This is a genomic window from Acinetobacter sp. (genome assembly GCF_036666595.1).
In the GTDB taxonomy this organism is placed as follows: Bacteria; Pseudomonadota; Gammaproteobacteria; order Pseudomonadales; family Moraxellaceae; genus Acinetobacter.
The window spans coordinates 1-57,671 of sequence record NZ_JAVWVO010000002.1 but is presented as its reverse complement, the minus strand read 5'-3'; the positions used below and the strand labels follow the sequence as shown (position 1 = coordinate 57,671).

Genomic DNA, 57,671 nt, shown 5'->3' with positions numbered 1-57,671 from the left:
TGGTGTTTTGATCGATATAGAACATCGCCGCAGTCGCGCCATATTCAGGCGTCATATTGGAAATCGTGGCACGATCACCCACAGACATGCTGTCTGCGCCTTCGCCGAAGAATTCAAGGTACGCACCAACGACACGTTCTTTACGCAAGAATTCAGTTAAAGCGAGTACGATATCCGTTGCAGTAATACCCGCTTGACGTTGTCCAACAAATTCAACCCCGATAATGTCTGGAAGACGCATCCAAGACGCACGACCTAACATCACATTTTCAGCTTCTAAACCACCCACACCAATTGAGATCACACCAAGCGCATCGGTATGTGGTGTGTGTGAGTCTGTACCGACACAAGTATCTGGGAATGCCACACCTTCACGACTTTGCACCACTGGAGACATTTTCTCCAAGTTGATTTGGTGCATGATGCCGTTACCCGCAGGAATCACATCGACATTTTCAAAAGCAGTCTTGGTCCATTCGATGAAGTGGAAACGGTCTTCATTACGACGATCTTCAATAGCACGGTTTTTCTCAAAGGCATCTGGATCAAAACCACCGAATTCCACAGCAAGAGAGTGATCGACAATCAACTGAGTCGGCACAACAGGATTCACTTTCGATGGGTCACCACCTTGGTCTGCAATCGCATCACGTAAACCAGCAAGGTCTACGAGTGCCGTTTGTCCAAGAATATCATGGCACACAACACGCGCAGGATACCAAGGGAAATCGTGATCTTGTTTTGAGAAAATTAATTCTTTTAGTGACTGCTCCAAAATGGCAGGATCACAACGACGCACTAACTGTTCGGCCAATACTTTTGAGGTGTATGGAAGTTTTGCATAAGCGCCTGGCTGAATCTGTTCAACGGCTTCTCGCACATCAAAGTATTCTAGCTGGGTGCCTTGCAGTGGTTTGCGGTGATTATTGTTCATAGCGTTCCTGCCTTTGGTGTTTCATTTTTCTTCACTGTCTTTACGAGACAATTCATCTTTGTCTGCTAGGCATACTACACTGTCGAAAACCCATTTCCCAAATCGTTTATATTTCATAAACTTAGATATAAAAACAGGGGGTTTTGAAATATTTAGTTACATTAACTTTTAAATATTTACTCTAAATATGATTTTTTCTGAAAAATAGCGGAAAATAGCCCTAATTCTTTAGTATTAGATTTTAAGGTAGGCGAGCAATTCATGAGCGATCTAGCTTTCTCCTCTTTCACTTTAATTGGTGTAGATACACTCAAATTTTTACAAGGCCAAGTGACGGTCAACGTTGAAGCTTTAGCTGAAAATACAACGCAATACACCGCCATTTGTGACTTGAAAGGCCGTATCCACTTTGGTTTGTGGCTGACAAAACGTAACCCTGAGCATTTTGAAATTGTCACCACTCAAGACCAGTCGGAAGAATTTGCTAAGCACATTAAAAAGTTTGGTGCTTTCTCTAAAATGGAACTTGAACCTACGGGTTCAGTTTTTCCAACCTTCACGCAAGACAGTACCACCTTCTCTGCTGAGCCTACCGATATTGCAGCATGGCAAGTACAAGCCATTACTCATGGTGAAGCGTTTATCGACCAAGCCATTGAGCATGTGTTTCAACCTCAAGAGTTACGTTTACACCAACGTGAAGGCGTACACTATGACAAAGGCTGTTACTTGGGTCAGGAAGTAATTGCGCGTTTATGGTTTAAAGCCAAACCCAAAGCATGGTTGCATTTAATTCAGGGTACAGGCAGTGCGCCTGCGCAAGCTGAACAGTTGAATAAAGGTATTCAAGTGGTAAATAGCACTACGATTGATGGCGGTTATATCGCGTTGGTGGTGGCACGTCCTGAGTCTTTGAGCGAACTGGATGTGATAGTTTTAGACTTACCAGAATGCTTAAATGGTGATGTGGCACGACCTCAGTAAGACTTTAAATTTTATGCTGTTATGATAAATGAGCCTCTAAAACTTATTCTTGGTTTTGGGGGCTTTTTTTAACTTAGAGCGATGAGGGTCCTTTCTTCCTCACATAGTAAATCACACCGCCCTTATCATCAGAAAAATAAAAGGAATTTGCATCTATACGGTAAATATCCGCAGGTCGACCATTCACCTTATTCCCCACTAAAAAACCATCCATAAAGGTTTCAAGTTTTTGCCCTTTTCGCATAATCACAATTTTATAACCATGACCAATTGTGGCATCCGTAGAACCATGCAGAGCCACTAAAAAAGAATTTTTAATCGTGTCATCCGTATTCGGATCATCAAAATAGTCAAAGCCTAGTGCAGATGAATGCGATGGGAAATAGGCATAAGGAGGCGGTACATTTTTACAGCCTGTTGGACGTTTAAATTTTGGGTCTGCAAAAATTTTACCATTCGACGAATAGCAAGATGGCCAACCATAATCTGCATCACGTTTGAGTGCATAAAACGTTTCATCAGGCTTATGTTTACCCAGATGGTCTACACCTTGATTGGTGGCAAATAAAAATTTACCCACCCATTTTAAACCGACTGTATTGCGTAAGCCTGTGGCGAAAATCTTTTGCTCCGAACCATCGGGATTCATTTCTAAAACTGTTGCTCGAATTTTTTCTTTCTCAGTACAAGCATTACAACTTGAGCCAACTGAAACATAAATTTTACCGTTCCCACCCACGGCAATGGTTCGCGTTAGATGCCAGCCCCCATATTTATAACTTAAACCATAATCAGGAAAAGTCGCTAAAACTTCAGCTTTGGCCATAGGTTTAATTTCACCTTGGGTGAATTTTCGTCGGGTGAGCTGATGCGTTTCAGCCAAATATAACCAATCTTGCCCTGAAGAATCGGTATAAAACTGGACTGAATTTGGATTCTTCAAACCTGTCATATAAGGAATAATTTTGCCGAATTTTCCTGTTTCAGCATTCCATTCATCCAAAATATAAACGATGCCTTTTTTATTGTCGGTCAAATCGTGCATGTCTGTGACAAACATTCTACCGTCAGGTGCTTTGCTAAAAAAACGAACACGTTTTAAACCCTCAGTCGCAGGAATGATGTCGTAATTTGCTGGAAGGTTTAGAGAAAAACGCTTCCCATCTTTCAAGTTGATTTGATGAGGCACAAGATTTGGCTGCCCTGCTAAAGCTGCCATTGAACTAATTAAGCATATGAATAAGATTGAGAATATTTTTATCATTTTAGATAGGTCTCGATTCATCTTATGAAAAACAGCTTCTTCTTATATGATATAACTTGAATGATGAGCATATAGTCAAATGCTTTTACTAGGAAAGCGTATAGGCTCTTCATATACAAACTATTATTTTATATTATCTTTTAGCCTAACCACTGCAAGTGTCTTTACAGTGGGTTAAACCATTCACACTCGTTCTTCGGGTATAAACAAAACATAAAAAATTGTTGCTTTAGAACTCTATAGCAACCATCAGTACTTGGATAAAAATCTTATCCAAGTGCTTAAACTATTTAACAGCGCTATTGAACAGTTCACTCATTTTCAATGAATATGAAATATCAAAAATCATGAAACAACTTATTCATGTCTTTGCAGAGATAGTCTTTAAATGAAAAGTCTCGTGCATGTTTAGCATCAAATTTTGCGGTCACACCATCTTTTTCAAAGATATATACACGGTCATCTTTGCTCACTAAAAACTCACCACCCAATTTCATCAATAAGGCATCAATTTTTTCACCATCTGGAATCGACTCATCGGCCAAAACTTTTAAATAATTTCGCTTAATTGACTTAATAAACATGCTGAACTCACTACTCATTTTCAGCGCTATTTAAACAGAATCTAAGCCAGAATCCTAATAAAACCCGAAGCCATCAGCTGCAAATACCAATAACACGTTTCAGACTTTTCCACTGTACAGCACGCGGTTTGTATTGGAAAAATATATACCGATCAACACAATCAACGGAAATTTGTAAGACCAAGACACAATTCAGATATTTACATTCACACAATTCAACTTATGATGTGAAATGACTCAAAACAAATACACACATAGATGGACTTATGTGTAAGAAAAAGGTTTATAAAACATGAAGAAACTCGTACTTGCAAGCTTAATTGCACTCACTAGCCAGCTTGCACTTGCAGCCACCACTCAAGATACCATCAACCCCGAATTTGCCAAGATTGAAGAAATGGTCAAAGCCAACAATATGACGGGGGCGTATCAGGCTTTAGAAAAACTGGCGAAGTCTGGCAACCCACAAGCCATGTATAACTTGGCTTATTTGACTCAGACTGGCCAAGGCACAGCGAAGAATGAGAAGAAAGCCATTCAGCTCTATCAAGATGCTGCAAACAAAGGCTACCCTGTTGCGCATTATGTGCTTGCGAAAAACTATGTCACTGGTACTTTAGGCTTGCCTCAAGACATCAACAAAGCCAAACAACACTTTGAAGCCGCATCTAAACTAGGCTTTGATGATGCAACCGTTGAATATGCCGTGCTGTTATTTTCTGAAAATAAACCAGAGTCTGAAAAGTTAGCCCTTAAGAAACTTGAGCCTTTGGTGAAAAAAGGCAACTATCAAGCCATTCATGCCCAAGCTTTGTACGATATCAGCACAGGCTTTAAAAACAAACAAGAAGCGCCGATTCAAAAAGGCCTCAACAGCATTCAGGACTTAGCCAAAAAAGGTTACATTCCTGCCCTAATGGCCGTAGGCAATATGTTTGCTAATGGCAATATCATTCCGCAGAACTTGCCTGAAGCGAAGAAAATTTTCACCGCTTTAGCCAAGGAAAATGTGCCACAGGCCAAAGAGTCTTTGGCGATGGTTGATAAAATGATTGCCGATCAAGCCAAAGCCCCTGCTGCAACAGCTGCGGTCAAAAAATAACTCTCTTCTTCAAAAAATACTCTCAATTGAGAGTATTTTTTTCACCACCAAAGACCAATCAAGACACTGACCACCACAAAACTCAATAACGTGCTGATCATCAATGGAGTGAGTGCTTTTTCATTCAAGCCATACACTTGCCCAAAAATTCCAAATAGAGATGGCATCGGTAAAGCTGCAATCAAGGTCCCTGCATAAATCATCTTTGGGTCCAACTCAGTCAAATAGGTTAGCCCTAAATAAACCAATAGCGGCATACAAATATTTTTAGATACCACCAGATAAACGGTTTGTAAGTTAAACGATTGAATGGTTAGCCCCACCATTCCCCCACCAATAATAAAGAGTGCTAAAGGTGCAGCAGTCTGACCTAGCATCGCAAATACTTGGTCGATTAAATGTGGAATTTGAAGTTCGAAAATCGCACAACTCATACCAATCATCACCGACAAAAACAGTGGATTTTTAAGTAAAGTGAGAAATGTGGTTTTTAAAATGGAGGCTAAATTGGCTTGTCTTTGTCGCCCTATTTCCGCCAGAGTGAGCATCAGCGGTACAAGAAATACACTTTCAATGATCACCACCAATGAAATATAAATCATCGCTTCACTTCCCATCAGCAGCGTCAAAATCGCTGCTCCCAATAACCCCGTATTGGACATGGATGCACCCAGTGAAAAGACTGCAGCGTGGGTAAAGTGATTATTAAACAGCTTTTGACCTAAAATAAAAGCCGTAATAAATAAGCCAAAGGTCACAGCTGCATAAACATAAAAATATGACGGATACCAAATTTCATGCAAATCTTTTGAAGCTAAGGCGTGCAACAATAAAGCAGGTAACGCAATTTTGATGACAAAAGCACTGATTGCAGTCATTTGCTCTTTAGCAAGCAACTGGATTTTGACAGAGGCAAAACCAAGGAAGAGCAGGAAAAATACTGGAAAAATTACCGAAAAAATCATTCAAGTTGTTCCTTTTCCAGATGATATAAGTAAAGACCTATCCTAGGATACAGCTTTACTCAGTTGAAATATTTTAAAAGCCCAATGGCGAAGTAAAAGGCTTATGCGATTAGAACGCAGAAAACAAATCTTTGATCCCATGTGGCTGACACCGTAAATACTGCGGTGCGATAGAGACTTTCCCACCCAATTCTGCAGCTGCATGCCACGGCCATCGTGGGTCATACAACATGGCACGCGCAAGACCAATAGCATCGGCTTCTTGCGCTTCTAAAATATGTTCAGCCTGCTTGGCTTCTGTAATCAACCCCACCGCAATCACGGGAATTTTCACCGCTTGTTTCACTGCGTGGGCAAAAGGTACTTGATACTTGGCCTTAATCTGAATGTCTTGTTCCACATGCAAGCCACCACTTGAGACATGAATATAAGCCGCACCGAGTTGCTCCAACGCTTTCGATAGCCCCACTGTTGAATCAATATCCCAACTTTCTGTTGCGGTCGACTCCATCCAGTCAGTTGCAGATAAACGTATACCCACGGAATAATTTTCAGGAACAGCTTGTTTAATGGCTTGGAATACTTCTAAGGTAAATCGAATACGATTTTCGAAACTTCCGCCATATTCATCGGTACGTCGGTTCGACAGCGGTGACATGAATTGATGCAACAAATAGCCATGAGCTGCATGTAGCTCAATCAGCTCAAAACCTGCATCTACTGCACGTACAGCGGCGCTAGCAAAGTCATCAATGATGTCTTGCATCTCCGGCACACTCAAAGCATGTGGTGCGTGCTCTTCAGGCTTAAAGGGGACATCACTGGCAGATACCGTTTGCCAACCATGCGGTTCATTCGGTTTAATCTGACCTTTTCCCGACCAAGGACGATCGGTCGATGCTTTACGTCCCGCATGTGCCAGTTGAATGGCAAAAGGCATTGGAGAGAGTGTTTTGACTTTTTGAAGTAAGGCTTTCATTTGCGCACGCTGCAAATCATTCCACAGTCCTAAGTCCGCAAAACTGATCCGTCCCACCGCTTGTACGGCTGTCGCTTCAACAATACATAGACCTGCACCTGACAAAGCATAATTGGCCCATTGTTGCTCATGCCAATAACTCAACTCTCCTGCATCATTGGCTGAGTATTGGCACATCGGTGCAATCACGATTTTATTTGTTAAGTTTAGATCCCCAAATTGAATGGGTTGAAATAATAATGGCATCACAGCTCTCCCTGTACTCACTATGATCTATAACAAATAAAGTGCCTTGCATTCAACGCTAAAAGTGCAAATCTGCTGTCAAACCTTTGCACTTTTATAGCTATCCATTTAGAAAATAATGCGGCTTCCGAGCCCCAAGACCAGTGCATTATCCACCACATGGCTTGAACCTGAGTTGACCACATACTGAATGTTGGGACGTAACATTAACCACGGCGTAGCGTTATAGCTATAGTTCAATTCAATATTGTATTCTGCGCTCGCATCATACTGTGCTTTACCCGCAGTAAATCGCTCATTCAGATGTACACGATTCACTCCAAAACCTAAAATATCCGTCGGATGCTGCTTAAATACCCCAATATATTTCAGCCCCACTTGTTGTGAGTTGTCTACTTTATTAGTGATGCGGTCATGCCATGTAAAGTTGGCAAAACTATGCAAACCTTGACGCCCTGCACCCGTTGAAGTCAGTTGCTGTTCGATGGCAATCCATCCTGCAAATGTCCGGTCTTCGCCAACCACACCTTTGCCATAAGCTACGTCATATTGGTTATTTCGGTCATCTGCGGTGTTATATATCCCACCGACCCGATAGCTCCCAGCCAAACCATTGAACAATGCTTTCGGTGCCCAAATCACTTCCACAGGAATAGTCACACCATCGGCATGCTCTGTGTCTAAGCTCCAACCTTGTCCTTCGGCTTTGCCATTGCCATTATCTGGATTGAATTCATAAACACCCACTTGAGTTGCCACTTCAGGGGTCAGTTGATACTTAATGCGCCCCCCCCATTGTGAAACCGGTGTATTCATCCAGATATTACCCTGCCATTTCCCCATTTGCGCGGCACAAAAAGCATTACTGACAAAATCACAGGCCATCACGTTAAAATCTGACCCCAAACCCAATCGCCCAACTTTGACACTGAGCCCTTGTTCTTTAAAACGCTTTTCAATCGAAAGCTCTGACAAACGGCTGTCTTGGTTTCCACGGCCATAGGTGGCTTGTACATTGGCTAATTGCGGTGCAGAAGGATCTTGCAAATCGCGAATTGAGGTACTTTGTCCTTGACGCGCAGTCGTAAGAAAACGAACGGTGACCCCTTCCCAGCCCGCTAGCTTTTCTAAATCAAATTGTGTTCCTAACCAAAACTGCGAAGCGGTACTTGGGCTTGCACCTGGATTGCGACCGCCATCCGCCAAATAGTTGGTATCTGTTAAAGCATTGGCTTCAAACTTAATGCCTTTTTGCGCCAATTCAGTTCGTTTTCCCTGCCAGTCACCAAACAAATACTGTCCATGTACATCCAACATCTGCTCCGCATGACTCACTGTCGCCCAGGCACATATTGCTGTTGTAAATAAAGAGAAAGAAAACTGTCGCATAAAACCCAAGCCCCAAACTACAATGAAGAACAATCCATTTCATTTAAATGAAAAATTTAATGAAAAGTACATAATTTTTAAACAAAGATCTCAGCAAAATTTTTATCATTAAGTCAAAAAAAAGTTATCAATATCGCCCGCAGCCATAAATAGAAGATTTTATTTGAATGATTCATGACAGTTTTCAATCGATTCGAGAACGCAATATAAAGAAGATAATTCCTGATCGCAGCAGAAAATCCCGCAGTTTAGCTTTGTACAAATGTGCTAAAGGCAAGTCTCTCGCTGAAATCACTTGCATTCTCGTGTGTACACCGCAATATTAGCCTCAAGTTTTATCAGCTCATGTTGCCATGCCAGAATTACCCGAAGTTGAAACCACCAAAGCCAGTTTAGCGCCGTTATTAGATCAGCAAGTGCGCAGTGTTGAAGTTCACCAGTCGAGCCTGCGCTGGCCGATTCCCGCCGATCTCAACAAACTGGTGGGACAGCGTTTAATTCAACTCAAACGCCGCTCTAAATACATTCTGGCCGTTTTTGAACAAGACACGATGCTTTGGCATTTGGGCATGTCAGGAAGTTTCCGTATTTGTGAGGTGGGTGAAACGCTGCGTAAACACGATCATTTGATTATTCGTTTTGAAGATGTCGAGCTACGCTATCATGACCCGCGCCGCTTCGGCTGTATTTTATGGTTGGATGAATATTCGCAAACCAAGTTGATCGATACCCTTGGGCCTGAACCGCTGAGTGCTGATTTTAACGCTGAATATTTAAGTCAAAAGTTGAAAAACAAGCAGGTCGGCATAAAAGTTGCAATTATGGATAATCATGTGGTGGTTGGTGTTGGAAATATCTATGCCACAGAAAGTTTGTTTAATTTGGGCATACACCCTGCGCAAGTGGCGTCTAGTTTAACGCACGGCCAAATTGAAAAATTGGTGGTCGAGATTAAACGTATTTTGCAGCAGGCCATCGATTTAGGTGGGTCTACCCTGCGGGACTACTCCAATGCGATGGGTGAAAATGGCTACTTTCAACAAACCTTATTGGCTTATGGTCGAGCAGGTGAAATGTGTGTGAACTGCGAAACCACGCTTGAAAACATCAAACTGGGACAGCGTGCTTCTGTGTTTTGTCCCGAATGCCAACCGCTGAAAAAAGTGCAATCTAAGCCCAAAGCCACAGCTCGAGGAAAAACCAAATGAAAACTGCCATTGTTCGTCATATTTTGGTCAAAGACAAAGACCTCGCTGAACAACTGAAAAAGAAAATCCACGATGGCGCCGATTTCGCCAAAATTGCTAAGCAATACTCCACCTGTAACTCGGCTAAACGCGGTGGTGAACTGGGGGAAGTCAAAAAAGGCCAACTGGTGCCTGTGATTGATAAATTGGTCTTTAGTGCAGCTGAAAAAGTACTACATGGCCCCATCAAGAGCCAATTTGGTTTTCATTTACTAGAAATTAAATTCCGTATGGATTTTTAAAAGGCTGCGCGGTATGTGATGTGTTTAAGTCTAAGCACATCACGAACACAGCATTAGATTAAGCCTCTTTCATCTCATATGTCCAAGCATCAACGTGTTCGCCAGATTCCAACGCCCCTTGTACCCTCACCCGTTGATACTGTATCCCTTCAAACTCATCCAATGCATCCCAATGTTCAGTTAATTTTTCACTGCTAAAAAAATATCCTTCAACCGCTGCTGCTTGCGGATCTAAAACAATGGCGAATAAGCCTTTGTCTGGTCCCCAATCCAAAATATGCACCACGCCATGCACATAGCCTTTTTGCCATGTCCCACCTATACGCTCTAAAAGATGGGCATTTTCATGATTTGGACGAAGTGTCCCATAGACAAACAAACGATTCATTATTTTCTGCTCTATACTTTTTCCATGATTTCAACACATTAAAAACTGACGTTTAAAATAAATTTCTGATCATTCTATACTGTAAAAATTAAGTCTTTATTGCTATTCTGGCTAATGAAAAAAATGCTATTTTACTAAATAAGATAATGACTTTTAATAAATTTTCAGCTAAATAAGTTTATTTTCAAACTAATAAAACCAACTTATATCAAGGAAATAATCATGGGGAAATATTCTAATTATCGCTTAGGGATTATCAGAGATCAATCTCCTATCAGCGTTAGAGAAAAACAAAAAATAATCCAACAAATGTTTGATGATCCAGATATTGATCCAGAGAATGAAATGATCAAGGCACTGACAAATGACGGTCAAACTAATCAGGAAACCAAATGGTACGATTTCATACCAAACTTAACAGCTTTCAGTAAAAAATATCCTGAGTTAAAGTTTGTTTTAGGATTGTCTGAAGTAAATGACCGATATCAACGCAATGAAAATTTTATTCTGTTTCATCGAGGAGAAAATCAATATCTGGAACGGGAACAAGGTACAGATGATATTGTCATCGGACATTTAAAGACGAATACATGGTATTTATTTCTATCCGATGCTGTCATACTTTTTAAAGATAAAAATGATTTTTTAGCCCAGGTGACTCAACAGCAGTATGACAACAATACAATCATCACCATTCCATTTAAACATTACGATTCTTTAGACGATGCGAAAACAGGGCTTGATAGGAATACAGTTTTTATAAACAGCGAAGTGGTTTTTGATCATCTGGATACATTATTTCCTGAATTCGAAAATATTGTGGTCGCATTAAAAGTTACATTTCCATCAGATCACTTTTCATTATTCCTGAATGCTGCTGAAACACATATTTTTGAATCAGGTTTATGTATCTGACAAAGGCCGAACGGCACTCGATAGTGCCGTTCGGAGCTGTACAGATTAGTCACGTTTTTTCAATTCATCACGAATTTCACGTAACAACTCAATATCTTCTGGCGTTGCTGCTGGTTCTGGCGCTGCTTCTTCTTGTTTACGACGCATACGATTAATCATTTTCACCATTAAGAACACTACCCATGCCAAAATGATGAAGTTAATTAAAATCGTAAGGAAGTTACCATAAGTCAGGACGTTCACCCCAGCTTTGGTCAATTCATCTAAAGACTGTAAATTATTTGGGTTGTCCCCCAAAACAAAGAATTTCTGTGTGAAATCTACACCACCACCAGTCACAACCGTGATCAATGGCATGATGATGTCTTTCACCAATGAATCGACAATTTTACCAAATGCACCCCCGATGATCACACCGACAGCCAAATCAATCATGTTGCCTTTTACCGCAAATTCGCGGAATTCTTGAACAATACTCATCTAAATCTCCAGTTATTTTTTGACTTTAATTTATGTGACGAAGTATACATTAATTTTATACCTTCATTTCCACGTAATTTACTCGGAAATCATCTGCTTTTATATATTGGTTTGCTAATTTTAAACAAAAAAATGCCATCAATAAATTGATGGCATTTTTAAATGTGACGGCCCCGCATGGGGCAACATCATTTTAAAACTTATTTACCAGAACGGTTACGTTTACGTTCGTTTTCAGTCAAGTAACGCTTACGGATACGGATTGACTTAGGTGTTACTTCAACTAATTCATCATCTTCAATGAATTCAAGTGCTTGTTCAAGCGTATATTCAACAGCAGGAACAAGAGTCAACGCATCATCAGTACCAGAAGCACGTACGTTTGTTAACTGTTTTGCTTTAGTTGGGTTAACTGTCATGTCATCTGAACGAGAGTTAATACCAATGATCATACCTTCGTAAACTTCTAACTGAGGTTTAGCAAATAGACGACCACGGTCTTGCAATGTGAACAATGCATAGCCAAGGCAAGTACCTTGAACCATAGAAATCAACACACCGTTTTGACGTTTTGCAACAGTACCTTGTTTCATTGGACCGTAGTGTGAGAAGCTTGAAGTCATGATTCCTGTACCAGAAGTCATAGTCAAGAATTCTGAACGGAAACCAATCAAGCCACGTGAAGGAACAGTTGCTTCAATACGGATACGGCCTTTACCGTCAACTTCCATATTCGTCATTTCGCCTTTACGGTGACCCATTTGTTCCATTACAGAACCTTGGTGCTGTTCTTCAACGTCAAATGTTACGTTTTCGTATGGCTCTTGCTTTTCGCCATCTACTTCTTTCAAGATTACTTGTGGACGAGATACGCCCATCTCGAAGCCTTCACGACGCATGTTTTCAATAAGAACTGAAAGGTGAAGTTCACCACGACCAGATACTTTGAAACGGTCTGGACTGTCAGTGTCTTCAACACGTAACGCTACGTTATGAATCAATTCGCGGTCTAAACGTTCACGGATGTTACGTGAAGTTACGAATTTACCTTCTTTACCTGCAAACGGTGAGTTGTTTACTTGAAAAGTCATTGTTACTGTAGGCTCATCTACAGACAATGGTGGTAAAGCTTCAACATTTTTCGGATCACAAATTGTGTCAGAGATATGAAGTTCATCAATACCTGTGATACATACGATATCGCCTGCTTGAGCAGAATCAACATCAACACGTTCTAAACCGTGGTAACCCATGATTTTTAAGATACGACCGTTACGAGTCTTACCTTCTTTATCAATTACAGTAACTTGAGTGTTCAGACCAACTGAACCACGTTGAATACGACCAACACCGATAACACCTACGAAGCTGTTATAGTCAAGTGAAGAAATCTGCATTTGGAATGGACCATCAACATCAACTGCTGGTGGCTCAACAATGTCTACGATGGTTTGGAACAATGGAGTCATATCTTCAGCAAGTTCTTCTGGAGATGGACCAGCAACACCACGAAGACCTGAAGCGTAAACAACTGGGAAGTCTAACTGTTCGTCAGAACCACCAAGGTTATCAAACAAATCAAATACTTGGTCAATAACCCAATCTGGACGTGCGCTTGGCTTGTCGACTTTGTTGATAATTACGATTGGCTTCAAACCACGTGCGAACGCTTTTTGCGTTACGAAACGAGTTTGTGGCATTGGACCTTCTTGAGAGTCAACAAGAAGCAATACACAGTCAACCATCGACATTACACGTTCAACTTCACCACCAAAGTCGGCGTGTCCCGGGGTGTCTACGATGTTGATACGGTATTCTGTATTGGTACGATCATCAGTCCATTTAATTGCAGTATTTTTTGCAAGAATGGTAATACCACGTTCACTTTCAATAGCGCCTGAATCCATCACACGTTCGATCTCACCCGCGCGATCACCGAGAGCACCAGATTGTTGCAAAAGTTTGTCTACAAGAGTCGTTTTGCCATGATCGACGTGCGCAATAATGGCAATGTTACGGAGAGTTTTAATATCTGACATGTAAAAATTCATACGTATATAATTTGAGGGCAAATTATACAGAAAAATATGAAACTTTTATAGTGACAGTTTATTGACAATATCGTTTTTTTTGACCAACAGCCGTTTTTTGATTTTGTAAAGCAGTGTAATCAGATTAGAATAGCGCCATCTTGCTAACACCCTTTGACATATGTCTGATCAAAAACTCTCCCCCAATCAAGCACAAACAGATCAACTCGATTTGGTCTATGGTTTAAACGACCGCCCTCGCCCAATCATTGCTTTTCTTGCTGCCTTTCAACATCTGCTTGCAATTATTGTCCCAATTGTTACTCCGGGCTTACTCATTTGTCTAGCGCTTGGTGTGTCGAAAGAAGACACCAACATGATTTTATCCATGTCTTTGGTCATTTCAGGGATTGCAACCTTCTTACAATGTAAAAAAGTTGGACCTTTTGGTGCAGGCTTATTGATTGTTCAGGGCACCAGTTTTAACTTTATCGGCCCGATTATTGGGATTGGCTCTGCCATGGTTGCTGCAGGTACTCCTGTAGAGTCTGTCATGGCTGCAATTTTTGGTGTGGTAATCGCAGGTTCATTTATTGAAATGGGCGTGTCACGTATTCTGCCTTGGGTGAAAATACTCATTACCCCATTGGTAACAGGCATTGTGGTGTTATTGATTGGTTTGACCCTTATTAAAGAAGGTCTGATCAGCATGGGTGGTGGCTATCAAGCCATGTCAAACAATACCTTTGCCAATGCAGACAACTTAATCATGTCGTGTACAGTATTAGCACTGATCATTATATTGAACCGTATTCGTATTACTTGGGTAAAAAGCTCTGCTATTTTAATCGCACTGCTTGTCGGTTACGTGTTGGCAGGCTTTATGGGGCATCTCGACTTTTCTGGTCTTCAGGATGCACCTCTGGTTCAAATTCCAACCCCAATGCACTTTGGTTTAGACTTCTCTTGGAGTTTGTTTATTCCAATGGCCTTTATTTACCTTGTGACCTCTTTAGAGGCGATTGGTGATATTACAGCAACCTCTAAACTCTCGAACCAACCTGTCGATGGTGCAACATGGATGGAGCGTATTAAAGGTGGTGTCTTGGTGAATGGTGCAAACTCTTTCCTTGCGGGTATTTTCAATACCTTCCCTAGCTCGGTCTTTGCGCAAAACAATGGTGTAATTCAACTTACTGGCGTTGCGAGCCGTTATGTCGGCATCTGGATTGCTGCATTATTGGTGATTTTAGGTTTACTCCCTGCTGTTGCAGGCGTGATTCAGGCAGTGCCCCAAGCTGTTTTAGGCGGTGCTGTGATGGTGATGTTCGGAGCTGTAGCAGCTTCTGGGATTAACATTCTGTCAAGTATTCATCTTGACCGCCGTGCACTACTGATTATTGCCATTTCATTGGCGCTTGGCTTGGGTGTTGCGCAAGTTCCACAAATTTTGGAACATTTACCCGAATTATTCCGTAACATCTTCAGTTCAGGTGTTGCGACAGGTGGTATTGCAGCCTTGTTATTAAATATTATTCTTCCTGAAACGAAGAAATAATTGTTCATTTCAGTATGCACTTTGCCCAGCACTGTCTGGGCATCGTTTTTACAATGGAGTATATAAAATGGATCCACGAAGTGAAGTTGTTCTTCGCCAGCAGGAATTTCTCTCTGGTTCAGTCTTACTGGTCAATGCACCGTGTGACGAATTAAATACACAGCTGATTGGTGCTGTAGAGCCGCATTTTTGGACATGGAATTTTAACGAATTACAATATTTCCAAAACCAACAAAGTGATGTGCATTTTGGTACAGATTTGCCTGAAGTCACCTTTGACCAAGCCATCGTGTTTGTTCCAAAGTCAAAAGAACTACTCAATTATGTCCTACACCAACTGGTCAGTCGTTTGGCCGTAGGCGCATCAATCTTTTTAGTCGGTGAAAAGAAAGGCGGTGTAGAACGCGCTTCTAAACAGCTGCAACCTTTTGGTAAAACCCTCAAATTAGACAGCGCTCGACATTGTCAAATGTGGCAATTGGTCACCGAAAAAACCGTAACCGCAAAACCTTTGGCCGATTGGGCACAACTCTATACAGTGCCAACCCCGAAAGGTGAATTACAGATTTGCGCATTACCGGGCGTGTTTAGTCAAAACCGTCTAGACGTGGGTACAGCCGTGTTATTGCCTCAACTTTCACAGGTCACTTCTGGAAAAATTGCAGACTTTGGTTGTGGTGCTGGCGTGATCAGCGCCTATTTGGCTAAGTTAAATCAGAAAAATCGCATTTTTGCACTGGATGTCGATGCCTTTGCATTAGCTTCAACAAAAATGACTTTTGAGAAAAATAACCTTTTACCAGAACAACTTGAGATTAAAGCGGTACACGGAATTGAGGATGCTCCATTATTCTTACACGCAATCGTCAGTAATCCCCCATTCCATCAAGGCATTCATACAGATTACAATGCCAGCGAAAATTTATGCAAAACATCCCGTCGCCATCTTAAATCGGATGGCGAGTTGTGGATTGTTGCCAACCGCTTTCTGAATTATCCATTACTCATTGAGCAAAGTTTTGGCCAATGTACAACCAAAGCCGATCAACAAGGCTTTAAAGTGCTGTTTGCTAGCACACAAAAGAAATCTTAAGGAACAATGATGAGCGAAACGACTCAACCAGCTCAACTCAAGCGGAAGCTTGGAGCTCGCCATCTGAATATGATCGCCATTGGTGGTTCAATTGGTACAGGTTTATTCCTTGCCTCAGGTGCAACCATTGCAAATGCTGGCCCTGGCGGGGCGTTATTGGCCTACTGCTTAATTGGTGTGATGATTTACTTTCTCATGACCAGTCTGGGTGAGTTGGCAACACACAACCCAACATCGGGTGCATTTTTCACCTATGGCACCAAGTATGTTGAAGGCGGTTTTGGTTTCGCCCTTGGCTGGAACTATTGGTATAACTGGGCCATTACGGTTGCATTTGAATTGGTTGCAGTTCAATTCATCATGAAATTCTGGTTTCCCGACCTGCCCGGTTTCTACTGGAGTGCTCTCTTCTTAGCTGTTGTCTTTGGGATCAATGCACTGACAGTCAAAGGCTTTGGTGAAAGTGAATTCTTCTTCTCCTTGGTGAAAGTCCTTGCCATCATTGTGTTTATCATCATTGGTATTTTCATGATTGGTAAAATCATGATGACGCCTGGTGTCGCAACTTTTGCCAACTGGACCAAAGGTGAAGCGCCCTTCGTTGGTGGCTTATCTGCACTGATTGGTGTGGCGATGATTGCAGGGTTCTCGTTCCAAGGTACCGAAATGGTCGGTGTTGCTGCAGGTGAATCAAAAGATCCGCAAAAAACTATCCCGATTGCCATCAAACAGATTTTTTGGCGCATTCTACTGTTTTATGTGGTGTGTATTTTCATTATCGGCACACTCATTTCATATGATGATCCACTTTTGTTACAAGCGGCTTCATCAGAGAATATTGCACTCTCTCCATTTACCTTACTTTATGAAAAAGCTGGTTTTGCCTTTGCTGCCAGCGTGATGAATGCCGTGATTTTAACCGCGATTCTATCGGCAGGTAACTCTGGGATGTATTCATCAACGCGTATGCTGTTCAATATGGCTCAAAATGGCAGTGCACCTAAAGCATTTGCCAAATTAGACCCTCGCGGCGTACCTATGAATGCGCTTTATGCGACAACAGCAATTGCTGCACTCTGCTTCTTAACTACTTTCATTGGCGAAGAACAGGTCTTTAATTGGCTGCTCAACATGTCAGGTATGTGTGGCTTTATTGTTTGGTTAGGGATTGCTGTTTCACACTATCGTTTCCGTAAAGGCTATGTTGCCCAAGGTCATAAGGTTGAAGACTTAGCTTATCGTGCGAAATTCTTTCCCTTTGCCCCGTGGTTTGCCTTTATCCTGTGTGCGATTGTTGTTTTAGGTCAAAACTACCAAGCGGTACTTGATGGCGAATGGCTCTCCGTTTTATCGACCTATATTGGTATTTTCTTATTCTTGGTGATTTGGCTAGGCTATAAATGGAAATACAAAACTAAACTGGTTTCATACAAAGAAATGGATGTCAGTCCAATGAATCCTGATCGCGAATAAAATCCATTCATAATAAAAGACAGCCTTCGGGCTGTTTTTTATTGTCATCATTCATTTACTTAAACCGTAACTTTTCAATCATGCACACACCCATCAATAGCATGGTTCAACTATTGAAGTTACATAGAGTCGATATCTAGGATTCGGATCTAGCCTAAAATTAGTTAATATTCTTCCATCAATATCGGTTCACTTGTGCGATGAACAATTTACATACTGAAGCAGTAAAAAAGGCATACTTGATTTAGCCTCTCAATTCACACAGCCATAACTAAATGTTACGGATCATTGAGCACTGATCTCTATCAAATTCCTAGACCCTAAATATCAAACCAGAAATCTTATCTCATTGGCAAAATAAATCCTTATAAAGCTATGTAACTAGAAATATCCATTCACGCTAAAGGCAAAATTATTATCGATGTCGTGAAGCATGAGTAAATGAAAATACCCTTATCATTCTTCTTATATTCATCTTCTAAAATGAAATACTTCTAACAGTATTTAATATCCTATACGTAACTAACCATGACCACCGTATGTCTTAAAGACTCTTGCATTGAGCTCGAGCTTATTTTCAACAACACGAGTTAACTTAAATTTCATTATTTTAGACATAAAAAAACGACTCCGAAGAGTCGTTTTTTAGTTAAAACTCAGATTATTGAGCTTGAACTGTACGGCTGCCAGAAATTGTCGCGAATACACGACGGTTCATAGCACGGCCTTCTTTAGTGTTGTTGTCAGCAATCGGTTGGTCCCAAGCGAAACCTTGAGTAGACAAACGAGCTGGGTCAACGTTGTATTCGTTTACTAGAGACGATTTAACAGAGTTAGCACGAGCTAAAGATAAACGTTCGTTCAATGCACGTGGACCAGTGTTGTCTGTGTGACCTTCGATGCGAGCAGTAGCGTTTGGATATTCAACTAACTTCTCAGCAACTTTAGCGATTTCTGGCTTGTATTGGTCTTTGATGTTTGATTTGTTTGTATCAAAGAACACACGAAGTTCCATGTTAAGGTCTTCAGTTAACTCTTGTGGTTGAACTGGAGCAACTGGCTCAACTGGAGCAACTTCTACTACTGGAGCAGCAGGTTTCAAGTGACCACCAAGAACTACGTTAAGACCAGCAAGTGCTGTGTAGTTCCAGAAATCTTCATCGATGTTGTAAGTAGCACGAGCTTCAGTACGTAGAGACAAAGCATCGTTCAAGCGCCAGAAAGCACCGAAACCTGCATTACCTAAAGTACCTTCGTCATCTTCACCACCTGAAATTGAACCTTCACCTTTATACTTGTAGTGACCAGCACCTAAAAGTACGTATGGCTTGATTTTGCTGTCGTAGTTTTTAGTGATCAAATCAGAAGTAGCATAGAAGTTACCGTTGATTTGAGTTTGTTTATATTCAGCACCAGCAAGAGTACCGTCAACATCACCTTTAACTTGGTTGTATTCAGCTTCAAAACCCAACCAAGGAGTCAATTCAACACCAAGTGCTGCACCAACGAATAAATCGTCTTGAAGTTCAGGACCATCTGTCAAATGATCAACACCATTGTTGTGCTGACTGTCTTGCCAAGTGTAACCAAGCATTAATGGAGTAACAGTTACGCCCGCGTTTGCAGCAGCTAAAGGAGCAGCTACGAGCATTGCTAATGCAATACGACTCATTTTCATGGATTTATCCTCCAGAGATAACAATTGTTTTTCAAGCTTAAGCTTAAAATTATTTAACCATTCTGAGATAGGCTTTTTTATACCCCAGTTTTATTTTTAAGCTATTCGCAATGAATCATACAAACACTTTATTTTTTTTCCAAGTGCTTGATAACTTTAATCAAGTAAATTATTGACAAAATTACTTACAATTTCCGTTGTAATTCGGTAATTTTTTACTCAATTTTTACTTGCGAATAGCTTATTTTCACTTGTCTTACATTTTAACAGCTTTTTAAACAAGTTGAGTACTACTAATTATGTATAAAATTTGTTTGATAAACAAAGCTTTAATAAATAAAAAATAACTCTATAACAAAAAAACTGGATAACCATATGTTTTTCATCAATAAAAAAGGGTTCACTTTATTTGAACTCACGATCGCTATTAGCATTATTATGATCATTTGTACAATCGCACTTCCTCATTTTCATCAGTACATGGCCTCACAAGAGCGAATCAAAACATTGAATACATTAAGGAATAGTATTCAGGCAGCCAAAAATATGGCCAACTTACAACGTCAAAATATCACCATTTGTCCAAGTCAAGACCTCGTTCAATGTCAAAATCATCAATGGAACACAGGTTTTATTGTATTTATCGATAATAATAAAAACCGACGAGTAGATACCAGTGAAACGATTATTCGGACAGAACAACAGCAGCTCAAATATGGCAATCTTGATTGGCGCGGCACCCTCAGTCTTCCATCCTTAAGCTTTAAAGCTGAAAATGGCCTCCCCCTTGGCTCAAATGGAACCTTCTATTACTGTTCTACACAAAGTCAGGATCACTTTAAATTGGTCATGAGCAAAATGGGACAGGTCCGCCCCGAACCCCTCAATACCTGTAACTAGACCCATGAGTCCATAATCACGTTTTCAGCTTTTCTCTCGAGCAAATTTGCATATACTGCTTAAGTTTCCAACAAAACGTATAAGTAATTCGGAGTAGAAAATGACAGACATCGTAATTGTGAATGGTGCTCGTACGGCAATGGGCGGTTTTCAAGGCAGTTTAGCAAGTGTAACCGCTCCAGAACTCGGTGCTGTGACGATTAAAGAAGCGATTGCTCGTGCTGGCCTACACGCAAACGATGTAGAAGAAGTAATCATGGGCTGTGTTCTACCTGCGGGATTAAAGCAAGGTCCAGCGCGTCAAGCTATGCGCCAAGCAGGTTTACCTGATTCAACAGGTGCCGTGACCATCAATAAATTATGTGGCTCTGGCATGAAAGCGGTAATGCAAGCTGCGGATATGATCAAAGCAGGTTCGGCAAATATCGTGGTTGCAGGTGGCATGGAGTCGATGACCAATGCCCCTTATATTTTAACCAAAGCACGCGCGGGCTACCGTATGGGGCATGGCGATGTCAAAGACCACATGTTCCTTGATGGCTTAGAAGATGCTGAAACAGGTCGATTGATGGGTTCTTTTGCACAAGATATGGCCAATACTCGTGGCTATACGCGTGAGCAAATGGATGCATTCGCGATTCGCTCTTTAGAGCGTGCACAAACAGCGGTCAACGAAGGTTACTTTGCCGATGAAATCGTACCTGTGACAGTATCAACCCGTAAAGGTGATGTAGTTGTAGATAAAGATGAACAACCGTTCAACGCCAACATTGCAAAAATTCCAAGCCTTCGCCCTGCTTTTGCTAAAGACGGCACCATCACTGCAGCAAATGCAAGCTCAATATCGGATGGCGCATCCGCACTGGTTTTAACTTCAGCCGAAAATGCATCGAACAAAGGTTTAGCACCATTAGCCAAAATTGTGGCTTATGCATCGAACTCACAACATCCATCAGAGTTCACCATTGCACCAGTCGGTGCAATTGAAAAAGTGCTTAAGAAAACAGGTTGGAATGCGCAGGACGTAGACCTTTGGGAAATCAATGAAGCTTTTGCAATGGTGACCATGTGTCCAATCGATGACTTCAAACTTGATCCAGAAAAAGTGAACATCAATGGTGGAGCTTGTGCACTGGGTCACCCTGTCGGTTCAACCGGTTCACGTATTATCCTGACTTTGATTCATGCGCTTAAGCGTACAGGTGGTAAAAAAGGTATTGCGGCACTATGTATCGGCGGTGGTGAAGCGACTGCTGTAGCGATTGAATTACTTTAAGATGCAAGTTGCCCTCTTTTATTGACATATTTTATACAATAAAAGATTGGATGATTAGCTGATATAAAAGCGACATTTATGAAAATCCCTCAACTTCGGGGGATTTTTTATTACAAGATTGTATTAGGGTTGATCTCAACGACTTGTTAAAATAACGACGAAAAAAACAACAAGGATAAGACAATGCAACTGAATCACTACCTCAACTTTGACGGTCAAACTGAAGCCGCTTTTAATTTTTACAAATCTATCTTTGGTGGAGAATTTGCAACGTTCATGCGTTATGGAGATTTACCTTCAGATGAAAGTTCAGTCACCCTTTCCGACGCTGAGCAACAAAAAATCATGCATGTTTCACTTCCCATCAATGCCAGCACGATTCTGATGGCTTCGGATACCAATGATCAGTTTTGTGCCCAAAGCAATACCGTCTTTACTATAGGCAACAACCACTATATTTCGATTAACTTAGATGCCCATGAACAAGCCGATGCAAAACGCTTATTTGATGCACTTTCAGTCAATGGAAAAATAGAGATGCCTCTAGAGAAAACCTTTTGGGGTGCACTCTATGGTGCATTTACCGATCAATTTGGAGTGAAGTGGATGGTAAATTGTCAATTAGAAGAAGGATAAAAGCATCTTCTTTTTAGACATCAATATTTGAAAATTGCGCAATAATAGTGAGCCCCACAGTAATAAAACCGATACCAAGCCATCCAGCCAAATCGATGCTCTGTCCTAAAAATGCTTTAGCAAGGAGTGCTGTGGCGATGACACCAATGCCAGACCACAGCACATATAAAATTCCCGCTTGCATAAATTTCAAAGCATAAGCGGCACACGCAAAAGAAATCATATAAAGCACCACTGCAATGCCTTGATCCAATTTATTGACCAAGCCATTACCTTTTGCGGAATAAAAAGTCGAAAGCACATCTGTAACAATAGCAATGAGTAGCCAAATGACACCGGGATTAATTTTTGCAAAAAGTGCCATCATGTCCAATTTACCTGCTTCTTTTTCTTCAATTTGTTCATCAAAAATGCTGCGTATAAACACAAAAAAGCCGAACCGAAGTCCAGCTTTTTATGCAATTAAAAATTTAAGCGCCCGTTTGATAACTGGCTTGTGCAACGGCTGTTGATGCTTGATACGGATTTCTAAAATCATTTAAACCCGCAGCAGCTTCAAGAATGTCTTTACCTTCTTTAATAACAAAGGTATCAAAACCTGAACGTTTCATGTAGTTCAAGACATCTTTAAACACATCACCTGTTGCGCGTAGTTCACCTTGGAAACCTTGGCGACGTAATAGCGCTGCAAATGAATAGCCACGACCATCGTTAAAACCCGCAAAATCAATAAAGATGGCATCTAGCTGATCTAAAGGGAACTCATGCGTTTCAGGAGAAGCATCGACTGTAACAAGGAGCGCTTTTTTACCTGAAACTTGAGCCAATTGATCTAACTGCTCAACCGTTAAAACCACATCACCTTGCGGTAAAACACCATCTTCACCAATCACTTGGTAAGTGTTGTCTGCAATCGAGCCATCTTTAGAGAGGACTTGTCGTGCTGTATTAAGCATATGCGCGCTCCTTAAAGGGTTGAATGCCTACACGGCGATAAGTGTCGATGAATTCTTCACCCTCGTTTCGAAGGTCAAGATAGGTATTTAAAATTTCTTCAACGATATCTGGCACAACTTCAGCTGCAAATGATGGGCCTAAGATGTCACCAATTGAAGCATCATGATCTGCATTACCACCCAAAGTGATTTGGTAGAATTCAGCGCCTTTTTTGTCCACACCTAAAATACCAATGTTGCCCACATGGTGGTGACCACATGCATTCATACAACCTGAAATATTCAGATCCAGTTTGCCAAGGTTATAAATGGTATCTAAGTCATCAAAACGGCGTGAAATCGCTTCTGAAATAGGAATCGATTTCGCATTTGCCAGTGAACAGAAGTCACCGCCTGGGCAGCAAATAATGTCGGTTAAGAAACCAATGTGCGCACGTGCTAGATTGTTTTTCTCAAGAATAGCCCACAGTTCAAATAAATCTTTCTGCGGAACATCCACCAAAGAAATATTTTGCTCATGCGTGGTCCGCAATTCACCAAAGGTGTATTTGTCTGCAAGGTCTGCAATCAAATTCATCTCTTCCGTGGTCACGTCACCCGGTGCAATACCCGTGCGCTTCAACGAAATTGTTACAATACGATAGCCCTTCACTTTGTGAGCATTGGTATTGATATTGAACCACTGTTTGAATTTTGGATGCGCTGCAAACTGTTCAGAAAAATCTTCATCTGCATAATCTTGATAATCAAACGGTATAAATTCTTCGTCTAATTTCTGCAAAATTTCAGGCTGAATTTTTAAAGTTTTAATGGTGTGCGCAAACTCAGCTTCGACTTTTTCAGCAAAGACTTGAGGCGTTAATGCTTTCACTAAAATTTTAATACGTGCTTTGTATTTGTTATCACGGCGACCGTGTAAGTTATAAACACGCAGTACGGCTTCTAAGTAAGCAATCAGGTCTTCACGCGGCAAGAAGTCACGAATAAAACTACCAATCACAGGGGTACGACCTAAGCCGCCACCGACTTTAATTTTATAGCCGATCTCGCCCGCTTCATTTTTAACGATATACACCCCAATATCATGGAATGAGGTCGCTGCACGATCTGTTTCTTCAAGTGCGGATACCGCAATCTTGAACTTACGTGGCAAGAAAGCAAACTCTGGGTGGAAGGTTGACCATTGACGGATCAATTCACACGTTGGACGTGGGTCAGCCACTTCACCTGCAACCACACCAGCATATTGGTCTGTGGTCGTGTTACGAATACAGTTACCCGAAGTCTGGATCGCATGCATTTGTACCGAAGCAAGCTCTTGAAGCATGTCTGGAACATTTTCTAGCGCAGGCCAGTTAAACTGAATATTCTGACGGGTCGAAACGTGTGCATAACCACGGTCAAACTCAGTTGCAAGTTCTGCAACTTTGCGCAATTGCGTTGAGCTCATTAAGCCATAAGGCACAGCAATACGTAACATTGGCGCATAGCGTTGTACATAGAGACCGTTTTGAAGACGTAATGGGCGGTACTCATCTTCAGTGAGTTTTCCAGCTAAATAACGTTCCGTTTGGTCACGGAACTGTGCAACACGTTCATTGATCAGTTGCTGATCGAAATCAGTATATAAATACATGGCGTACAGCTAGTAGTTTCATTATAACGGCTGACAGCATAACGAGATTTAAACTATCAACAAAATGCGTTTTTTACATATTTCATAGCTGTTTTATTGATAAGGATAAGTAGATGTATTGTTTGTCCCTAATCCTAAAGGTTTTTTCTGATTAAAGTATTTTTTATTAGATACTTATACATTATTCAGCTAACTCCGTTCAGCCTATCAAAAACACACTAATCCATTCATTGCTACCGCGTAAATTTTAAACTCTGCTTATCTGGGTAGATCTCAATTTTTCTATTCTTTCCTCCTCGTCACTTTGTCCTTTTAAACTCACTGCACATAAAAATAGCCTGACGAATCAGGCTATTTTAAAATTTAAATGACTACAGCAGATTATTTTGCATCGGGTAAGGCATATGCCACCAAAGCATCTCCCATCTTGGTACCAAATGAACCATGACCACCCGCCATAATGACCACATACTGTTTGCCATTGGCTTCATAGGTCATTGGTGTTGCTTGACCGCCCGCTGGTAGACGACCTTTCCAAAGTTCATCACCATTGGTCACGTTGATGGCACGGATATAATTATCCTGCGTACCACCGACAAACATCACATTACCCGCAGTTGAGATTGAACCACCAAGCATAGGAACCCCCATTTTAAATGGTGGTAATTGAATTCCCGGTAAGCTATCACGGATCGTACCAATACGACGTTTCCATGCAACTTCGTGAGTATTTAAATCTACACCTGCCACAAAGCCCCAAGCAGGCTGTTTACATGGCAAACCAAATGGAGACAAGAACGCACTGATTTCAACACCGTAAGGCACGCCATACATCGGTTGTACACCCGCTTCGGTGCCTGCACCCTTGGCTGTTTTCGGACGGTTTGGATCGGCTGGAATGAGTCGAGAGACAAACGGTAAACCGATTGGGTTCATCACCGCAATTTGACGATCAGGGTTAACGGACATGCCGCCCCATTCAAATACACCCAAGTTGCCTGGGAAAACCAAAGTTCCATTTTCTGAAGGTGGGGTATAAATACCGTCATAATTCAGTTTGTGGAAAGACACACGGCACATCAACTGGTCAAACATGGTTGCGCCCCACATTTGCTTATCTGTCAATTTCTCTTTTGGCGCAAGGTCAAAGTCTGAGAAAGGTTGTGTCGCAGAGTAACGCTCACCTTTGGTTTGCGGCCCACGTTTCACTGTTTGTGGTACAGGTTTTTCCGTAATTGGAACAATGGCTGCACCAGTACGACGGTCTAGAACAAAGGCATTGCCTGTTTTCGTTAACACGTAAATGGCAGGAACCATTTTGCCAGACTTGTCTTTAATATCCGTCAATGTCGGTTGTGATGGTACATCCATATCCCACAAATCATGATGCGTGGTTTGGAAATTCCACACCAACTTACCTGTTGAGGCATTCAGTGCCAGCATTGAGTTAGCATAACGCTCATGTAATTCGGTACGGTTACCGCCCCAAATATCTGGCGTACCCACACCCGTTGGAATGTAAACCATATCCAAAGCCGCATCATAGGCTAATGGTGCCCATGCATTCGGTGAATTTTGAACATACTTTTGACCCGGAGCTGGAATCGCGTTCGGATCTTCGGCACCTGTGTCAAACACCCACAACAATGCACCCGTATTTACATCATAACCACGAATCACACCTGAAGGTTCTTCAGTTGAATAGTTATCTGTGGTTGAACCCGCAATAATAATAGTCGTGCCTGTGACCACAGGTGGCGAAGTTGGGATATAACCGCCCGGATAAGGGAATGGCATATCTTTTTGTAAGTCAACTTCACCATTTTTACCAAAGTCAGTACAACGCTCACCAGTGTCAGCGTTGATGGCAACCAAACGGCCATCATTCACAGGTAAAATTACTTTACGTGGACACAGCTCAGACGATGACTTTTTATTTTGCAAGCTGGCTTCAAAACCAGCTGTATTGTTCGCATCATAATAAGACACGCCACGACAGGTTAAATGTTGGAAAGTATTGTCCGCTTTAAGTTTCGGATCAAAAGTCCATTTCGCCTTACCTGTAGCTGGGTCAAGTGCAACCAGTTTTTGGTGCGTGGTACAGATATACATATTGTCCCCAACTTTAATTGGGGTGACCTGATTGGTGGTTTCACCAGAATCATTTTCTGTTTTAAAGTCGCCTGTGTTATAGGTCCAAGCGACTTTTAAATCCTTAACATTCTCAGAATTAATTTGCGTTAAAGGAGAATAGCGCAAGCCAGATTGAGTACGGCCATATGCAGGCCAGTCGCCATCAGCAACACCTGGAATGGACTGCGCGGTTGCAGGCTGCTTGCTGCTCAGTTCACCTCGAATTTCTTGAGGGTCATTAAACACAGCAAAAATCATCACGGCAATAGTCACCGCCAGTGAACCTGTTAAAACCAGTTTTGCACTTTTAGCGTTGTCAAAACCGCGCGTTACCGCTGGAATGAGTAGCCACAAGCCAAATAAACCAAGGATATCTAAACGTGGTGCCAAGGCAAAGAAGTCTGAACCCACTTCCCATAAGCCCCAAACCACTGTACCCAAGACCAACAACGCATAAACGATTAATGCCGTACTTTTTAATTTTTGCAGTAGAACTGCAGTCGCGATGAAGAGTAAACCTGCAATGATGTAGTACCAAGACCCACCAAGCACTGCAAGATAAATCCCTCCTATCAGCAGGACTAAACCAAAGATCACAGCAATCACAGCTGTAAAAGTTTTAAGCCCTGAACCTGAAGACGGAGTACTCATATTGACCACCTTTTTCTTAGATTCTGTTAAAAGCTCATATCGTTTCAATATCGATATGAGCACCTAGACAGTTTTTAGATTTTAAGTATCTGTCCAAATGACTTATTTCGAACAGTTTTATGCTTTGAGCAACCGTAAAAAGTATTTATCAACCTTGTTGGACAAATACTTATCGATCTAGAAACTAAAATGCGGTCTGGAATTTAATCCCGCCGACCCATGCATTTTCACCATTTTTATACGCGCCTACATGGCGGATATATTGGATATTGGGACGAATGGTCAACCAATTGGCTGCATGAATACCGTAGTAAATCTCGGCATCATATTCTTCACTTTGTAAGCCACGGGTATCGACGCTGTTATTGGCAATATTCGCGTCATTGACATCATCATTGATATTAATACGGGCTAGGCCAATCGCGATTTCATCTTGAGGGCGGGCATCAAAAGCGCCTTTATAGACCAAACCAATGTTCTGCATGTCACGAACCGTATTGGTATCTGAATCATGTAGTGTGAGATTCACAAAACCTGTTAAACCACGTGCAGCATCACCGTGATGTGCTGTGAGTTGCTGCTTGGCAACAACCCAGCCGCCTTGTTTATGTGAGGTTTGCTGTGGGTTTTGAATGTCTGTGGCATCTGCCGAACTGTAGTAATAACCCGCACGATATTCGCCGGGTAATTTTTCAGCCCCTAACTGAGGAGACCACACCACTTCAGCAGGAATAATGGCCCCCTGCGAACCGTCAGTACTTAAGTTCCAGCCTTTGCCACGTTCTAAGTTTTCAGGGTTATATTCATACACCCCGACTTGTGCATAAAGGTCTGGCCGAAGATTATATTTGACTCGCGCAGCCCATTGGCTGACAGGCCAGTTGTACCACTGGTCACCGACCCAGTTACCAACTTGAGAGCCACAGAGCGCAAGATTTTGGAAATCACAGTCGAAACTGTTGAAGTCTTCACCCTCACCAAAACGACCGACTTTGATGTCTAACTTTTGATCCATGAGCTTTTTCTTAATCCACAAATCGGTTAAACGCCACGTTTGACCACGTCCCCACACTTCTTGAGTGGAACTTAAATGCCCATCTAAAGCATCGGATGTTTGAGAAAGTGAACGCCCATTGCGTTGGGTAATGGTGATTTGGGCCTCAGTATCCTGCCAGCCCAAAATCTTGTCTAAATCGAAGTGCGTACCGAATGCAAACTGGTCTGCATATTCGGTACCATGACTTGAAGAATGTGAGGCATCGAGCAACGTTGCCATTTCACCCGTATAGCCAAAGCTAAAGTCGTAGCCTTTTTGCTGTAATGCGCTGCGCTGACCATTCCAGTCACCCAGCATCCAAGGGCTTTCTGCCTCAAAGGCATTTGCAGCATACACACTTTGAAAGCAGCAACTGAGCGCTAAGAGACTGAGGTTAAAACACCAACTTCTTTTACATTTATTCATAATTGGTGACCTTTCTTACAAAATTACAACTAATCGATATGATACGCTTTATTTGTATAAAAACCCATTTTATGACGTTTTGTTGTTTTAAATCTATCCAAATTATCGTTATATGATATTTATAAAGAATCAAAACCAAGTGGTTTGCCTATAAATTCATATCTTATTTTTGAACGTGAAAACTTAATTGGACAAGCTAATTGTTGTTCACTTTTTGTACTCCCCTCTTGTAAAGGTACAGAAACCACCCATGCACGATCTTTTGCCAACTGCGAATTGAGTGCTTCATCCAACTTTAATACAGGCTCAACGCAGACATCTTGCTGCTGAAAGATTGCGTTCCACGTGGCAAAATCTTGGGTTTTAATTTTGTCTTTTATTGCTTGTTTCACCACCTGACGGTCTTCGGTTGCCAATGAGGCTCCTTTTTCAGCCACAATCGGCAATTCTAAAATTTGTGCCAGCCCATGTAAAAACTGTGGCTCTAAACTTCCAATCGATAAATAACGCCCATCTTGGGTTTCATAATAGTCATAAAAAGTCGCACCATTGAGGTAGCTTTGTTCAGGCCCTTGTTTTTCCTGTCCTGCTAAGCTCGCAGCTGCGGCCATGCTACTAAGCCCCACCACACAGTCGGTCATGGAAATATCAATATACTGCCCCAAACCACTCCGCTGTCTTTCAATTACTGCGGCTAAAATTCCAATCACGCTATGCAAAGAGCCTCCAGCAATATCCGCAATTTGAATCCCCATTGGTGGTGGTCCACTGTGCTGTCGGCCACTATGTCCCGCGATCCCTGACAAAGCCACATAATTGATATCGTGTCCTGCTTTATTTTGATACCCTCCTGTTTGCCCATAACCTGTAATGGAACAATAGATCAAGCGCGGATTAATTTCAGATAAGGTCTGATAATCGAGTCCCAATCTTTGCATTACGCCTGGACGGAATTGTTCAATCACAATGTCATAGTCTGAAATTTTCGATTTGATCAGTTCAATATTGGCAGGATCTTTCAAATCCAGAGCGACAGCATGCTTATTTCGGTTGAGATAACTATGTGCAGTGGCCTGTCCATTGGCATAAGGTGGCATTAAACGGATCAGATCGGGGCGGGTTGGAGACTCGATGTGGATCACTTCTGCACCTAGGTCTGCTAAGTACATTGTTGCAAAGGGTCCGGGTAAAAGTGTAGAAAAATCGAGAACTTTCAATCCTTTCAATGCCATATCCATGTTTATTTTCTCTTTTTATGTTGATTTTTTAGCTATTTTAGAAATATAAAAGCAACAAAACAATGTCATGTTCAGCCATTTACCTTGATCATTTCGGCAATTTAACATGTAAAAAGGCAAAAAACTTTAGTGTAAATTGCCTAAAATACTTTTTTTAGCGTCATTTAGGTCAAACGCAAGTGAATATAAAAGAGACTGAAGGATTAAATATGAGCCGTGATACCATTAGTATCCATTTCGTCAATGCGGCTTTAACTGGCGTAAAACGTCTCGGCATGGATGTCGAAACATTACTTTCTCACGTAGGGATTGAGGCAGAACTGCTGCGTCAACCTAAAGCCCGTATTTCTCCAGAACAATATACTCGCTTCGTTAAAATGTTATGGATGGTGACCCAAGACGAACATGTTGGCTTCGATAAGCAACCACGTCGTTTAGGTACCTTTGCCATCATGTGTCAGCTGATTATTCATGCCAAAACCTTAGGTGATGCTTTAGAACTGTCTTCACAGTTTTATAAACTGTTTGGCGATGAGTGGTCGGTGACATTAGAACGCGACAAGCATGAAGCTCGTCTTGTTCCTCAGATTCCGAAATCGATGGATCCCGATCACTTCATTACCGAAAGTATGCTGATGATTTGGCATGGTCTCGCGTCGTGGTTGATTGAACGTCGTTTGCCACTGGAACGTGTGCACTTCGGTTATGAACGTCCGACCCATGCAGATGAGTACGATGCCCTGTTCTTCGCACCTGTGATGCAGTTCGACATGCCGCGTACTGAAATCACTTTTGCCGCAGATTATTTGGACTTACCAATTCGTCAAAATGAAGAAACATTAGAAGAGTTCTTAAAAGCCGCGCCTGCACAGTTGTTGGTGAAATTTAAAAACACCAACTCACTCACTTCACGTATTCGTGATGTGTTGAAGAGTCAAATTGGTGAGGAAATGCCAACCCTGAATGATGTGGCTTCCATGTTGTATTTATCTCCACAAACGTTGCGTCGTCGCTTAGCTGCTGAAGGTAAAAGTTACCAAGGTGTGAAAGATGCATTACGTCGTGATGCCGCGATCCACCTACTATTGAACCCAGGTTTGACTTTAGAAGATGTGGCACAACAAGTGGGCTTTAGTGAAACCAGTACCTTCCACCGTGCCTTTAAAAAATGGACTGGGGTCACACCCGGTTTATATCGCCAACTACACGGCTATCACTAATTTTTTAGTTTGACGACGGTTTCGGCACATTGCTAAACCCAAGATTTCGATCTTGGGTTTTTTTATGCCCAACTCTTCAGTCTATTGGCAAAAAGACTCATCTGACCTGACCCGTTCTAGTCATTGCATCACGGCCATTAATTTGTACACTCAAATGCATAACAATCTAGAAGTCATAAAAAGGAACAGCTATGAGCGAGGCTTATATCATTGACGCCATTCGCACACCACGCGGAAAAGGAAAGAAAGATGGTTCACTGCATGAAGTGAAACCGATTACGCTATTGACCACATTGTTGAATGAGTTGAAAGATCGTCATCATTTAGATACCTCGAAAGTGGATGATATTGTCTTGGGTTGTGTCACGCCTATTGCAGACCAAGGTGGTGATATTGCTAAAACTGCTGCAATTGCTGCGGGTTGGGACAATGATGTTGCAGGTGTGCAAATTAACCGTTTCTGTGCATCAGGTTTAGAAGCGGTCAACATGGCTGCGCAAAAGGTACGTTCAGGTTGGGAAGATGTGGTTGTTGCAGGTGGTGTCGAGTCGATGTCACGTATTGCAATGGGCTCAGATGGTGGGCCGTGGGCATTAGACCCTGAAACCAATTTAAAATCACACTTTGTTCCTCAAGGAATTGGTGCGGATTTAATCGCAACATTAGATGGTTATACCCGTTCAGATGTCGATGCCTTTGCAGCAAATTCTCAACGTAAAGCCGCTGCTGCGCAAGCTGCGGGTTATTTCAATCAATCAGTGGTTGCCATCAAAGATAAAGCAGGCGTGACCATTTTAGATCAAGATGAATTTATTAAACCGTCAACAACAGCGGAAGGTTTGGCAAAACTCAATCCAAGTTTCGAAATGATGGGTGCAATGGGTTTTGATGCGATTGCATTACAACAATATCCAGAAGCGCAAAAAATTAATCATGTGCATCATGCAGGCAATTCGTCAGGTATTGTAGATGGTGCAGCGCTTGTATTACTTGCTTCTGAAAAAGCAGTCAAAGAACAAGGTTTAAAACCACGTGCCAAAGTATTGGCGACCGCATTGGTGGGTTCTGATCCAACCATTATGCTGACTGGGCCCGCACCTGCTGCGCGTAAAGCGTTGGCAAAAGCAGGTTTAACCATTGACGATATTGATCTATTTGAAGTCAATGAAGCCTTTGCATCTGTGGTGATGCGTTTTATGACGGAATTAAGAGTTCCAGCTGAGAAAGTCAATGTGAATGGTGGTGCAATTGCGATGGGGCATCCATTGGGTGCGACAGGTGCAATGATTCTCGGAACATTGCTGGATGAATTGGAGCGTCAAGGCAAAAAGCGTGGTTTGGCAACATTATGTGTAGGTGGTGGCATGGGTATTGCGACCATTATTGAGTTGGTATAAGGAGAATAATAATGAGCGCAATTCAATATCTAAAAAATGACGATGGCATTATTATTCTGACTTTAGATTCTCCAAACCAATCTGCAAATACCATGAATGGTGATTTTCGGGTAGCTCTGGAAAATATTGTTTCTAAACTGAAATCTGAAACATCGATTACTGGGATTATTCTCCGTTCAGCGAAAAAAACCTTTTTTGCAGGCGGTGATTTGGATGAATTAATCCAAGCACGTTTGGAAGATGCCACACCTTTTTTTGAAATGATTCAGAAAATGAAAGCAGAGTTTCGTTATATCGAAACTTTAGGTGTTCCTGTGGTTGCAGCATTGAATGGTACGGCTTTAGGTGGTGGTTGGGAAATCGCTTTAGGTTGTCATGCACGTATCGCATTGAATGATCCTAAAACTAAATTTGGACTTCCAGAAGTGACTTTAGGTCTGCTGCCGGGTGGTGGTGGTATCGTGCGCATGGTACGCCTTTTAGGTCTACAAAATGCTTTTCCATTCCTGATGGAAGGTAAGCAGTTTGGTGTAGATAAAGCAAAATCTCTTGGTTTAATTCAAGATACCGCGGAAACACCTGAAGAGTTGATGGATAAGGCGATTGCTTGGGTAAAAGCCAATCCAAAATCACAACAACCTTTTGATGTTAAAGGCTATAAAATTCCAGGTGGTGATCCTAAAACACCTGCGGTTGCGCAAATATTGGCAATTGCACCAGCGATGCTACGTGATAAAACCAAAGGTTGCTATCCTGCTCCTGAAGCGATCATGGCAGCTGCGGTTGAAGGTGCGCAAGTTGATGTGGATACGGCATTAACCATTGAATCTCGCTATTTTACTTATCTTGCCACAGGTCAAATTTCAAAAAATATGATCGGTACTTTTTGGCATGGATTAAATGCCATAAAAGCAGGTGCAAGCCGTCCTAAAGATGTTGCAAAATGGCAAGCAAGCAAAGTCGGTGTACTTGGTGCAGGCATGATGGGCGCAGGCATTGCTTATTCAACAGCAATTAAAGGCATTCCTGTTGTACTGAAAGATGTTTCTGTAGAAAATGCAGAAAAAGGCAAAGCCTATAGCCAAAAATTACTAGATAAAAAAGTATCACAAGGTCGTATGACGGCTGAGAAGCGTGATCAGGTTTTAAGCTTGATTACTGCAACAGCATCTGCGGAAGATTTAAAAGGCTGTGATTTAATTATCGAAGCGGTATTTGAAAATCAAGAACTCAAAGCAAAAGTCACTCAAGAAGCTGAAATATTCCTTGTTGATGGTGGGGTGATGGCTTCAAACACTTCAACATTGCCGATTACTGGTTTGGCAAATGCATCGAAAGATCAAGTGAACTTTATTGGTCTGCATTTCTTTAGTCCAGTCGATAAAATGCAATTGGTCGAAATCATTAAAGGTAAAAACACTTCTGCTGAAACTTTGGCAAAAGCATATGACTATGTACAGCAAATTGGCAAAATCCCGATTGTTGTCAATGACAGTCGTGGTTTCTTCACCAGTCGCGTATTTGGTACTTTTGTTCAAGAAGGTTTGCGTTTATTGCATGAAGGTGTACACCCAGCTCGTATTGAAATGGCAGCACTTAAAGCAGGCATGCCAGTTGGTCCATTAGCCATTCAAGATGAAGTTTCGTTGACGCTTTCTGAACATGTTGCCAATGAAACACGTAAAGCATCGCAAGCTGAGGGTAAAGATTTACCACGTTCAGGTGCGGATGATGTGATTCAAACCATGATCCACACTTTTGACCGTAAAGGTAAAGCTGCAGGTGCAGGTTTCTATGATTATCCAGAAGGTGGAAAAAAATATCTTTGGGAAGGTTTGAGCCATTGGAAGAAGGACGTAGATATTTCTGAACAAGAAATGATTGACCGCTTCCTATTTGTACAATCGCTCGATACGTTACGTTGTTATGAAGAAAATGTCCTTGAATCTGTGATTGATGCAAATATTGGTTCGATCTTTGGGATTGGTTTTGCGCCGTGGACAGGTGGCGCAATTCAGTTTTTAAACCAATATGGTTTAGATCAAGCTGTACAACGTGCCAATCAACTTGAAGCGAAATATGGTGAGCGTTTCAAAGCACCGCAACGTCTGGTTGAATCGGTGCCATCGGGTCAGATTCACTAAAACTTCAATCTTAAAAAAGGGATCAGCAGATCCCTTTTTTGCACTCTCAGCACACAACAAAATTAACCTGCTGATTCAGCATCTAATTTTGACTTATTTTAGTGCATTCTTTTCAAGCCCGATGCAGTTTTTTGTGTTATAAAGTTACATAGTTTTAGATTTATTTTTATTCAATTGGGCTGTTGCACATGACTGACAATACTTCTCCTGAAAAATCACCATGGGGTTGGAAAGCACTGATTATTGCTTTCATTTTAAGTGGAATTTTCTTAGGTATCTTCTACCTTGCGATTACCAATGAGCCTGACTATATGCCAAGTCAGCAAACACAGCAAAACTCTCAGCAACATGCTTTTAAAAATGCGCCTGCGATGTCTGAAGAAGCCATGGCCAAAGCACAAGCGGATAAAGAAGCGCGTGAAGCAAGAGCTCAAGCAGCTTCTGAAGATACCACAGAACATGCAACCGCTGATGAGCACAGTATGAATGCCGATGAACACGAGAAAATGTCATCTGAACATGGTCACTAATATGCTTTGACTAATAAAAAAAGCCCTGAAAGATCAGGGCTTTTTTATGGATGATAAACGCATATGGATATGTGGAATACCACAATCCAAATACTCCTCACCCTCTTGCATAAAGCCCAAAGCCTGATAAAACGCTTGCGCATGCACTTGAGAGGATAAGACTAAAAATGGACGCTGTCGCTGTTGAGCATATGCAATCACCGCCTGCATCAGAACTTTGCCTACGCCAAAACCACGATGTGACTTCAAAACTGCAACACGACCAATACTATGATTTTGCAAAAGTCGTGCGGTGGCGATGGCTTGATCTTGTTCATAGACCACAAAATGAACTGCGATTTCATCTTGCTCATCCCACTCATCGTCAGCAGCAATGTTTTGCTCTTGAATAAAAACCTGCTCACGAATCATTTTCGCAGCCTGTTGCAACTCTTCCCATGTTCCGTGTGTAATTCTCAAGCTCGGCATTTTCATTTCCCTATAAATCATCTCTGTATTGGTCATTGCACTAAAAAATGATGTTCAGATCAGCATTTGCAGCCTACATCTTGCTGATCCCATTGATCATTCAACAGCAATTCCAGTGAGTGCTTTTGAATACCATACATCTCTTTCAAGGCTTGAATTTGTGCTAAGACAGCAACATCGGGCGCTTGATAATCCTTACGCTTGGTTGCCAAAATCATTTTATTCTTGCTGGTATGCTCAAGTGCTACAAACTCAAACACTTTGGTTTCATAGCCATAGGCTTTGAGTAATAAGGCACGAATAGTATCCGTCAGCATTTCAGCTTGCTGTCCTGCATGAATGCCAAACTGCAACATCGGTTGCAACACGAGTGGAGCTTTCAGCTGTGGGCGTAATTCTTTATGACAACACGGCGCGCACATGATCATTTCGGCATTTAAACGAATGCCTGTATGAATCGCAAAGTCCGTCGCGACATCACATGCATGCAGCGCAATCATCACATCGAGGCGTTCAGGTTGGTACGTCCGAACATCCCCCTGAAAAAAATCAAGTTGCTGAAAATCTGACTTGTTCGCAACTTCCTGACAAAATTCCACCATTTTGCTGTTTAGCTCAACCCCAGTCACAAAAGGGTTCAGATCTTGCTTTAGCAAATAATCATACAAAGCAAAAGTTAAATAGCCTTTTCCTGAACCAAAATCGACCACGCGCAGTTGTTCAGGCAGTTGAATATGACTTAATGCCCCTGAGAAAATTTCGACAAACTTATTAATCTGCTTCCACTTACGCGCCATACTGGGAATGATTTGCGCTTTTGCATCGGTAATACCGAGCGGCTGTAAGAAATAACTGTCTTGATCGACAAAACGCTGTTTGACACGGTCATGACCTTGCTGCTCAACAGCTTTGGTTACCGTTTTATTTTTACTTTGCGTCAGTATGGCTTTCTTCTTGTTCTTCTTCAGTTGCAACTCTTGTTCAGTTGTCAGCAGATTGGCTTGTTTACACTGCGCCAAAAGTGCAGTTACCGTATCAAGTGCTGTGTCTAATGAATAATTTTTGGTGACATCTTGGGTTTTATGGCGATATAAACAGCTCAATACAGGCTGTCCTTGCAACATTACGACTCGAAAAGTCATCTTCTCGAGTTGCTCAAGTTCACCCTGATATTGACTCAGAATCATCCGATCAAAACTTTGAGATTCAAGCGCTTGCTGGAAGGCTTGAAGGAATTGCTGCTCTTGTGCAGAGGACGATACCGAAACGGTCATAATAGAAACCAAAAAAAGAATTGCGATTAAATTTTAAAGCGTCTTACGCTAAATGCAAATTTGAATTACGATACAGTTGTATATTTTATAAAAATGCACACGACTTATGAGCGCTCACCCTGTTGTAAACTACGATCCTGCTGAAGAAAGAATCAATTTTATTAGCCATGCTATTGGAGCAGGTCTTGCACTCATAGCGGGTATTTTATTGATTATCAAAGGGTCTTACTTAGAAACAGCGCAGTGGATCGGGTTGTGGGTCTATGCTTTGAGCCTATTTTTATTATTTGCCGCATCAAGCTTATATCATTTTGCCGAATCTCCAGAGCGGCGCGGCTGGTATAAAAAATTAGATCACACTGCCATTTATTATTTGATTGCGGGAACCTACACCCCATTTTTGTCTATTGCACTGCCCACACAAAAAGCCCATTACCTGCTCATTGCACTTTGGGTGATTGCACTCATTGGCACACTATTCAAGTTAATTTTCATTCATCGCTTTGAAAAAATTTCACTGATTGCTTATCTGCTTATGGGTTGGCTGGCTGTACTGGTAATGGATGATATGCAACGCTTTTTATCTAAACCAGCTTTGACTTTTTTAATCATTGGTGGACTTTCCTATACCATCGGTGCATTGTTTTATGCGCTAAAAAAGGTAAGATATACGCACGCTATCTGGCATATTTTTGTATTGATTGGTGCAGGATCACATTTCCTGTCCATCTATCTTTACGTGATATAACCCGCGCACACTACATTTTTTAGCAACCCTAATTCCGTAGTCTGCTCGAGGAACATTCGTATTTTTTTAAAAAATTACGCCTTTTTTAAAAAGATGACGCTTTTAAAACTCAGTTCGACTATTTTTTAAGTGTAAGGTCTACCATGGCGTCATTAAATACTGCTGTTGCTGAACAGCAGCCTGTAAACTCAAAATTCCGCGTACTTACAGCCAGTCTGGTAGGTACAACTATCGAATTCTTCGATTTTTATATTTATGCCACTGCGGCTGTCATTATTTTTCCGTACCTGTTCTTTCCAGCAAGTACCGATCCAATGACTGCAACCATTCAGTCTTTGGCAACCTTCGCGATTGCCTTTATTGCACGCCCGATTGGCGCTGCACTCTTTGGACATTTAGGTGATCGTATCGGCCGAAAGGCGACCTTGGTTGCAGCGTTGCTGACCATGGGACTTTCAACCGTGTGTATCGGCTTATTGCCCACCTATGCGCAAATTGGAATTGCCGCACCATTACTGCTTGCGCTGTGTCGTTTAGGTCAAGGTCTCGGCTTAGGTGGTGAATGGTCGGGTGCGGTATTGCTTGCCACAGAAAATGCACCTGAAGGTAAGCGTGCTTGGTATGGTATGTTTCCCCAACTGGGCGCACCGATTGGCTTTATCTTAGCAACTGGTTCATTCTTAACGTTAGGTCATTTTATGACTGAAGAAGCGTTTATGACATGGGGCTGGCGTATTCCCTTTATCTCGAGTGCATTATTGGTAATTGTAGGTCTGTGGATTCGTTTGCAACTCCATGAAACTCCTGCATTCCAGAAAGTTTTAGACAAGCAAAAAGAAGTTAACATTCCATTTAAAGAAGTGATCACCAAGCACTGGGGCATGTTGATTTTAGGTACCATTGCAGCCATCTGCACCTTTGTGGTGTTCTACCTCACAACGGTATTTGCTTTACAATGGGGTACCAAACAGCTGGGTTACACCCGCGAACAGTTCTTACAACTACAATTGGTCGCAACCCTGTGCTTTGCTGCATTCATTCCCTTGTCTGCGGTTTTTGCAGAAAAATTTGGTCGTAAAACCACCTCTATTGCAGTCTGTATTGCTGCGGCGTTATTTGGTTTAGTATTCTCAAGCATGTTGGAATCAGGCAGTACCCTTATTGTGTTCTTGTTCCTATGTATTGGTTTATCCATCATGGGTTTAACCTATGGACCAATTGGTACTGTGCTCTCTGAAATTTTTCCAATATCCGTTCGTTATACAGGTTCAGCGCTGACCTTTAACCTTGCGGGGATCTTTGGAGCATCATTTGCACCTCTCATTGCCACCAAACTTGCAACCACCTATGGTTTACATGCCGTGGGTTACTACCTCACGGCGGCATCGCTTCTGTCTTTATGTGCGTTCTTAATGATCCGTGAAACCAAAAATGATGATGTAAATAATCAAATTTAACCCTGAATTTGATGTCTAAAAACCAGCACAGTGATGCTGGTTTTTTTATACCAATGCTTTAACAAACGCTACAAAAACCATATTTAAAATCTGTCGTTTTACTTCAAAAATAGAGAGAGATACAGATGAATAGGACCGAAAAATGGATGAAAAAATACAACAACTCACCAATGAACAACTTCTGGATGTCATCGTATTAGTTGAAGAAAATAAAATAATTCAAGCCATTCAATACATCGCCACACATACCGCTTTTCAATACGATGATGCACAAGAGATCGTGACTGAACTCACGAAGCGGCATGATGCCGCGCTAAAAAGCATGTATCGCCATAAACGGCATCAACAACAACGCATATCAACCGCCGAATTAAGACACCACAGCTCCCTTGTGGCTGAAGGACGGAGCTTTACACAACACCAGCCACAAAGCCCGCATAGCACAGCAGTGAATAACCTCGATACTATGCAAGACCTACAAGAGCTCCATACAAAAAACCACAACCTTTGGATCATCTTGGCTGTGGTCATTTTGGTTTTAAGCTTTATTTTTTATTGGTTCTAAACCCAACTTAAATCAGCTCAATAATATCGATGGTCGGTGGCACACGAAAACGAAACGGCACACCCACCATGCCTGTTCCAACCGTAACAAACACATCCGCATGTTCATGTCGGTACAAGCCTTTTTTGTGTCCTAATATTGACACTTTTTTCATTACATAATCTGTGAGCCATGGCAGCTCAACTTGGCCACCATGCGTATGACCTGAAAGCATTAAAGGACGGCTGGGTAAAGCGGGTACCATATCGATCGTGTCTGGATTGTGCGATAAGATGACCCACGGTTTGTCCTGCGGTAAATGTGGCATAAAACGCATATCCGCCTTGCCTGCCCACAAATCCCCAACGCCAATCAGACGAAACTCTTCAAATTCAACAATCTGACCTTCAATATCAATCACATTATTCACCTTCAAAGCATGTCTTAACAAATTTTGAATCGGCGGACCTGGATATTGCTCATCATGATTTCCATTGACCGAATAGACTGGGGCATTAATTTCTTGCAGCACCTCTAATTCTTCTGCCAGTGTATTTTCAGGTTCATAAGTCCAGTCCCCTGCAACCACCACCAAATCAGGTTTTTGTTCATTCAGTCGTTTGACGATTGTTTTCAGTTGTCGCTCATGCCCTGAAAATAGACCGATATGTAAATCGGCAATTAAGGCAATACGAACAGGTTTCAGTAATTTATAATCTTCTTGGATTTGATATTGAGTGGTTTTAACATGTACAAAATGCGGTTCAATAAAACGTGCATAACACAGCACACCACTGACCAAAAACACAAAAATAGCTTCATGCCATGAATAATAGCCCTGAAAACCAGCATACAAGCTAAAGAAAAACAAAGGAATGAGTAAATAGGAAAGATAAAAAGCCAACAAATGCACAAAGGCCTTAAACGGATGAATCGTCTCCGTATTGGTTTGACTGATCCATGCCTGATACACCGCCCACCCTGCAAGCAAGGCCATCGCAATATAAAAATAGAACACGACGGAGTGTATATTCATCATAGACTTTTACTCACAAATTGTTCATCAAGAACACATAATCTTCTGTTTATCTTTTCACAGCTCAGAATTATACTCAAACCAAATTTATAGACCTTATGACGATGGAAAAACCTCACGGCTTAGCGAAACAAACTTCATTCCGCTCATCTTCGACTCAGCAAGGTGCCAAACTGTTGTTGCTGAGCTGTATGGTTTTGACTGTCCCAGCGTGTAATACCCTACCTAAACAGATCCCACAGACACCCGTCTATGCTTTTGATCTACCAACCGATCAAACCAGTTTAGGCAAAATCGTACTGCCTTTACGTGAGAAAAATCCAGGACTTACAGGTTTCCATGTTCTCTACAACCCGCTCGAAGCATTGGCCGCGCGTATCCATCTCATTGATAAGGCAGAAAAGACCTTAGATCTACAATACTATATTTGGGACAACGATCGTATTGGTTCTTTAGCGCTTTATTCTATTTTGAAAGCCGCTGATCGCGGGGTGAAAGTTCGATTACTTATCGATGATAACAATGCCAAGAAAATGGAAGGCATTTATTTGGCGCTCGATCAACACGCCAATATCGACATCAAACTGTATAACCCCTACCGCTTCCGTCACTACCGCCCGATGGATATGGTCTTAAATCTAAAACGCATCAACCGTCGTATGCATAACAAAAGTTTCATTGCCGATAATCAAATTTCGTTGATTGGTGGGCGCAACATGAGCAATCAATATTATAACGTCAGCGACAGTTATCAGTTTTCCGATGTTGATGTAATGTTGGTCGGCTCTGCCTCAGATGAAATTGTGCATTCTTTCGATGAATACTGGAATGATGATTATGCCTTTCCAGTGCGTCAAATTGTCAACGCCAACCATTACAGCTTACGTTATGAAGGTTTAAAAACCCAGTTAGCGCAGCACTATCAGGAAGTGACTGTACAAAATTATCTCGATCTAGCCAATCGTTCGCAAGCCTTTGAACACTGGTTAAATGATAGTATCCAATTCGATTGGGTCAAAGCCGAAGTGGTGAAAGACTCACCGAGTAAAATCAAATCACGGGCAAAAAAAGAAGAACATTTAAACTTCCAGTTGCAAACCCATTTAGAAAAGCCAATGGAAAGCATCGACATTATTTCAGCCTATTTTGTACCTGAGCGTAAAGGCAAAAAACATCTGGCCAACCTAGCACAGAGTGACATTCAAGTCCGTGTATTGACCAACTCATTTAAAGCCAATGATGTACCGTTGGTGCATGCTTTCTATGGAAAATATCGTGAAGACTTGCTTGAAAGTGGTGTCCAACTCTATGAGTTTTTAGCCACGCCTGCGGCCGAAGCCTTAAATGAAAACAATGAAGAAATCTCGAAAAAAGCCAAAGTCAGCATCAAAGGATTAAGCCGCTCGAGTCTGCATGCAAAACTCATGGCCATTGATGAGAAACAAGTTTTTATTGGTTCATTTAATTTTGATCCCCGCTCTGCCAACTTAAATACAGAAATTGGAGTTTTACTGAACAGTCCACCGCTGGCCAAAGCAGTACACTATACCATGGACCAAAACCTCAGCAAATATGCCTATAAGCTGGTCCTAGACGCAAACAAAAACATTAACTGGCAAATCAAACAAGCAGATGGTTCTACCAAAACCTATACCACTGAACCAAAAATGAATTGGTTCAAACGTGCTGGTCTCAAAGTCGTTTCTTGGCTACCGATTGAAGGCTTTATGTAAGCCTTCAAGCTTGTTCTATGTTTAGTTGGGACTTCAAAACTTTATGATGTAAATCAGCCAAACCTTGCACCATTTTTTGTTGGACGAGTGCCGTTAAACTATCAACCGTATGTCCTGTGGTACAAATGGCTGGAAGCGCAACTAAATGTGCTGTCACTTGTGGCATCTCTAGTACTTTTTTAACATGCTCGGAAAAACTAATGTTACCGATAAACGGAGAAACTTGGTCAAGCCCGCCTTGTTGATTCACATAGCAAATCAAACAAATTTGCACATCACGTTTGGCCTCAATTGCTGCGCCTAATATACGTCCATGGACCTTTTTCACTTTAGAACCATCGGTGGTGGTCGCTTCTGGGAAAAACAGCACAGGAATGTCTTGTTTTAAAAACGCCGTAATTTGCTCTCGAATTTTGATGGAATCGCCTGAACCACGTTGAATAAACAAGGTTCCACCACTTTTTGCCAATTTGCCAAACACAGGCCATTTTTCAATTTCAGCCTTGGCCAAAAAGAAAACTCGTGCGCCTGAGCCCAAAACCGCCACATCTAACCACGAAATATGATTGCTGACCCAAAGCGCAGGTTTACGTGGAATATCACCGTGGACATGCACATCAATGTTAAAAACTTTGCACAGTCGACGGCAAAAATACTGCACGTAACGGGTATTTTGTGGATTGTTAATGTCTTTATACAAGCCATGTCGATAGACCAAATAAAACCCTTCGGACACGGCGCCAAGCCCCGAAGCTAGCTTTTTACCATACAGGAAAAGCTTAGAGACACCTTTTATTGATGTTGTTTTTATTTCAGTATTCGATTGCATAGACGGTTCACTTGGCACAGCTTCATTCAACATTTAATCATTGATTTCGGCTCATTCTATACTGATCTTGAGTAACTTGCATTGATCATAAAAACCGAAGGACCAGATGATTATTTTCAATTTTAATCGTTTAAACAAATTGATTAAAATAAATCAATCGAAATACCAAAACATGGTGCGCACATGAACGATCAAATGAACCCTCCAGCTCCGCCGTTAAATCCTGTTCAGGCACTGAAATTTATTATAGGACTCAGTATTTTATACTTTGGCACCTTGCTGCTTTTGGTTCACTTATTTCGCTCAATGTAAGGCAACGGCATAACTATTTCGCTCAATCTCAACAAATTCATCTACACTAGAGTTTTCAATGTGAGATCGAATTTAGTGGAATATTTTGAGCAGAAGCAAGGTGGCGAAAAAACCATTTTAGTCAGTGTTGCCATCCATATTCTGGAAGACCTTGATGCAGAAGAATTTCGTTTGCTTGCTAAGTCGGCAGGTGCAGAAATTCTGGAGCATGTTCACGCTCAAAGATTCAAACCCGATGCTAAATATTTCATTGGTTCAGGCAAAGCAGAAGAAATTGCTGCTCGCGTTGAGGAACTTGAAGCCACGCTGGTGATTATTGACCATGCCCTAACACCCAGTCAGGAACGTAATCTGAGTCGCATTATCAAGTGCCGCGTTATTGACCGTACACGCCTTATTCTAGATATCTTTGCACAACGTGCCCGTACCCATGAAGGGAAACTTCAAGTCGAATTGGCTCAATTGGATCACTTGTCTTCTCGACTGGTCGGTACAGGCATTAGCCTCGATAGCCAAAAAGGCGGGATTGGACTCCGTGGTCCAGGTGAAACTCAACTTGAAACTGACCGTCGTTTACTCCGTGTCCGTGTTGGACAACTTAAAGATAAATTAGAAAAAGTCCGTCAGACCCGTATACAAGGGCGTGCTGCACGTCAAAAAGCCGCAATTCCAACCGTTTCTTTGGTTGGTTATACCAATGCGGGCAAATCGACCCTCTTTAACACCCTAGCCAAATCTGATGTTTATGCCGCAGATCAGTTATTTGCAACCTTAGATCCAACCTTAAGACGTTTGGAATGGGATGGTATTGGCCCACTGGTCCTAGCCGACACGGTTGGTTTTGTGCGTAATCTCGCGCATGCTTTAGTGGAATCGTTTAAAGCGACGCTAGAGGAAACATTAGAAGCCAGCTTGCTGTTGCATGTGATTGATTCGAGCAGTCCAGACCATATGGAACAAATTGAAGCTGTTGAAAAAGTGCTCAAAGAAATTGGCGCAGATATTCCAATCCTACGGGTGTATAACAAGATCGATCAAAGTGGTGAACAAGCCAAAATCATTTACGCTGAACCGAATGTACCTGAGCGTGTCTATGTCTCAGCACATACAGGCGAAGGCTTTGATCTACTACGCCAAGCGGTACAAGAGTGCTTGATGGGTCAAATTCAGAGCTTTGATGTCCTACTCAAACCAGCTTATGGCAAATTGCGTAATCAACTGTACGCCCTAAATGTGATTCAATCTGAAAATTATGATGATGAAGGCAACCTACACCTAGAAGTGTATATTGCACCGCATAAACTTGAACAATTGATTAAACAAGCACATTTACCGATTGATGAAATTTTAGGTTTGAAAGCACAACAATTTCATCGTGAACTCGAAGAATTTGAAATCAAAAACTAAATCGGTTAAAACGTGATAAGTAAAATGTTAATGACAGAACAAAATGGAATGGATAAAAACTGTTGATTGGAAAGCATGGATCGGCACGGTTGCCCTAATCATCGTCTTTCGTGAAGCGGCTGTGTGGATCACTGGACGTTTTGGACATCCTGAACTGGGCAATTTAATTGGACTGATTAGTTTATTAATCGTCCTTTTGGGTTGGAGAAAATTTCATAAAATTCCAGTACGTTTGGTCGATACCAACAATAAAATCATGAAAGAAAGTGCCTTTGCTTTTCTACCTATCAGTGCAGGCTCCCTGCTGATGATGACGCATTTAGGCAGTGAAATCCCAATGTTTTTGGTGGTGCTGTTTGTCAGCACACTAATTCCACTGTGGGTTTACGCAAAAATGTCTAAGAAATGGCTTTAGGAGTGTGCACATGATTCCCATTATTTTCGGTTTTTTCCTAACTCTCGTTGCCTATTTACTAGCAAAGCCACTCAACAAAAAACTGCCACAAATACCCGTGATTGTTTTTGGCATGTGCTTTGTGATTGCACTGCTCTTGTTGTTAAACATTCCGTATGAGCAATATATGGCACAGGTAAATCCAGTGTTTAACCATCTGCTCGGTTATGTCACGGTCGCATTAGCTATTCCATTAGCTGCCATGCGCTATGACGACCTCCCCCTCAAAGCCGTGGTGGGCATCTTGGTCTTTGCCAGTATCAGTGCGGTCGGACTGCCGATGGGGCTGGCTTATCTACTACATTTGTCCGATCCTACCATTATGGCATTTGCCACACGCGCAGTCACAACGCCTATCGCAATTAACATTGCAACACTGCTGCAAGCCCCTGTGAGTCTGGCAATTTTAATCGTGATTTTATCCGGTGTGATTGGTGCTGCATTTTCACCACTGATCCTCAAACATATTAATGATGAACGAGCATCGGGCTTAGCGCTAGGTCTTGCAGCTCATGCCATCGGTACAGCTCAAGCATGGCAACGGGGAAGTATTGCTGGACGTTACGCAGCCTTTGGAATGGCTGTCAATGCAGTATTTACAGCAATCTGGTTACCGTTGTTTATTCTATACTTGCAAAAAATGTGATATGTTCCTCACATAAACAATTGTATTGTTTAAAAAATCGACTTAAGATGAGTTTGTCGTTGATTAAATGATAAAAGGATTTTGTTCATGAGCAAATTGACACTTGCAATCGCATTCGCTACAACCGTTATGGGTAGTACAGCTTTCGCTGAAGATATTAGCGGCACTTGGAAAAATATTGATGACAAAACTGGGTCGTCAAAAGCCATCCTTGATATTCGCCAAGAATCAAACGGGACATATACCGCTAAGATCGTTAAAGTAACGCCTCGTCCGGGTTATACACCAAAAGAAACTTGTATTAATTGCCCTGCGCCGTATACCAATAAGCCTATTTTAGGCATGGATGTGATGAAAGGTTTGAAACACAGCGGTGATACCAATTACACGGGTGGAAAAATCATTGATCCACTCTCTGGTAATATTTATAGCTGTAAAGCAAAACTCAGTTCGAATGGCAAACGCTTAACCTTGCGAGGATACGTGGGCATATCTGCTCTAGGTCGTAGTCAAACGTGGATTCGAGAATAATCTAAGTTCTATTACTGAACAGGCTTGGTCTACGCAATCACTTAATAGATTCATTTTAGATTTTGTAGACCACCACTGAGTCACTCATACATTGCATCAAACTTAGTCTGATTGTTTCAAATTCAATGAATAAAAGAGTTTCAGCTAAGCATGTATGATTTTTCAATTTTTAAAGGCAACTGCCTAACTCATATCTAAACACAAAACAGTTTGCCTTGTGCAAACTGTTTATTTTTCTGTGTCTTGGATATCTTTTTGTGAAACTATAGAGAACCTTATATGAAAAGTAAGTTTTTTATCGCGGGATTAACATTGTCCATGCTTTGCGGGGGAGCATTTGCACAGGACTTAACAGGGACATGGCAACAAATTGATGATAAGTCAGGTTCACCTAAAGCAGTTATCGAAATTCGTAAAGAATCGAATAATACTTACACTGGAAAAATTGTAAAAATTACTCCACGCCCAGGCTATACACCAAAAGAAACTTGTGTGAATTGCCCTACACCATATACCAACAAACCAATTTTAGGCATGGACATTATTAAAGGCTTAAAGCATGTGGACGGCACCAACAACTACGAAAAAGGTCGTGTGATTGATCCTTTGTCTGGCAAACTTTATGATGCGAAAATGAAACTGAATGCCACAGGAAAGCGTCTTTCCCTACGTGCATACATCGGTGTTTCTGCTTTAGGTCGTAACCAAACCTGGTTAAGAATCGACTAAGAATAAAAAAAGCCACGAAGTTCGTGGCTTTTTTAATGCGTGTGCTATTGAACGGGATTATCAACTGCAAATAAGGTCTCATCTTCTAAACGATAAGCCATTAATTGATGTCCCCAAACACAACCGCCATCTACATTTTGAATCGAGTCTGAAATGGTTTTGCCTTGTAAAGCTGCCCAGTGACCAAACACAACTTTATGGGTTTGCGCTGCTTGTGAAGCAAATTCGAACCATGGTTTGAAGCCTTCAGGCATCGGGTCACTGAGTGAGTCTTTAAAACTAAACTCCAAACGCCCAGCACTATCGGTTAAACGCATACGGGTCAAATAATTTACAATACAACGTAAACGCGCGTGTCCCGTTAGTTCATCCGACCATAAGGTAGGCTCTTTGCCATACATTTCTTTTAAAAAGGCATCGACAACATCAAAATCATCCGCTGCAATGACCGCCTCAACTTCTGCGGCTAAAGCAGCAGTTTGTTCCGCTGTCCAATTGGTTGGAATGCCTGCATGAGTCAGAATCGTCTTTGCGTTTGGGAACACACACAAAGGTTGTTTACGTAGCCAATCAATCAAATCATCACTATCAATCGCATCAATTACATCACGAATGTTATCTTTGTCTTTAATTGCTTTAATGCCACGTGCAGCCGCCAGCAAAGTTAAATCATGATTGCCTAAAACTGTTGCAGCCGAATTACGCTCTACTAATTTTTTAATAAAGCGTAAAGCACCCAATGAGTTTTCACCACGAGCAACCAAATCCCCAGCAAACCAAATAAAATCTTGGTCAGGATCAAACTGAATAGTCTTTAGCAAGGCTTTTAGTGCTTCAAAACAACCCTGCACATCACCAATGACATAATTGTATCGAATCTCTGCACCTGTCACCTTAAGCCACCATTTGATCTGCTAATGCCACAAATTGAGCCAGTGTTAAAGTCTCTGGACGTGCCATCGGATCAACACCCGCTTGTTCAAAACCATCTTCAACCAACATGCCTTTTAAGCTATTACGCAAAGTTTTACGACGCTGAGTAAAGACGTGCGAGACCAAACGTGCCAAGGCTTTTTCATTTTTTGCCACAATAGGCTTAACCGCATATGGCTCTAAACGGAACACCGCAGAAGTCACTTTTGGTGGTGGGTTAAATGAACCGGGTGGTACTTCAAACAAGAACGTAGGTTTACAGAAATACTGAATCATCACCGACAAACGACCATATTCTTTGCTATTTGGAGAAGCCGTAATACGGTCAACCACTTCTTTTTGTAGCATAAAGTGCATGTCTTTAACTTTGTCACCAAACTCCAAGAGGTGAAACAAAAGTGGCGTCGAAATGTTATACGGCAAATTACCCACAACACGTAAAGGGCGACCATCTTCAAATAAATTAGTGAAGTCGTACTTCAGTGCATCAGTTTCAATAATGGTTAAACGTTCAGGATGTGGCACACGCCCTGGCAAACCTGCCGCCAAATCACGGTCTAATTCGACAACCGTGAGTGCGTCACACTCTCCAATCAACGGAGAGGTCAATGCTGCCAAACCCGGGCCAATTTCCACAATGTTATCACCTGAACGTGGTGCAACTGAACGTACAATCTTGGCAATCACACGTTGGTCATGTAAGAAGTTTTGCCCAAAACGCTTTCGCGTATGGTGCCCTTCATCTTTAGGGTTTAAGGCATTAATTTGATACATAAAATTTTCCAACGTGAGTTAATCACTGAACATTAGTGACGAGCTAATTCTAACGCTAAATCAACAGCAACCTGTAAGCTTGAGCTTTTCGCAAGACCTGTTCCTGCGAGGGAGAGAGCTGTGCCATGATCGACTGAAGTACGAATAAACGGTAAGCCCAAAGTAATATTAATGGCTTCACCAAACCCTTGCGATTTTAACACAGGTAAGCCCTGATCGTGATACATCGCCAAAACAGCATCGGCATCTTTTAAGTGTTCAGGGGTAAATAAGGTATCTGCTGGTAAGCTCAGGCTCATATTTATGCCTTGAGCACGGTAGCTTTCTAACACGGGGTTGATCACCTCAATTTCCTCCATCCCCAAATAGCCATCCTCCCCTGCATGTGGGTTTAAGCCACACACTAAAATATATGGATGCTCTTTTCTAAATTTGCTTTTTAAGTCTTGAATTAAAATATCAATCACTTGATGCAGTCGCTCTTTGGTAATCGCATCGGGCACAGCTCTTAAGGGCAAATGTGTAGTAGCCAGCGCAACACGCAAGGTCTTGGTTGCAAGCATCATCACCACACGTTCAACTCCAGCAAACTCTTGGTAGTATTCGGTATGTCCACTAAAGTGAATCCCAGCATCATTGATAACTGACTTTTGTACAGGTGCAGTTGCAACACCTACACTTTTACCGGACATGGCATAATCGGCCGAACGTCGTAGCTGTTCTAAGACATAGGGTGCATTTTGAGGATTGAGCTCACCCATTACAACAGCTTCACTTAAAGGCACATGCTCAACATAAAGTTGTCCCTGAGTTGATGATGCTTCTTGCCCTGAATATTCAATCAGTTCAATCTCCAATCCCAAACATGCTGCACGTGTACGCAGCAAGTTCATATCACCAAGGACCACGATCGGACGCTCATCTATACGAGCAGCAAGGCTTAAACAAATATCTGGACCAATCCCAGCAGGTTCACCACTGGTGACATATAAAGGCAGCATGATCAACTCAAATAAAATGCGTTTTGACTATTATACAACGTCTCACCCAGTATCTCCGCATTCACCGTACTCAACTTGAACCTATTCTTTTATATTCAAATTCTCACTTATCCTGTTTTCACATTCCATCGACTTTCAAAGAAAAAATAAAGCCTCAAACATATAAAACATGAGCAAAGAAATTGCGAGTCGTAACTCCTGCAATATCCGTTATATTAAAATGCTTCTATGATGATGATCCCGCATTTCATTCAGTGAAGTCATAAAGTTCAATATCGTTGTTTCCTCATTTTTTAAAGTTTGAACTCTTTTGTGATTTTTTAAAAAGAATAAACTTTGGTCTCTTCCTTTATGCTGGGAAATACCTTAAAATACGGCTCTTGAAATTTTATATTTTCATTTGTGATTCTGAGCAACTTCGTTTAGAATCGCGTCTCCTTTTGTTTGGACAGATTCCATAGTCCAAACCAACTATAATAGGTAGTGGTTTAATGAAAACTCTCAGCGCTAAGCCTGCTGAAGTTCAACACGACTGGTACGTTGTTGATGCTTCTGGCAAAACTTTAGGTCGCCTTGCGACTGAAATCGCTCGTCGTCTACGTGGTAAGCACAAGACTTCTTATACTCCTCACGTTGACACTGGCGATTATATCGTTGTAATCAATGCTGAAGAAATTCAAGTGACTGGTAAAAAAGCGCTTGATAAAAAATACTATCGCCACACTGGCTTCCCTGGTGGTATCCGTGAGACTAACTTTGAAAAGTTAATCGCTCACAAACCTGAAGCAGTTTTAGAAAAAGCTGTTAAAGGTATGTTACCAAAAGGTCCTCTTGGTTATGCAATGATCAAGAAAATGAAAGTGTATGCAGGTACAGAGCATCCACACGCTGCTCAACAGCCACAAGTTTTGGACATCTAAGGGATACAGCACATGGCTACTAATTATGGTACAGGTCGCCGTAAGACCGCAACTGCACGTGTTTTCTTGTCAGCTGGTACAGGCAAGCTCGTAATTAACAACCGTACTCTTGAGCAATACTTCGGTCGTGAAACTGCTCGTATGGTTGTTCGTCAACCTTTAGAGCTTCTTGAAGTTACTGAAAAGTATGACCTTTACATCACTGTTGCTGGTGGTGGTATCGGTGGTCAAGCTGGCGCTATCCGTCACGGTATTACTCGTGCGTTGATCGCTTCTGACGAAACACTTAAACCTGCTCTTCGTCAAGCTGGTTTCGTTACTCGTGATGCTCGTGAAGTTGAACGTAAGAAACTTGGTTTACGTAAAGCTCGTAAACGTCCTCAATTCTCTAAACGTTAATTCGTTTACCGAATCGGACAAAAAAGCCTTGGTTTATCCAAGGCTTTTTTTATGCGTGATTTTCAAGTTTTAAGTCTATGCTTCCTGCTTTGTTCGCACTCCATCCCTGTAGTTACATATTCCAGCTTATTTTGAAAACTGATGATCTTTGGGAAGTGGTGCATTACACGGCTCGTCGGTTTTCTCATCGACCATTTTCACAGGCCCATCATTATAAACAGTGACCTTACAGCCTTTTACTGTATATTCTTGCTGAATGCCGCCATACATCTCATCCTCAGGTACAGAAGTAGCGACATCACAGGCTTCATCGGCAATACAAGCTGCATATTCAGCAGTTTGCTGCACTACATCTACGTGTTCTGCTGCATCTTGATTTTGAGCATAACTATTTGAGATAGAAGTCATTAATATAATAACTGCGATCAATTGGGTGATTCTGAGCATAAACTGCATGGTTCTATCCTTATTTTTGATTTATTCCAAGTTGTTCGATTGTATAAGCATATTAAAGTTAAGATGATTTTATTGGCTATTTTTAGTATTCTAACCGATTCACTTCACCTAGTTTCTTGAAATATGTCTGTCGAAACTACTCCGCTTCAAGGAATTACGCTGTATAGCCATGCAGATGATTTTCGCTCCCATTGGATTCGTTATGTACTTGCAGAGAAGCAAATTAAATACCATTTGGTTTTAAGTGATGCTGATGATGAAGATCTTGCCAGCTTAAACCCTTATAATCAGCTACCGATGTTGATTGAAAATGATTTAAAACTATTTAATGCCAATATCATCTCCGAGTATTTAGACGATCGTTATCGACAAAATAAGCTCTATGCCGACGCGCCTATGCCTCGTGCGGAACAGCGTCAGTATATTTGGCGCTTTGAACAAGATTGGTTAAAGCTTGCTGATATGATGCTGCGCCATCCAGATACACTCGATGAACAAGCAAAACTGCAAGCACAAAAGAAACTGAAAGACACACTCATTTCCCTAACACCATTGTTTCAGCATTTCCCCTATTTCATGTCAGAAAGCTTTAGTATTTTAGATTGCATGCTCGCACCCATCTTTCTACGCTTAAACAGCATGGGCGTGCATTTACCCAAACAGCAATGTCGCCCAATCTACTTATATTGCCAACGTATTTTTAGTCGTCCTGCATTTTTAAAGTCTTTAACTTTGCAGGAGAAAAACCATTATAAACCTGAATTTAAACAGCCGTAGAGAATATTATGTCTGATCAAGAATTAAACCTTACGCCGACTCGTCCATATTTAGCTCGCGCCATTTATGAATGGATTTGTGATAACCAACTGACACCACATTTATTGGTCGATGCAACCCAGCCCAATACTCTCGTTCCTGAACAGTTTATTCAAGATGGACAGATTGTCTTAAACATCGTCCCTCATGCCGTACATGCGCTACATATGAGCAACGATGCGATTGCCTTCTCTGCACGTTTTGGTGGGGTATCTCGTGATATTTATGTCCCACTTAATGCTGTGATTGGCATTTATGCCCGTGAAAATGGACAAGGCTTATTCTTCGACCCAAGTGAGTATGACAATCATACCCAAAGTGAGCAAAATGCTTTAAAATCAGACAATGAAGAAAAAACTGAACCCGCTAAGAAAAAACCAAGTTTAAGGTTATTAGATTAATAAAATGGAGTAATTATATGGCTTTTGATTTAGTACAATATTTTGCAGAGCAGATTAAAATTCAAAAGCCTGAGCTTCTGAGTCAATATTCAGATGAGGAGCGACTTCAATATCTTTCTGAGGCCAACACCCTCTCCCTTGGAAAACTCATCACTTTGATGCGTCAAGATGGCACCAAGCTCTATCATGAGATTCAAACTCAGGATCATCTCTATATTCAAGAACTTGCAAGGCATCTCACCACGTCTCCGCAAAATGAATCACAGTTAGCGAAGGCAGACTTAGAACATAGCTTGACTACAATGTTGGGTCTTCAGTTTGCTGAACTCAAACAACTTGATGTCACGGGAAACTTTGGCGAACATGGAATACGTGAGCTGCTTGTCGGTCAAATCGAGCACCTCTCTGGTCTGGCTGATGACTGGGTTTGGACAACAAGTGAGCTAACAGAACTGATTGGCTCTAAACCAAAGCCTGAAGAAGAGCTATCATTAGAAGAGACGATGAAGGAGTTTAATCAAATGGTAAATCAACACGCAACAGACCACTCAGATCAGCTACACACACAGGTAGCAGAGCAAAATCCAACGCCAACATGGGCAAAACTGATTGAGCCTGCTGTGGCTATCGCGATTTTATGGGGACTTTATTGCGCAGCAAGTCAAATGTTTCTCTAATGTCCAAGGGATGCACTCATTTTGCGCATCCCTTTATTTTTTAATGAAAAATAATTATATATTTCATCTTTAAAAATCAAAAAAATCGATTTCTTTTTTGCTTTTATTTGTCCAAATGGTAAAAGTTACATTTTGTTACAATAGCAAATAAATTAAACACTATTTCAAATAACAATAAACTTTCTCACACTCCTTTTTAAAATACGCAAACTTAATCACAGAATTTGTAGCAAAAACTGACTAAAAGCCTCGGGTTTAATCGTACATTTATTCATCTTTTTTTTGTTACATTTATTTATATTGATAATTTTTTCACGCCGTCCATATAATTAAATCGACTTGTGAAACAACAAGTTAAAAGGATTTCAAAACTCATAAAATTAAAGAGAAAAACTATGGCTAAAGTGTCATTGGAAGCATTAGCAAATATCGATGGATTCTATGCAGCAGCATTGGTCGATGGGGAAAGTGGTTTGGCCCTAGCAACTCAAGGCGGTGGAAGCATCGATTTAGAACTCGCGGCTGCAGGTAATACTGAAGTCGTTCGCTCAAAACGACGTGTTGCACAAGCATTGAACTTGAATGACACCATCGAAGATATTTTAATTACGCTGGGTAAACAGTATCACCTTATTCGTCCTTTAGAAGGCAATGACAAAATTTTCTTATATCTTGTCCTTGAACGCTCTAAAGCAAATCTTGCCATGGCTCGCCATGAACTCAAAGGATATGAAAAAGGCCTAGATTTTTCTTAATTTGAATTGCCCCTTTCTCATCCTTTTGGGAAAGGGGTTGTATGCGTTGTCCTCTTCAACCTAATTAAATTAAAGAAACACTATGAATAAGCAATATATTAATATTGCGATTACCGGCCTGAGTTCAAACCATTCTGACGAACTTAAAACACAGCTACGTAATCTCATTCCTCAAGAGTATCAAATTAACTGGAGCTCCGCTGCTGACCCAACTATTGATTGTTTATTTATCCATGAAAGTTTTTATGAAACCGAAGGGATCCAAAAGATCATTCGAAGTCGTCAGTTCCCATGGCTAAAAATTTCTAAGCAAACCCATAACGAAAACCGACTCCACGAAAACACACTTTCTTTACCAATTACACACCTTGAAAGCTTCTCGAATTGGATTATTCAACATCTACTACATCCCTCTTTTGAGAATCAACAAACCCTTCCTATCGAAACTCAGAATAAAAAAACACCCTACAAATTAGAATATTTCAGCAAAATGCTGGATACCGAACGCAACTCAAAGCTACATCTTTTTGATACTTTGGGCACCATTGCCATTATTGATATTCAGAAAAATATCGCTTGGCTCAATACAGAACGAGAACAAGCCTTTACAGATTCTGGTTTTGATTATGACATTGCCAGCACTAGTAACTTCATGAAAGTCTCACGTAAGCAACCCCATATACTTAGCGACTGGCTATGGCAGTTTTTTTGGGATTCACCCATATTTTTGAAAGAAATTGCACCTGAAGATGGGCATTTTAAGATCCATATGTGGCCTAAGCCAGCAAACAATGTGGACAGGAAAACCATTTTTCAACTTTCCAGCTGCTTTATTCAAGGTGGTAAAATTTCAAAAATTGCAACGCAATTGAACCTCCCTATTGAAACTGTGCAGCGCTTTATTGCAGCCAATATCGCGACCCACAATCTCTCAAAAATCAACATTTGGGATAAACACTTTAACCCGCCAGAAATGCCTCAAGTTGATGAAGAAGCAGGATTAATTAAAAGCTTTTTTGGAAAACTAAGAAAAAAACTAGGCATATAGGATACCAATATGATTTTACAACGCTTTAAAATTGTTTTTGCTGGTGGTATGGGCGCGGGTAAAACGGAGGCGATTCGATCACTTTCAGAGATTCCCGTACTGCAAACGGAGGCTTTCAATACAGATGCACAGCGCCATACCAAATTAGAAACCACTGTTGGTATTGACTATGGTGAAATCACGCTTGATGAAAACCTGACCATTGGGCTATATGGTACACCTGGGCAAAGTCGCTTCGACTTTATTTGGTCTGCCATTACCAAAGGTGCTATTGGTGCAGTGATTTTGATTGACCATCATTCAGATAACCCTATTCAAGAATTAGAAAGCTATCTGGAAACCTTTCAAAACTTTACCGACAATATTGCAATCGGCATTACACATACCGATCTTCTTTCTGAGTCAACCAAATCAACCACTATCTATAAAGACTGGTTACTACAAAATGACCTCTTTTCTCCACTCTTCTTTATTGATGCAAGGAAGAAAGATGACGTTTTATTATTATTAGAAGCGCTCATTACATCCATTGAAATCAACTCAAATATTGCCAATTAACCCTTAACGAGGTTCTATATGTTTACTTTAGCGCAAAGCCGCACAGCACCAAAAGAGTTAATTGATTTTGCAAAGAGTGAGATTCAAGATGTTCTCATGAATGTCCGCAGTGTCAATTATGTCATGCTATGTAGCACAGATGGCTTCGAGTTAGCCCATGTCTATAAGAGAGATGGTTATAACAGCACGAAACTTGCAGCAGTTAGTAGCTCGATTCTAGCTATGGTTGCAGCCTTTATGAATGAAATTCATCTCGAAGGTTGTCAATCCATTACTTTAGATGCGGACAATGGCAAAGCCATTTTAACTTCAATCCCCTCTTCAAATCATCCAATGATTATCGTAACGCTGACTGAAAAAGATGTACTCTTAGGGCAGCTACTCTACACGTTAAAAAATGCCAGCAACCGTGTTATGCAATACTGATGACATTAAATAACCAAATCAAATTTTTAATCAGAATTAAACCTATTAAATTTTAAGCTAATTTTCTCTATTTTTTATATTTTTAATCTTCCGCACATAAAAAATCCCCCTCAGCTTTAAGCGGAGGGGGATTTTGAATTAATGAGCTGGCGATGACTTACTCTCACATGGATAACTCCACACTACCATCAGCGCTAAGAGGTTTCACTTCTGAGTTCGGGAAGGGATCAGGTGGTTCACTCTTGCTATTGTCGCCAGCACAACTGTTTATGACTATTCGTTGGGTCTAACCTCAGAGCAGTGCTCTTCGTGCCTAACTTTCATCAAATGAGTTATTAACAGAACATCTGAGTTAATTTAATTTGCACATTGTACTTAGCTTTATAACTAAATCAAGTTGTTTGCAGTGATTTGAACCACAACACCAACTGTTTGGGTGTTGTATAGTCAAGCCTCACGAGCAATTAGTATTGGTCAGCTTCACATATCACTATGCTTCCACATCCAACCTATCAACGTCGTAGTCTTCAACGGCTCTTTAGAGGACATAAAGTCCTAGGGAAATCTTATCTTGAGGTAGGCTTCCCGCTTAGATGCTTTCAGCGGTTA

The 57,671-nt window shown here is 41.4% G+C and carries 58 protein-coding genes and 2 rRNA genes (1 of these 60 running past the window's edge); 34 read left to right on the top strand and 26 right to left on the bottom strand.

The window, feature by feature from the left end; genetic code table 11:
- Positions 1–934 carry the 5' end (the start) of a Fe/S-dependent 2-methylisocitrate dehydratase AcnD gene (gene acnD, locus RR876_RS03505; RefSeq protein ID WP_332476706.1) on the bottom strand. The gene continues 1,691 nt to the left of window position 1, outside the view, so only the first 934 of its 2,625 coding nucleotides appear in the window; the start codon lies at positions 932–934; its stop codon lies off the left edge, out of view.
- Between the two features lie 261 nt (positions 935–1,195).
- Here acnD and RR876_RS03500 point away from each other — a divergent pair, with 261 nt between their 5' ends.
- On the top strand, positions 1,196–1,918 hold the full coding sequence (locus RR876_RS03500) for a folate-binding Fe/S cluster repair protein (protein WP_332476707.1): 723 nt from the start codon (positions 1,196–1,198) through the stop codon (positions 1,916–1,918).
- A 73-nt stretch (positions 1,919–1,991) separates the two neighbouring features.
- Here the strand turns inward: RR876_RS03500 and RR876_RS03495 are convergent, their stop codons facing one another.
- Positions 1,992–3,182 (bottom strand): glucose/sorbosone dehydrogenase, encoded by a 1,191-nt coding sequence (locus tag RR876_RS03495; RefSeq protein WP_332476708.1) that lies wholly within the window; start codon positions 3,180–3,182, stop codon positions 1,992–1,994.
- A gap of 338 nt (positions 3,183–3,520) precedes the next feature.
- Positions 3,521–3,766, bottom strand: a complete 246-nt coding sequence (locus tag RR876_RS03490; RefSeq protein WP_004695190.1) for a hypothetical protein — start codon at positions 3,764–3,766, stop codon at positions 3,521–3,523.
- 292 nt (positions 3,767–4,058) lie between these two features.
- Between RR876_RS03490 and RR876_RS03485 the strand changes: the two genes are divergently transcribed.
- Positions 4,059–4,868 (top strand): tetratricopeptide repeat protein, encoded by an 810-nt coding sequence (locus RR876_RS03485; protein WP_332481818.1) that lies wholly within the window; start codon positions 4,059–4,061, stop codon positions 4,866–4,868.
- Between the two features lie 41 nt (positions 4,869–4,909).
- On the opposite strand, the gene RR876_RS03480 is transcribed toward RR876_RS03485, so the two are convergent.
- The 3 genes from RR876_RS03480 to RR876_RS03470 all read right to left on the bottom strand — a co-directional run bounded on the left by RR876_RS03480 (position 4,910) and on the right by RR876_RS03470 (position 8,447).
- Positions 4,910–5,833 (bottom strand): AEC family transporter, encoded by a 924-nt coding sequence (locus tag RR876_RS03480; RefSeq protein ID WP_332478456.1) that lies wholly within the window; start codon positions 5,831–5,833, stop codon positions 4,910–4,912.
- A gap of 109 nt (positions 5,834–5,942) precedes the next feature.
- A complete protein-coding gene (locus tag RR876_RS03475) occupies positions 5,943–7,058 on the bottom strand; it encodes an NADH:flavin oxidoreductase/NADH oxidase (protein WP_332478457.1) in 1,116 nt (371 codons plus the stop codon).
- Between the two features lie 108 nt (positions 7,059–7,166).
- Positions 7,167–8,447 carry a carbohydrate porin gene (locus RR876_RS03470; RefSeq protein WP_332478458.1) on the bottom strand — a complete coding sequence of 427 codons (1,281 nt, stop codon included), beginning with the start codon at positions 8,445–8,447 and terminating at the stop codon, positions 7,167–7,169.
- A 353-nt stretch (positions 8,448–8,800) separates the two neighbouring features.
- Here RR876_RS03470 and mutM point away from each other — a divergent pair, with 353 nt between their 5' ends.
- Positions 8,801–9,655, top strand: a complete 855-nt coding sequence (mutM, locus tag RR876_RS03465) for a bifunctional DNA-formamidopyrimidine glycosylase/DNA-(apurinic or apyrimidinic site) lyase (protein WP_332478459.1) — start codon at positions 8,801–8,803, stop codon at positions 9,653–9,655.
- Positions 9,652–9,936 (top strand): peptidylprolyl isomerase, encoded by a 285-nt coding sequence (locus RR876_RS03460; protein ID WP_004695176.1) that lies wholly within the window; start codon positions 9,652–9,654, stop codon positions 9,934–9,936. The genes mutM and RR876_RS03460 overlap by 4 nt, the downstream gene beginning before the upstream one ends.
- Before the next feature lie 58 nt (positions 9,937–9,994).
- Here the strand turns inward: RR876_RS03460 and RR876_RS03455 are convergent, their stop codons facing one another.
- Complete coding sequence (locus RR876_RS03455) at positions 9,995–10,324, bottom strand: gamma-glutamylcyclotransferase family protein (RefSeq protein WP_332478460.1); 330 nt, start codon at positions 10,322–10,324, stop codon at positions 9,995–9,997.
- A gap of 222 nt (positions 10,325–10,546) precedes the next feature.
- Between RR876_RS03455 and RR876_RS03450 the strand changes: the two genes are divergently transcribed.
- Positions 10,547–11,239, top strand: a complete 693-nt coding sequence (locus tag RR876_RS03450) for a hypothetical protein (protein ID WP_332478461.1) — start codon at positions 10,547–10,549, stop codon at positions 11,237–11,239.
- Between the two features lie 45 nt (positions 11,240–11,284).
- Here the strand turns inward: RR876_RS03450 and mscL are convergent, their stop codons facing one another.
- Complete coding sequence (gene mscL / locus RR876_RS03445; RefSeq protein WP_332478462.1) at positions 11,285–11,719, bottom strand: large conductance mechanosensitive channel protein MscL; 435 nt, start codon at positions 11,717–11,719, stop codon at positions 11,285–11,287.
- A 200-nt stretch (positions 11,720–11,919) separates the two neighbouring features.
- Positions 11,920–13,758: a translational GTPase TypA gene (typA, locus tag RR876_RS03440; protein ID WP_332481817.1), complete on the bottom strand. Its 1,839-nt coding sequence runs from the start codon at positions 13,756–13,758 to the stop codon at positions 11,920–11,922.
- Between the two features lie 172 nt (positions 13,759–13,930).
- Here typA and RR876_RS03435 point away from each other — a divergent pair, with 172 nt between their 5' ends.
- The 3 genes from RR876_RS03435 (at position 13,931) to RR876_RS03425 (ending at position 17,873) form a co-directional block, all read left to right on the top strand.
- A complete protein-coding gene (locus RR876_RS03435) occupies positions 13,931–15,307 on the top strand; it encodes a uracil-xanthine permease family protein (RefSeq protein ID WP_332478474.1) in 1,377 nt (458 codons plus the stop codon).
- Between the two features lie 67 nt (positions 15,308–15,374).
- Positions 15,375–16,400, top strand: coding sequence for a class I SAM-dependent methyltransferase (locus RR876_RS03430; protein ID WP_332478473.1), 1,026 nt, complete (start codon positions 15,375–15,377; stop codon positions 16,398–16,400).
- A 9-nt stretch (positions 16,401–16,409) separates the two neighbouring features.
- Positions 16,410–17,873 carry an amino acid permease gene (locus tag RR876_RS03425; RefSeq protein ID WP_332478472.1) on the top strand — a complete coding sequence of 488 codons (1,464 nt, stop codon included), beginning with the start codon at positions 16,410–16,412 and terminating at the stop codon, positions 17,871–17,873.
- Positions 17,874–18,534: 661 nt separating this feature from the next.
- Here RR876_RS03425 and RR876_RS03420 read toward each other — a convergent pair.
- Complete coding sequence (locus RR876_RS03420) at positions 18,535–19,551, bottom strand: OmpA family protein (protein WP_125280285.1); 1,017 nt, start codon at positions 19,549–19,551, stop codon at positions 18,535–18,537.
- Between the two features lie 375 nt (positions 19,552–19,926).
- Between RR876_RS03420 and RR876_RS03415 the strand changes: the two genes are divergently transcribed.
- The 3 genes from RR876_RS03415 (at position 19,927) to RR876_RS03405 (ending at position 22,363) form a co-directional block, all read left to right on the top strand.
- A complete protein-coding gene (locus RR876_RS03415; RefSeq protein WP_332478400.1) occupies positions 19,927–20,451 on the top strand; it encodes a GspH/FimT family protein in 525 nt (174 codons plus the stop codon).
- A 100-nt stretch (positions 20,452–20,551) separates the two neighbouring features.
- Positions 20,552–21,727, top strand: a complete 1,176-nt coding sequence (locus RR876_RS03410) for an acetyl-CoA C-acyltransferase (RefSeq protein ID WP_332478399.1) — start codon at positions 20,552–20,554, stop codon at positions 21,725–21,727.
- Between the two features lie 183 nt (positions 21,728–21,910).
- Positions 21,911–22,363 (top strand): VOC family protein, encoded by a 453-nt coding sequence (locus tag RR876_RS03405; RefSeq protein WP_332478398.1) that lies wholly within the window; start codon positions 21,911–21,913, stop codon positions 22,361–22,363.
- Between the two features lie 13 nt (positions 22,364–22,376).
- Here RR876_RS03405 and RR876_RS03400 read toward each other — a convergent pair whose 3' ends face one another.
- From RR876_RS03400 to RR876_RS03375, 6 genes are all read right to left on the bottom strand, one after another.
- The gene (locus RR876_RS03400) at positions 22,377–22,730 is read right to left on the bottom strand and encodes an SMR family transporter (RefSeq protein WP_332478403.1); all 354 of its coding nucleotides are present in this window, start codon (positions 22,728–22,730) and stop codon (positions 22,377–22,379) included.
- A gap of 103 nt (positions 22,731–22,833) precedes the next feature.
- Positions 22,834–23,319: a DUF934 domain-containing protein gene (locus RR876_RS03395; protein ID WP_332478397.1), complete on the bottom strand. Its 486-nt coding sequence runs from the start codon at positions 23,317–23,319 to the stop codon at positions 22,834–22,836.
- Complete coding sequence (locus RR876_RS03390; RefSeq protein ID WP_332478396.1) at positions 23,312–24,955, bottom strand: nitrite/sulfite reductase; 1,644 nt, start codon at positions 24,953–24,955, stop codon at positions 23,312–23,314. Before RR876_RS03390 ends, RR876_RS03395 begins: the two co-directional genes overlap by 8 nt.
- Before the next feature lie 381 nt (positions 24,956–25,336).
- Entirely contained in the window at positions 25,337–27,739 is a 2,403-nt protein-coding gene (locus RR876_RS03385; RefSeq protein WP_332478395.1) for a glucose/quinate/shikimate family membrane-bound PQQ-dependent dehydrogenase, read from the bottom strand.
- Between the two features lie 184 nt (positions 27,740–27,923).
- Positions 27,924–29,201 carry a carbohydrate porin gene (locus RR876_RS03380; RefSeq protein WP_332478394.1) on the bottom strand — a complete coding sequence of 426 codons (1,278 nt, stop codon included), beginning with the start codon at positions 29,199–29,201 and terminating at the stop codon, positions 27,924–27,926.
- A gap of 119 nt (positions 29,202–29,320) precedes the next feature.
- Positions 29,321–30,439 carry a CaiB/BaiF CoA-transferase family protein gene (locus tag RR876_RS03375; RefSeq protein WP_332478393.1) on the bottom strand — a complete coding sequence of 373 codons (1,119 nt, stop codon included), beginning with the start codon at positions 30,437–30,439 and terminating at the stop codon, positions 29,321–29,323.
- Between the two features lie 209 nt (positions 30,440–30,648).
- Between RR876_RS03375 and RR876_RS03370 the strand changes: the two genes are divergently transcribed.
- The 4 genes from RR876_RS03370 (at position 30,649) to RR876_RS03355 (ending at position 35,730) form a co-directional block, all read left to right on the top strand.
- A complete protein-coding gene (locus RR876_RS03370) occupies positions 30,649–31,659 on the top strand; it encodes an AraC family transcriptional regulator (RefSeq protein ID WP_004695134.1) in 1,011 nt (336 codons plus the stop codon).
- Positions 31,660–31,850: 191 nt separating this feature from the next.
- Complete coding sequence (locus RR876_RS03365; RefSeq protein ID WP_332478392.1) at positions 31,851–33,056, top strand: acetyl-CoA C-acetyltransferase; 1,206 nt, start codon at positions 31,851–31,853, stop codon at positions 33,054–33,056.
- An 11-nt stretch (positions 33,057–33,067) separates the two neighbouring features.
- A complete protein-coding gene (locus tag RR876_RS03360) occupies positions 33,068–35,200 on the top strand; it encodes a 3-hydroxyacyl-CoA dehydrogenase NAD-binding domain-containing protein (RefSeq protein WP_332478391.1) in 2,133 nt (710 codons plus the stop codon).
- A gap of 188 nt (positions 35,201–35,388) precedes the next feature.
- A complete protein-coding gene (locus tag RR876_RS03355; protein WP_332478390.1) occupies positions 35,389–35,730 on the top strand; it encodes a hypothetical protein in 342 nt (113 codons plus the stop codon).
- Positions 35,731–35,763: 33 nt separating this feature from the next.
- On the opposite strand, the gene RR876_RS03350 is transcribed toward RR876_RS03355, so the two are convergent.
- Both RR876_RS03350 and RR876_RS03345 read right to left on the bottom strand, forming a co-directional pair.
- Positions 35,764–36,198: a GNAT family N-acetyltransferase gene (locus tag RR876_RS03350; RefSeq protein ID WP_332481813.1), complete on the bottom strand. Its 435-nt coding sequence runs from the start codon at positions 36,196–36,198 to the stop codon at positions 35,764–35,766.
- 59 nt (positions 36,199–36,257) lie between these two features.
- The gene (locus tag RR876_RS03345) at positions 36,258–37,472 is read right to left on the bottom strand and encodes an SAM-dependent methyltransferase (RefSeq protein WP_332478388.1); all 1,215 of its coding nucleotides are present in this window, start codon (positions 37,470–37,472) and stop codon (positions 36,258–36,260) included.
- A gap of 106 nt (positions 37,473–37,578) precedes the next feature.
- Here RR876_RS03345 and RR876_RS03340 point away from each other — a divergent pair, with 106 nt between their 5' ends.
- The 3 genes from RR876_RS03340 to RR876_RS03330 all read left to right on the top strand — a co-directional run bounded on the left by RR876_RS03340 (position 37,579) and on the right by RR876_RS03330 (position 40,242).
- Positions 37,579–38,220: a hemolysin III family protein gene (locus tag RR876_RS03340; RefSeq protein ID WP_332478387.1), complete on the top strand. Its 642-nt coding sequence runs from the start codon at positions 37,579–37,581 to the stop codon at positions 38,218–38,220.
- A 143-nt stretch (positions 38,221–38,363) separates the two neighbouring features.
- Positions 38,364–39,677: an MFS transporter gene (locus RR876_RS03335; protein ID WP_005400235.1), complete on the top strand. Its 1,314-nt coding sequence runs from the start codon at positions 38,364–38,366 to the stop codon at positions 39,675–39,677.
- 142 nt (positions 39,678–39,819) lie between these two features.
- Positions 39,820–40,242: a hypothetical protein gene (locus RR876_RS03330; RefSeq protein WP_332478386.1), complete on the top strand. Its 423-nt coding sequence runs from the start codon at positions 39,820–39,822 to the stop codon at positions 40,240–40,242.
- A 7-nt stretch (positions 40,243–40,249) separates the two neighbouring features.
- Here the strand turns inward: RR876_RS03330 and RR876_RS03325 are convergent, their stop codons facing one another.
- Positions 40,250–41,260, bottom strand: coding sequence for a metallophosphoesterase (locus RR876_RS03325; protein WP_078389021.1), 1,011 nt, complete (start codon positions 41,258–41,260; stop codon positions 40,250–40,252).
- A gap of 101 nt (positions 41,261–41,361) precedes the next feature.
- Between RR876_RS03325 and RR876_RS03320 the strand changes: the two genes are divergently transcribed.
- Positions 41,362–42,990: a phospholipase D family protein gene (locus RR876_RS03320; protein WP_332478385.1), complete on the top strand. Its 1,629-nt coding sequence runs from the start codon at positions 41,362–41,364 to the stop codon at positions 42,988–42,990.
- 4 nt (positions 42,991–42,994) lie between these two features.
- On the opposite strand, the gene RR876_RS03315 is transcribed toward RR876_RS03320, so the two are convergent.
- Complete coding sequence (locus RR876_RS03315; RefSeq protein ID WP_332478402.1) at positions 42,995–43,819, bottom strand: lysophospholipid acyltransferase family protein; 825 nt, start codon at positions 43,817–43,819, stop codon at positions 42,995–42,997.
- A 183-nt stretch (positions 43,820–44,002) separates the two neighbouring features.
- Between RR876_RS03315 and RR876_RS03310 the strand changes: the two genes are divergently transcribed.
- The 6 genes from RR876_RS03310 (at position 44,003) to RR876_RS03285 (ending at position 47,898) form a co-directional block, all read left to right on the top strand.
- A complete protein-coding gene (locus RR876_RS03310) occupies positions 44,003–44,131 on the top strand; it encodes a hypothetical protein (protein WP_265102690.1) in 129 nt (42 codons plus the stop codon).
- A gap of 75 nt (positions 44,132–44,206) precedes the next feature.
- Positions 44,207–45,538, top strand: a complete 1,332-nt coding sequence (hflX, locus tag RR876_RS03305; protein ID WP_332478401.1) for a ribosome rescue GTPase HflX — start codon at positions 44,207–44,209, stop codon at positions 45,536–45,538.
- Between the two features lie 43 nt (positions 45,539–45,581).
- Positions 45,582–45,953: a hypothetical protein gene (locus RR876_RS03300; protein WP_332478384.1), complete on the top strand. Its 372-nt coding sequence runs from the start codon at positions 45,582–45,584 to the stop codon at positions 45,951–45,953.
- Between the two features lie 10 nt (positions 45,954–45,963).
- Positions 45,964–46,638, top strand: coding sequence for an LrgB family protein (locus tag RR876_RS03295; protein ID WP_004695104.1), 675 nt, complete (start codon positions 45,964–45,966; stop codon positions 46,636–46,638).
- Positions 46,639–46,725: 87 nt separating this feature from the next.
- Positions 46,726–47,169, top strand: coding sequence for a DUF2147 domain-containing protein (locus tag RR876_RS03290; protein WP_010327459.1), 444 nt, complete (start codon positions 46,726–46,728; stop codon positions 47,167–47,169).
- A 279-nt stretch (positions 47,170–47,448) separates the two neighbouring features.
- Positions 47,449–47,898, top strand: a complete 450-nt coding sequence (locus tag RR876_RS03285) for a DUF2147 domain-containing protein (RefSeq protein WP_058951671.1) — start codon at positions 47,449–47,451, stop codon at positions 47,896–47,898.
- A gap of 44 nt (positions 47,899–47,942) precedes the next feature.
- Here the strand turns inward: RR876_RS03285 and RR876_RS03280 are convergent, their stop codons facing one another.
- The 3 genes from RR876_RS03280 to pdxA are packed head-to-tail and all read right to left on the bottom strand — an operon-like array spanning position 47,943 to position 50,606.
- Complete coding sequence (locus tag RR876_RS03280; protein ID WP_332478383.1) at positions 47,943–48,791, bottom strand: symmetrical bis(5'-nucleosyl)-tetraphosphatase; 849 nt, start codon at positions 48,789–48,791, stop codon at positions 47,943–47,945.
- 1 nt (position 48,792) lies between these two features.
- Complete coding sequence (rsmA, locus tag RR876_RS03275; RefSeq protein WP_004695098.1) at positions 48,793–49,605, bottom strand: 16S rRNA (adenine(1518)-N(6)/adenine(1519)-N(6))-dimethyltransferase RsmA; 813 nt, start codon at positions 49,603–49,605, stop codon at positions 48,793–48,795.
- A gap of 32 nt (positions 49,606–49,637) precedes the next feature.
- On the bottom strand, positions 49,638–50,606 hold the full coding sequence (gene pdxA, locus RR876_RS03270) for a 4-hydroxythreonine-4-phosphate dehydrogenase PdxA (protein ID WP_332478382.1): 969 nt from the start codon (positions 50,604–50,606) through the stop codon (positions 49,638–49,640).
- 491 nt (positions 50,607–51,097) lie between these two features.
- On the opposite strand from pdxA, the gene rplM reads away from it, so the two are divergent.
- Together rplM and rpsI are read left to right on the top strand one after the other, a co-directional pair.
- Complete coding sequence (rplM, locus tag RR876_RS03265; RefSeq protein WP_004695096.1) at positions 51,098–51,526, top strand: 50S ribosomal protein L13; 429 nt, start codon at positions 51,098–51,100, stop codon at positions 51,524–51,526.
- Positions 51,527–51,538: 12 nt separating this feature from the next.
- On the top strand, positions 51,539–51,925 hold the full coding sequence (gene rpsI, locus RR876_RS03260) for a 30S ribosomal protein S9 (RefSeq protein WP_004695095.1): 387 nt from the start codon (positions 51,539–51,541) through the stop codon (positions 51,923–51,925).
- A 126-nt stretch (positions 51,926–52,051) separates the two neighbouring features.
- On the opposite strand, the gene RR876_RS03255 is transcribed toward rpsI, so the two are convergent.
- Positions 52,052–52,381, bottom strand: coding sequence for a hypothetical protein (locus RR876_RS03255; protein ID WP_332478379.1), 330 nt, complete (start codon positions 52,379–52,381; stop codon positions 52,052–52,054).
- Positions 52,382–52,504: 123 nt separating this feature from the next.
- Between RR876_RS03255 and RR876_RS03250 the strand changes: the two genes are divergently transcribed.
- The 7 genes from RR876_RS03250 (at position 52,505) to RR876_RS03220 (ending at position 57,062) form a co-directional block, all read left to right on the top strand.
- Positions 52,505–53,158, top strand: a complete 654-nt coding sequence (locus RR876_RS03250) for a glutathione S-transferase N-terminal domain-containing protein (protein WP_332478378.1) — start codon at positions 52,505–52,507, stop codon at positions 53,156–53,158.
- Between the two features lie 8 nt (positions 53,159–53,166).
- Positions 53,167–53,598, top strand: coding sequence for a ClpXP protease specificity-enhancing factor (locus tag RR876_RS03245; protein WP_332478377.1), 432 nt, complete (start codon positions 53,167–53,169; stop codon positions 53,596–53,598).
- A gap of 17 nt (positions 53,599–53,615) precedes the next feature.
- Positions 53,616–54,275, top strand: coding sequence for a hypothetical protein (locus tag RR876_RS03240; RefSeq protein WP_332478376.1), 660 nt, complete (start codon positions 53,616–53,618; stop codon positions 54,273–54,275).
- A 395-nt stretch (positions 54,276–54,670) separates the two neighbouring features.
- Positions 54,671–55,030, top strand: a complete 360-nt coding sequence (locus RR876_RS03235; RefSeq protein ID WP_004983207.1) for a hypothetical protein — start codon at positions 54,671–54,673, stop codon at positions 55,028–55,030.
- An 82-nt stretch (positions 55,031–55,112) separates the two neighbouring features.
- Positions 55,113–56,078 (top strand): hypothetical protein, encoded by a 966-nt coding sequence (locus tag RR876_RS03230; RefSeq protein ID WP_332478375.1) that lies wholly within the window; start codon positions 55,113–55,115, stop codon positions 56,076–56,078.
- A 9-nt stretch (positions 56,079–56,087) separates the two neighbouring features.
- Positions 56,088–56,636, top strand: a complete 549-nt coding sequence (locus RR876_RS03225; RefSeq protein WP_004695077.1) for an ATP/GTP-binding protein — start codon at positions 56,088–56,090, stop codon at positions 56,634–56,636.
- An 18-nt stretch (positions 56,637–56,654) separates the two neighbouring features.
- Positions 56,655–57,062: a roadblock/LC7 domain-containing protein gene (locus RR876_RS03220; RefSeq protein ID WP_087012447.1), complete on the top strand. Its 408-nt coding sequence runs from the start codon at positions 56,655–56,657 to the stop codon at positions 57,060–57,062.
- A 144-nt stretch (positions 57,063–57,206) separates the two neighbouring features.
- Here the strand turns inward: RR876_RS03220 and rrf are convergent.
- Positions 57,207–57,321: ribosomal RNA gene (gene rrf, locus RR876_RS03215) — 5S ribosomal RNA — on the bottom strand.
- A 184-nt stretch (positions 57,322–57,505) separates the two neighbouring features.
- Positions 57,506–57,671 (bottom strand): 23S ribosomal RNA (locus RR876_RS03210); the annotation flags it as partial.

Coding starts and splice junctions, on each gene's coding strand:
- RR876_RS03285 (WP_058951671.1), top strand. CDS start 47,449: ATGAAAAGTAAGTTTTTTATCGCGGGATTAACATTGTCCATGCTTTGC.
- rsmA (WP_004695098.1), bottom strand. CDS start 49,605: ATGTATCAAATTAATGCCTTAAACCCTAAAGATGAAGGGCACCATACG.
- RR876_RS03365 (WP_332478392.1), top strand. CDS start 31,851: ATGAGCGAGGCTTATATCATTGACGCCATTCGCACACCACGCGGAAAA.
- RR876_RS03490 (WP_004695190.1), bottom strand. CDS start 3,766: ATGTTTATTAAGTCAATTAAGCGAAATTATTTAAAAGTTTTGGCCGAT.
- RR876_RS03370 (WP_004695134.1), top strand. CDS start 30,649: ATGAGCCGTGATACCATTAGTATCCATTTCGTCAATGCGGCTTTAACT.
- RR876_RS03240 (WP_332478376.1), top strand. CDS start 53,616: ATGGCTTTTGATTTAGTACAATATTTTGCAGAGCAGATTAAAATTCAA.
- RR876_RS03295 (WP_004695104.1), top strand. CDS start 45,964: ATGATTCCCATTATTTTCGGTTTTTTCCTAACTCTCGTTGCCTATTTA.
- RR876_RS03380 (WP_332478394.1), bottom strand. CDS start 29,201: ATGAATAAATGTAAAAGAAGTTGGTGTTTTAACCTCAGTCTCTTAGCG.
- RR876_RS03415 (WP_332478400.1), top strand. CDS start 19,927: ATGTTTTTCATCAATAAAAAAGGGTTCACTTTATTTGAACTCACGATC.
- RR876_RS03340 (WP_332478387.1), top strand. CDS start 37,579: ATGAGCGCTCACCCTGTTGTAAACTACGATCCTGCTGAAGAAAGAATC.
- RR876_RS03290 (WP_010327459.1), top strand. CDS start 46,726: ATGAGCAAATTGACACTTGCAATCGCATTCGCTACAACCGTTATGGGT.
- mutM (WP_332478459.1), top strand. CDS start 8,801: ATGCCAGAATTACCCGAAGTTGAAACCACCAAAGCCAGTTTAGCGCCG.
- typA (WP_332481817.1), bottom strand. CDS start 13,758: ATGTCAGATATTAAAACTCTCCGTAACATTGCCATTATTGCGCACGTC.
- RR876_RS03455 (WP_332478460.1), bottom strand. CDS start 10,324: ATGAATCGTTTGTTTGTCTATGGGACACTTCGTCCAAATCATGAAAAT.
- RR876_RS03355 (WP_332478390.1), top strand. CDS start 35,389: ATGACTGACAATACTTCTCCTGAAAAATCACCATGGGGTTGGAAAGCA.
- RR876_RS03425 (WP_332478472.1), top strand. CDS start 16,410: ATGAGCGAAACGACTCAACCAGCTCAACTCAAGCGGAAGCTTGGAGCT.
- RR876_RS03225 (WP_004695077.1), top strand. CDS start 56,088: ATGATTTTACAACGCTTTAAAATTGTTTTTGCTGGTGGTATGGGCGCG.
- RR876_RS03245 (WP_332478377.1), top strand. CDS start 53,167: ATGTCTGATCAAGAATTAAACCTTACGCCGACTCGTCCATATTTAGCT.
- RR876_RS03435 (WP_332478474.1), top strand. CDS start 13,931: ATGTCTGATCAAAAACTCTCCCCCAATCAAGCACAAACAGATCAACTC.
- rpsI (WP_004695095.1), top strand. CDS start 51,539: ATGGCTACTAATTATGGTACAGGTCGCCGTAAGACCGCAACTGCACGT.
- RR876_RS03235 (WP_004983207.1), top strand. CDS start 54,671: ATGGCTAAAGTGTCATTGGAAGCATTAGCAAATATCGATGGATTCTAT.
- RR876_RS03315 (WP_332478402.1), bottom strand. CDS start 43,819: ATGCAATCGAATACTGAAATAAAAACAACATCAATAAAAGGTGTCTCT.
- RR876_RS03405 (WP_332478398.1), top strand. CDS start 21,911: ATGCAACTGAATCACTACCTCAACTTTGACGGTCAAACTGAAGCCGCT.
- pdxA (WP_332478382.1), bottom strand. CDS start 50,606: ATGCTGCCTTTATATGTCACCAGTGGTGAACCTGCTGGGATTGGTCCA.
- RR876_RS03460 (WP_004695176.1), top strand. CDS start 9,652: ATGAAAACTGCCATTGTTCGTCATATTTTGGTCAAAGACAAAGACCTC.
- RR876_RS03335 (WP_005400235.1), top strand. CDS start 38,364: ATGGCGTCATTAAATACTGCTGTTGCTGAACAGCAGCCTGTAAACTCA.
- RR876_RS03220 (WP_087012447.1), top strand. CDS start 56,655: ATGTTTACTTTAGCGCAAAGCCGCACAGCACCAAAAGAGTTAATTGAT.
- RR876_RS03480 (WP_332478456.1), bottom strand. CDS start 5,833: ATGATTTTTTCGGTAATTTTTCCAGTATTTTTCCTGCTCTTCCTTGGT.
- RR876_RS03320 (WP_332478385.1), top strand. CDS start 41,362: ATGGAAAAACCTCACGGCTTAGCGAAACAAACTTCATTCCGCTCATCT.
- RR876_RS03430 (WP_332478473.1), top strand. CDS start 15,375: ATGGATCCACGAAGTGAAGTTGTTCTTCGCCAGCAGGAATTTCTCTCT.
- RR876_RS03255 (WP_332478379.1), bottom strand. CDS start 52,381: ATGCAGTTTATGCTCAGAATCACCCAATTGATCGCAGTTATTATATTA.
- RR876_RS03330 (WP_332478386.1), top strand. CDS start 39,820: ATGGATGAAAAAATACAACAACTCACCAATGAACAACTTCTGGATGTC.
- RR876_RS03450 (WP_332478461.1), top strand. CDS start 10,547: ATGGGGAAATATTCTAATTATCGCTTAGGGATTATCAGAGATCAATCT.
- RR876_RS03350 (WP_332481813.1), bottom strand. CDS start 36,198: ATGCCGAGCTTGAGAATTACACACGGAACATGGGAAGAGTTGCAACAG.
- RR876_RS03325 (WP_078389021.1), bottom strand. CDS start 41,260: ATGATGAATATACACTCCGTCGTGTTCTATTTTTATATTGCGATGGCC.
- RR876_RS03470 (WP_332478458.1), bottom strand. CDS start 8,447: ATGCGACAGTTTTCTTTCTCTTTATTTACAACAGCAATATGTGCCTGG.
- RR876_RS03495 (WP_332476708.1), bottom strand. CDS start 3,182: ATGATAAAAATATTCTCAATCTTATTCATATGCTTAATTAGTTCAATG.
- RR876_RS03385 (WP_332478395.1), bottom strand. CDS start 27,739: ATGAGTACTCCGTCTTCAGGTTCAGGGCTTAAAACTTTTACAGCTGTG.
- RR876_RS03310 (WP_265102690.1), top strand. CDS start 44,003: ATGAACGATCAAATGAACCCTCCAGCTCCGCCGTTAAATCCTGTTCAG.
- RR876_RS03345 (WP_332478388.1), bottom strand. CDS start 37,472: ATGACCGTTTCGGTATCGTCCTCTGCACAAGAGCAGCAATTCCTTCAA.
- RR876_RS03250 (WP_332478378.1), top strand. CDS start 52,505: ATGTCTGTCGAAACTACTCCGCTTCAAGGAATTACGCTGTATAGCCAT.
- mscL (WP_332478462.1), bottom strand. CDS start 11,719: ATGAGTATTGTTCAAGAATTCCGCGAATTTGCGGTAAAAGGCAACATG.
- RR876_RS03410 (WP_332478399.1), top strand. CDS start 20,552: ATGACAGACATCGTAATTGTGAATGGTGCTCGTACGGCAATGGGCGGT.
- RR876_RS03420 (WP_125280285.1), bottom strand. CDS start 19,551: ATGAAAATGAGTCGTATTGCATTAGCAATGCTCGTAGCTGCTCCTTTA.
- RR876_RS03230 (WP_332478375.1), top strand. CDS start 55,113: ATGAATAAGCAATATATTAATATTGCGATTACCGGCCTGAGTTCAAAC.
- RR876_RS03360 (WP_332478391.1), top strand. CDS start 33,068: ATGAGCGCAATTCAATATCTAAAAAATGACGATGGCATTATTATTCTG.
- RR876_RS03485 (WP_332481818.1), top strand. CDS start 4,059: ATGAAGAAACTCGTACTTGCAAGCTTAATTGCACTCACTAGCCAGCTT.
- RR876_RS03375 (WP_332478393.1), bottom strand. CDS start 30,439: ATGGATATGGCATTGAAAGGATTGAAAGTTCTCGATTTTTCTACACTT.
- RR876_RS03395 (WP_332478397.1), bottom strand. CDS start 23,319: ATGCTTAATACAGCACGACAAGTCCTCTCTAAAGATGGCTCGATTGCA.
- RR876_RS03390 (WP_332478396.1), bottom strand. CDS start 24,955: ATGTATTTATATACTGATTTCGATCAGCAACTGATCAATGAACGTGTT.
- RR876_RS03500 (WP_332476707.1), top strand. CDS start 1,196: ATGAGCGATCTAGCTTTCTCCTCTTTCACTTTAATTGGTGTAGATACA.
- RR876_RS03475 (WP_332478457.1), bottom strand. CDS start 7,058: ATGCCATTATTATTTCAACCCATTCAATTTGGGGATCTAAACTTAACA.
- rplM (WP_004695096.1), top strand. CDS start 51,098: ATGAAAACTCTCAGCGCTAAGCCTGCTGAAGTTCAACACGACTGGTAC.
- RR876_RS03300 (WP_332478384.1), top strand. CDS start 45,582: ATGGAATGGATAAAAACTGTTGATTGGAAAGCATGGATCGGCACGGTT.
- RR876_RS03400 (WP_332478403.1), bottom strand. CDS start 22,730: ATGATGGCACTTTTTGCAAAAATTAATCCCGGTGTCATTTGGCTACTC.